Origin of the sequence: Streptomyces sp. NPDC021224 (genome assembly GCF_044332905.1) — a bacterium.
GTDB lineage: Bacteria > Actinomycetota > Actinomycetes > Streptomycetales > Streptomycetaceae > Actinacidiphila.
Genome location: NZ_JBIRPW010000023.1, coordinates 55,418 through 107,600, shown reverse-complemented (window position 1 = coordinate 107,600; position 52,183 = coordinate 55,418). Strand labels below are relative to the sequence as shown.

The following is a 52,183-nucleotide window of genomic DNA, read 5'->3' as shown; positions in this document are numbered from 1 at the left end:
CGACTCTATCAGACGCTTTCCAGTGCCTGACCCCCAGTCAGCGGGGTTTGTCTTTCGGGCTGTTCGGCCCTTCCGACGAGTGAGACTTTAGCGGATGTTCCTCGGCCGTTCCAAATCGGAGGGCTTTGGCTTCTGCTTCCGCAGAATCCGCGCATTCCGAAAAACGCACACACGGACGCCCCCGGTCGTCAGACCGTGGTCGTTCGAGTGATTGCTGCGGAATGGCTGTCCGGGAACCGACCAAGATCGGCGCTCACGTCGGACAACCCGGGGTACGTTACGCACCCGACCGGGGTGTGTCAACTTCGTGCGGGGACCTTCACAAACAGGGGGTGCGCGCTACTCTGACCCCATGACGTCGCGTACGTGTCACGACACCCAGTGGTGGGCCGCCTAGAGGCGGCCACCTGACTCACGTACGCACCCACGGCCGCCGCTCAGGCGGCCGTTTTCGTTGTCTGCGGCCGTGGTGAGCGGCGGTCTCCGAGAAGACCGACCGGCGAACCACGGACGACAGGAGACGGCGACCATGACACGGACTCTCAGCGGTGTGAAACCCACGGGGCATCTGACCTTGGGGAACTACCTCGGCGCTCTGCGGCGGTGGGCGGAGGAGGACCAGCACCGGGCCGAGTCGCTGTTCTTCGTGGCTGACCTGCACGCGCTGACCGTCGAGCACGATCCGGCGCGGGTGCGGCGGCTGAGCCGGCAGGCGGCGAGCCTGCTGCTGGCGGCGGGGCTGGACCCGCGGGTGTGCACGCTCTTCGTGCAGAGCCACGTCGACGAGCACGCGCGGCTGTCGTACCTGCTGGAGTGCGTCGCCACGGACGGCGAGATGCGGCGGATGATCCAGTACAAGGAGAAGTCCGCGCGGGCGCAGGCCGCGGGGCAGGGGGTGCGGCTGTCGCTGCTGACGTACCCGGTGCTGATGGCGGCGGACATCCTGGCGTACGGGGCCGACGAGGTGCCGGTGGGCGAGGACCAGACGCAGCACGTGGAGCTCACCCGTGATCTGGCCGAGCGCTTCAACCAGCGGTACGGGGCGACGTTCGTCGTACCGCGGGCGACGCGGCCGGCGGCTGCGGCGCGGGTGATGGACCTCCAGGACCCGGCGTCGAAGATGGGCAAGTCGCACGCCGCCACGGCCGGGATCGTCTATCTGCTGGACGAGCCGGACGTGATCGCGAAGAAGGTCATGCGGGCGGTGACCGACAGCGAGCCGGGGGTGACGTTCGACCGGGCGGCGCGGCCGGGGCTGGCGAACCTGCTGGAGATTCTGGCGGCCTGCACCGGTAAGGACGCGGAGGCGCTCGCGGCGGCGTACGACGCGGGTGGGGCGGGCTTCGGGGTGATCAAGCGGGACACGGCGGAGGCGGTGGTGGAGCTGCTGCGGCCGCTGCGGGCGCGGCACGCCGAGCTGAGCGCCGACCAGGGCCATCTCGACCAGGTGCTGCGGGAGGGTGCGGCCAGGGCGCGGGAGGTCGCGCGGCCGACGGTCGACGCGGCCTACCGGGCGGTCGGGCTGCTGCCGCCGTCCTGAAGGGCCGCGAGTACGCCGCCGGGTCCGACCCCTCGCGTGGGCGGGGGGCCCGGACCGGTGGCGTACGGCTCGGCCGGTGGGCGCCGGGGTGGCCGGTCAGGCGCCGGAGGCCAGTTCGCGGCTGCGGTCGCGGGCGGCTTCGAGGGCGGCGAGGAGGGCGGCGCGCACCCCGTGGTTCTCCAGTTCGCGGATGGCGTTGATCGTCGTCCCGGCCGGGGAGGTGACGGCCTCGCGGAGCTTGACCGGGTGTTCGCCGCTGTCGCGGAGCATGACGGCGGCGCCGATCGCGGACTGCACGATGAGGTCGTGCGCCTGGGCGCGGGGCAGGCCGAGGAGGATGCCGGCGTCGGTCATGGCCTCGACGAGGTAGTAGAAGTACGCGGGTCCGGAGCCGGACAGGGCGGTGGCGGCGTCCTGCTGCTTCTCCGGGACGCGCAGGGTCTTGCCGACCGGCTGGAAGATGGCCTCGGTGCGGGCGAGGTGGCTCTCGTCGGCGTGCCGGCCGGCGGAGATCACGGACATGCCCTCGTCGACGAGCACCGGGGTGTTGGGCATGACGCGCACCACCGGGGTGCCCTCGGCGAGGCGCTCCTCGAAGAAGGCGGTCGGGATGCCGGCGGCGGCGCTGATGACCAGGCGGTCGGCGGGCAGGTGCGGTGCCAGCTCGTCGAGCAGCGCGGACATGTCCTGCGGCTTGACGGCCAGGATGAGGGTGTCGGCGGCCTTGGCGGCCTCCGCGTTGTCGACGGGCTCGACGCCGTAGCGGTCGCGCAGCTCCTCGGCGCGCTCCGGGCGGCGGGCGGTGACGAGCAGGTCGGCGGGTGCCCATCCGGCCCTGATCATGCCGGAGAGCAGTGCCTCGCCGATCTTTCCTGTGCCGAGGACGGCCACGTGTCGCTGGGTCATGGCCCCCATGATGCCGGGTGCGGCGGACACCGGGTCGGGGTTGTCCACAGGCCGGAAGTCGGGCGGTACGCCGTCCACGGCCCGGGTGTGCCGACGCCCCCCGGACACCGTCCCGGGGGCCGGGTCGGGCGTGGGGGGCGGGTCAGGGTCATCCCCTATGGCGCATAGGGACGGGACGGGGTGACCGTAGCGGTATGAACCCTTCATCCCGCGAAATCGTGACCACCGGCGCGGAGAAGCGGCAGCTGGCCGTCGCCTCCGCGAGCCTCGGCCCGTGGCGGCCGGCGGCCGTCGTCGGCGCGCTCGGCGGTGGTGTCTCGCTGGCCCTGCACCTGGTGCAGGGGCACTTCGGACTCGGCATCCTCAGCGGGTCCCTGTCGATCGCCGCGCTGCTGTTCTTCTGTGTCGGGGGCGCGGGCGCGGTGCTGGGGTATTCCGCGCACGGGAAGGCGGGGCGGGACCGGCGCATCAGGCGGTGGGCGCGCAAGCACCCGTGGCGGGTGGCGGCGGTGCCGGCGGCGGCGATGTTCGTCACCGACGTGGTGCTGCGGCAGGTGCTGACCAGCGAGGGCTTCTTCGGCAGCGTGTGGACGGGACTGTGGCACGGCGCGGTCGTCGCGGCCGTGGTGGGCGGCATCGGAGCGGTGAGCGCGGCCCGTAAGTGACGCGCCGGGGCCGGACCGGTGTGCTGACGGCCCGGCCCGCACGGTGCCGGGCGGTCGCCCCTGGTGTCCGGGACGCCTGCCGGGCGGCCCGCGCGGGGGTGCCGTCGTACGGCGCCGGGTCTGTTTCCTGCGAGGTCAGCCGGGCGAGGCGGCGCAGGCGGTCGTACGAGGGCGTGCCCGGCTCGGCGTGGTAGGTGACGAGCATCTGGCCCGGGGCCGAGGGCAGCGCGAGCTTCTCGTAGTGCAGGTCGAGCGGGCCGACGCGCGGGTGGCGGGTCAGGGTCAGGCCGCTGGTGCGGCGGTGGACGTCCTGCCGGGCCCACAGGTCGCGGAAGCGCTCGCTGCGCAGGCTCAGCCTTCACAGGGCGACGCTGACGCCGACCTGGTCGGGGCGGGCGGTGCGGCGCAGCACCGTACGGGCCAGGTCGCCGAGCCGGACCAGGGCGTAGCGGCGGGCGAGCAGGCGGCGGGCGGCGGCCTTGCCCGCGTCGTCGAGGACGCGGGCGTCCGTACGCCGGGTACGACCTCGGCGCCCGCTGCGGCGAGCGCCCGTGCGGTCTCCCGCCCGAGCCCGGACGTCCCGCCGGTCACCAGCGCCCGCCGCCCGCCGAGATCGACGCCGTCCAGGACGTCCCCGGTGGTCGCGGCGAAGCCGAAGGGGGTGGTGAGGAGGGGCGGGGGTGCGGTGGATTCACTCGTACGACCGAGGGTGGGGCGCGCACTCCGGGTGAGGAAGACCCTGCTGCTCCTGGTAGTGGCAGGGACACGTTGCCGCGGGGCCGGGCGCCTCAGCGCTTGCGCTTGCCCTTGGGCTTCGCCTTCGCCTTCGGGCGCGCCTGGCGGGCCTCGAAGCGGGCGCGGGCCTCCGCGTACTCGGCACGGCGCAGGTCCTCGCCGGGGGCTTCGGACAGGGAGCGCACGAAATAGGCGAGCAGGCCGCCGACGAAGCCGATCGCGTAGAGGCTCGCGGTGCCGTCCGCGTCGCCCGCGGGGCGGCGGGCGACGAAGCCGCGCCATGTGTGGCGGAAGGCGAGGACGCTGCACACGGCCAGGCCGATGAAGGCGAGGGCGGTGACGAACGTGCCGATCTTGGCGTCGCCGAGGCCCTGGAAGCCGATCTTCAGCACGAAGGCGCCGGCCGCGGCGGTGGCCAGCGAGCCGACGCTGACGCCGAGGCGGCGCAGGCCGTAGCCGCGGTCGTGGTCGACCCAGGTCGTCCCGAAGAAACGGATCGGCTCGGGCGCCGGGCCCTTGTCGGGCGGGGCGTTCTCCGTTGGCGCGGGGGCGACGGCTGTCTGCTGGTCCTCACTCACGCTTTCCATTATGGGCATGCGCGCGGTGGTGGACCGGGGGCGGTCCGTTCCGTGCGCTGCGAGGTGCCCCTCGCGGTGGGTGCCGCGATCTTCTCGCCGTCTCGGCTGAGCGCGCGGCTCCCCGCGCCCCTAAGAGCCCCCCGCGGGGGTGAAGCGTTCGCCGGCGAAGGTGTGGAGGGCGGGGAGGGCGGCGGGGGCGGCGGGGAGGGTGCGGAGGGGGGTGAGGGGGCAGGCGAGGTGGCCGTCGGCGAGGTGGAGGGTCTGGGCGGGGAGGGTCGCGCCGGGGAGGGGCCAGACGATGAGCCAGGGGCGGGTGTCGGTGGAGCTGGCGCGGGGGCCGACCGTGACGGCGGCGACCTCGGACCAGGAGAAGTGGATCTCGGCCTTGCCGTAGTCGCGGAAGGCGATGCCGCCGGGTCCGACGGTGAGGCGGCGGGGGCGGCGCCGGCGGGACAGGCAGGAGAACGTACCGGCCCAGCCGAGGGCGGCGACGGGCACGAGGGGGCCGAGCAGCGCCGGCGGGACGAGGTGGGGGCGCCCGGTGGCGGCCGCGGCGAACGGGGCGGTGGCGCCGAGGGCGAGGACGAGGCAGGCCAGGAGGAGTACGGCGGGCGGCCCGGGGGCGCGGAAGACGCGGTCGCCGCCGGGGACGCGGTGCTCGGGTCCGGCGACGGTGACGGGGGTGGGCGGGCGGAGGGTGCGCGGCGCGGTCTCGAAGCGGGCCCGGCCGTGCTCGGCGAGGGCGGCGGTGAGCTGTCCGAGGCCCTGGTCGAGGTCGTCGGTGTCGAGGAGGGTGTACCGGACGCGCCCGTCGTAGGTGCGGTCGGGCTCGCGGGGGAGCTTCGTGCCGGGTGCGAGCCACACCGTGAGGTGGGGTTTGGGCGGCGCGCTCTCGCTGTCGCCCGCGGAGGTGTGGCGCAGTGCGACCGCGTCGATCTGCTCCCAGCTCAGTTCGGCGTCGTGCAGGGTGATGCCGAAGGCGTCGACGCGCAGCCGGAAGGGCCGCCGGGCGCGGCGCAGTTCCCACAGTCCGCGTCCTGCGCACAGGGCGGCGGCGCCCGCGGTGACGAGTGGTCCCGCGGTGCTGTGGCCCTTGCCGGAGATCAGCCATGCGGCCAGTCCGGCGGTGATGGCGGCCGCCGCGCACAGCATGCCGATGCCGCGCCGCCGGACCCGCCGGGCGATCGTGAACTCCATTGCCGCTCCCCCCGCTTGTCCCCTGGTCTCCAGGATGGCGGCGGGCGCCGGGGAGGGAAGTCCCGTACGGCGAAGGGTGCGTGAACGCGACGGCGGTGCGGCGAAACCGTGAAGAAGTGAACGTCCTTGCGACCGGTGCGTGCGCAGACCATTGACCACCGACTGACCAGTCAGTAACTTCTGCGGAGCAGCGCCGACTTCACCTGATCTCGTCACATACCCCCACGAAACGAGGAGAGATGTCGATGCGCCTTCTCCCCCACCGCCCCCGGGGCCGGGGCCTCGCCGCGGTCCTGGCCGCCGCGGCACTGGCCGTCCTCGGTCTGACCGCGCCCGCCGCGCACGCCCAGTCGCACGCCCAGCGCTCGTACGTGGCAATGGGTGACAGCTACAGCGCGGCCTCGGGTGTGCTGCCGCTCGACCCGGACGCCTCGCTGCTGTGCATCCGGTCCTCCGCCAACTACCCCCACGTGCTGGCCGCCCGGGCGGGCCTCGCGCTGCACGACGTGACGTGCGGCGCCGCGCAGACCAAGGACTTCGCCGGGGCCCAGTACCCGGGCGTCGCACCGCAGTTGGACGCGCTGAGCGCGAGCACCGACGTCGTGACGATGACGATCGGCGGCAACGACAACAACACCTTCATCGACGCGATCCTGGCGTGCGGCTCGGCCGGCATAGCGACCCTCGGCTTCGGCCACCCCTGCCAGAGCCTGTACGGGAGCACGTTCACCGACCAGGTCGACAACGGCACCTTCCAGGCGCTCACGAGCGCGCTCGCCGCCGTGCGCGCGAAGGCGCCAAACGCGCAGGTGGCGATCCTCGGCTACCCGTGGATCGTGCCCTCCGCCGCGGTGCCCGGCTGTTTCGCGCAACTGCCCATCGCCTCCGGCGACATCCCCTACCTGCGCGATCTGCAGACGCACCTCAACTCGGCGGTGCAGCGCGCGGCGGCCGCGACCGGTGCGACGTACGTCGACATGGCCGCGGCCTCCAACGGCCATGACGCCTGCCAGCCGATCGGCACCCGCTGGATCGAACCGGTGCTCTTCGGCACGAACTTCGTGCCGGTGCACCCCAACGCGCTCGGCGAATCCAAGATGGCCGACCGCGCCGCCGCGGTCCTCGGCCTGAACTAGACCCCCCCACGGGCGCGAAAACGCCGTCCCCCGCGGGCAGTTGCCCGCGGGGGACGGCGGCAGGACCAGACGTGGGTCAGATCTCCAGGCGGCTCACGTCGCGGACCGCGCCGCGGTCCGCGCTCGTCGCCATCGCGGCGTACGCGCGCAGCGCCGCCGAGACCTGCCGGTCGCGCGGCGCGTGCGGCTTGTACACCCCGCCCAGCGCCTCCCGGCGGGCGGCCAGCTCTTCCTCGGACACCAGGAGTTCCATGGTGCGGCCGGGGATGTCGATCCGGATCCGGTCGCCGTCCTCGACGAGCGCGATCGTGCCGCCCGAGGCCGCCTCCGGCGAGGCGTGCCCGATGGACAGACCCGACGTGCCGCCGGAGAAGCGCCCGTCGGTGATCAGCGCGCAGGACTTCCCCAGGCCCCGGCCCTTCAGGTACGAGGTCGGGTAGAGCATCTCCTGCATGCCCGGGCCGCCGCGCGGGCCCTCGTAGCGGATCACGACGACGTCGCCGGGAGTGATCTCCTTGCGGAGGATCTTCTCGACGGCCTCCTCCTGCGACTCGCACACGACCGCCGGACCCTCGAACGTCCAGATCGACTCGTCCACGCCCGCGGTCTTGACCACGGCGCCGTCCACGGCGAGGTTGCCGCGCAGCACTGCCAGGCCGCCGTCCTGGGAGTAGGCGTGCTCGACGTCGCGGATGCAGCCGCCGGCCGCGTCGGTGTCCAGCGACTCCCAGCGCTCGGACTGCGAGAAGGCCGACGCGGAACGCACGCAGCCCGGGGCGGCGTGGAACAGCTCGACGGCCTCCGGCGACGGGGAGCCGCCGCGCACGTCCCACGTGCCGAGCCAGTCCTTGACCGAGCGGGAGTGCACCGTGTGCACGTCCTCGTTGAGCAGCCCGCCCCGGTACAGCTCGCCCAGGATGGCCGGGATGCCGCCCGCGCGGTGCACGTCCTCCATGTAGTACGTGCCCGACGGCGCGACGTTCGGGGCGACCTTGGCCAGGCACGGCACCCGGCGCGAGACCGCGTCGATGTCGGTCAGGCCGTAGTCCAGCTCGGCCTCCTGGGCGGCGGCCAGCAGGTGCAGGATCGTGTTGGTGGAACCGCCCATCGCGATGTCCAGGGCCATCGCGTTCTCGAACGCGGCGCCGGTGGCGACGTTGCGCGGCAGGACACTGTCGTCGTCCTGCTCGTAGTAGCGCCGGGTCAGCTCGACGACCGTGCGGCCCGCGTCCTCGTACAGCGCCCTGCGGGCGGTGTGGGTGGCCAGCACCGAACCGTTGCCGGGCAGCGCCAGACCGATCGCCTCGGTCAGGCAGTTCATCGAGTTGGCGGTGAACATCCCGGAACACGAACCGCAGGTCGGGCAGGCGTTCTCCTCGATGCGGAGGATGTCGGCGTCCGACACGCTCTCGTCCACCGCGTCGGAGATCGCGTTGATCAGGTCCAGCTTGCGGACCGTGCCGTCGACCAGCGTCGCCCGCCCGGCCTCCATCGGGCCGCCGGAGACGAAGACCGTCGGGATGTTCAGCCGCAGCGCGGCCATCAGCATGCCCGGGGTGATCTTGTCGCAGTTCGAGATGCAGATCAGCGCGTCCGCGCAGTGCGCCTGCACCATGTACTCGACGGAGTCGGCGATCAGGTCGCGCGACGGCAGCGAGTAGAGCATGCCGCCGTGGCCCATCGCGATGCCGTCGTCCACCGCGATCGTGTTGAACTCGCGCGGCACCGCGCCGGCCGCCTTGATCGCCTCGGAGACGATCCGCCCCACCGGCTGGAGGTGGGTGTGCCCGGGTACGAACTCGGTGAAGCTGTTGGCGACCGCGACGATCGGCTTGCCGATGTCGGCGTTGTCCACGCCGGATGCGCGCATGAGGGCGCGCGCGCCCGCCATGTTGCGGCCGTGGGTGACCGTACGTGACCTCAGCTCGGGCACGGTTCCACTCCCTAGGTTCCACTCGCGTTCGTACGACGGCCGCGGCGCGCGGCCGTGCCGTCGAGGGTACGCCCGTCGCCCAGGATCCGGACAACCCGTCCGGATGACGGAAGGACTGTGCTGTTCCGCGGTGCTGCCGCGGGGCGGGCTCAGCGGTGCGGACGGCTCGCGACCGGCGGGGCGACCAGGTGGCGGCGGGCGAAGGCCAGCGCCTCCGCGAGATCGGCCTCGCGCTCCGCGGACGACATGGCCCGCCGCGTGTTGACCTCCACGACCACGTGCCCGGCGAAGCCGCGGCCCGCGAGGGAGCGCAGCAGCTCGGCGCAGGGCTGGGTGCCGCGCCCCGGCACCAGGTGCTCGTCCTTCGCCGAGCCGTTGCCGTCGCCGAGGTGGACGTGCGCGAGCCGGTCGCCCATCCGTGCGGCCATCTCCAGCACGCCGGTGCGCGAGGTCGCCGCGTGCGAGAGGTCCACCGTGAAGTGCCGGTAGTCCTCCCGGGTGACGTCCCAGTCGGGGGCGTACGCGGCCATCTCGCGGTCGCGGTACCGCCACGGGTACATGTTCTCGACGGCGAAGCGGACGTCCGTCTCGTCCGCCATCCGCCACACCCCGCGGACGAAGTCGCGCGCGTAGCCGCGCTGCCAGCGGAAGGGCGGGTGGACGACGACGGCCGACGCGCCGAGCCGCTCGGCCGCGGCCTTGGCGCGCTGCAGCTTGACCCACGGGTCGGTCGACCACACCCGCTGGGTGATCAGCAGGCACGGCGCGTGCACCGCGAGCACCGGCACGCAGTGGTAGTCGGACAGCCGGCGCAGGGCGTCGATGTCCTGGCTGACCGGATCCGTCCACACCATGACCTCGACGCCGTCGTAGCCGAGGCGGGCGGCGATCTCGAAGGCCGTCGCCGTCGACTCCGGGTAGACCGAGGCGGTCGACAGCGCGACCCGGACGCCACCGTTCACGCCGCCGCGCGCACCACCGCTCGCACCGGGCGCGCCCGCCGGCGGCACGGTGCCGCGGGGCGGCGTGCCGGGGGCTGCGTCGAAGGCGTCGGGGAGGTCGGGGACGTCGGGGGCTGGGGCCACGCAAGCCAGCGTACGGCCGGGGCCCGCGGGCAGGGCCCGGTCCTGGCCGCCGCGGGACCCCCGCGGGGCCGCGCCCTCAGCCGCTGCGGCGGGCGACGGTGGCGCCTGACCCGCCGTTCTGCGGGGATGCAGGGGCGGGTGGGGCGTACGGGGCGGTGTGCGGTGTGGCGTTGGCCACAGGGTCCTGCGGGGCGGGCGACGAGGCGGTTCCCGGGGCCGCACCCGTACCCATGGTCGTACCCGTGGTCGTGGCGGCGCCCGCGCCCGAGCCCGCTATGCCCGCCGCCATCACGTCGAGCTTGCGCAGGATCACGCCCTCGCGCAGCGCCCACGGGCAGATCTCCAGCTCATTGACGCCGTACAGGTCCATCGCCGCCTCCGCGACCAGCGCGCCCGCGAGCAGCTGACCGGCCCGGCCCTCCGACACCCCGGGGAGGTTCGCGCGCTGCCGCGCGGCCATCCCGGCGAGCCGCGGAACCCACTCCTCCAGCGCCGCACGCCGCAGCACCCGCTGCACGTACAGCCCGTCCGCGCTGCGCGCCGCCCCCGCGATCCGGGCCAGCTGGCGGAAGGTCTTGGACGTGCCCACCGCGTGGTCGGCAGGCCCCAGCCGGGCGAACTCCGCGACGGTACGGGCGATCTCGGTCCTGACGTGCCGGCGCAAGCCCCGCACGTCCTGCGCGGACGGCGGGTCGTCCGGCAGCCAGCCGCTGGTCAGCCGCCCCGCGCCGAGCGGCAGCGACACGGCGGCGTCCGGGTACTCGTCCATGCCGTAGCCGACCTCCAGCGAACCGCCGCCGATGTCCAGCACCAGCAGCTTGCCCGCCGACCAGCCGAACCAGCGGCGTACCGCCAGGAAGGTCAGCCGCGACTCGTCCTCGCCGGACAGCACCGTCAGCCGCACACCGGTCTCCTGCTCGACACGCGCGAGCACCGCCTCGCCGTTCGCCGCCTCGCGCACCGCCGAGGTCGCGAAGGGCAGCACGTCCTCGGCGCCCTTGTCCTCCGCGACACGCATCGCGTCCGCGACGGTCGTGACGAGACGCTCGACACCCTCGGCGCTGATCGCGCCGTCCGCGTCGAGCAGCTGCGCGAGGCGCAGCTCGGCCTTGTGCGAATACGCGGGGAGCGGGCGCGCGCCCGGATGCGCGTCCACCACCAGCAGGTGAACGGTGTTGGACCCCACGTCGAGCACTCCCAGTCGCATGGGCAGCACTTTACGGCCGGGGGCCGGGCGGGAGGGGGCCGGTTCGCCCCGGCCGGGCGGGCGGCGGGCCCCCTCGTGCGGGGCGGTGAGGGGAAACCGGGCAATACGGTCTTACGCTGGGCGCGTGGCAAAGGTGACGACCCGCAGGGGCGGGGAGCAGGTCGCGGCAGGCGACGAGGCGGGGCTCGACTTCGCACGGGCATGGCTCGAATTCGTCGACCCGGCGGACGACGAGCAGATCTTCCGCTGCGACCTGACATGGCTGACATCGCGCTGGACCTGCGTCTTCGGACACGGCTGCCAGGGCATCGTGGCCGGGCGCGCGGACGACGGCTGCTGTTCGCTCGGCGCGCACTTCTCCGACGACGACGACGAGAAGCGGGTCGCCGGGCACGTGGCCCGGCTCACCGCGGACGACTGGCAGTTCCACGGCCTCGGCACCGGCCGGGACGGCTACTGGGCCGAGGAGAACGAGGACGGCGAACGGCAGACCCGCGTCGTCGACGGGGCCTGCATCTTCTCCAACCGCGCGGGCTTCTCCGGCGGACAGGGCTGCGCGCTGCACGCCCTCGCCCTGCGGGAGAACCGCGAACCGCTGGAGACCAAGCCCGACGTGTGCTGGCAGCTGCCGATCCGGCGCACCTTCGAGTGGGTCGACCGGCCGGACGACTCGCGCGTGCTCGTGGTGTCGATCGGGGAGTACGACCGCCGGGGGTGGGGCCCCGGCGGTCATGACCTCCACTGGTGGTGCACGTCCGCGACGTCCGCGCACGGTGGGGGTGAGCCTGTTTACGTCTCGTACCGGGCGGAGCTCACGGAGCTGATGGGGGCGGGGGCGTATGCGGAGCTGGTCGCCGCGTGCGAGGCCCGCCTTGCGGCGGGGCTTCCGCTCGTGGCCCCGCACCCGGCGGACCCCTCCGGGGGGTGAGCCCGGGGGCGCCTCGGGGGCGCCCCGGGGGGGCTTGTTGCGGTGCGTTGCACGACCTTGCGGTGGGTGGGTGGTTGCTCGCGCAGTTCCTCGCGCCCCTTACGCGGCGCCGCCGCCGCTGGGTCGGGGGCCGCCACGGGGCACCTCCTCGGAATGCGCCTTCACCCTCCCCCGTAGCCGCTGAGCCCCTCCCAGCGCATTCCTGCGGGGGCACCCCGCACCGTCCCCCTCCAGGCCGGTTGGGCGGCTGCCTGCCGGTGGGGGGGTGAGGGCGAGGGATCTCGTTTTTAGGGGCGCGGGGAACTGCGCGACAAGCCCACCGCCGGCGGACGATCGCGGTGTCCACCGCAACAGGCACCCCCGGGGCGCCGGGAGCTATGCCGTGAGCTCCTCCGATGCGGACGCGTCAGCGTCCAGTGCGCAGGCGGCGGCGAGGGTGTCGAGGGAGATGCCGAGGGCCGCGGCGAGGGCGGCGACCGTGAAGAAGGCGGGGGTCGGGGCGCGCCCCGTCTCGATCTTGCGGAGCGTCTCCGCGGAGACGCCCGCCGCCGCCGCGATCTCCACCATGCTGCGGTCGCCGCGCGCGGCGCGCAGCAGCGCGCCGAAGTGTTCGCCGCGGCGGCGTTCTCCGGGGGTCAGGGGTGTTCGCACCATGCCTGTGATACTAATACCGGTAAACAAATACCGGTATGAGTATTGGAGGCTGTCCCCCCATGGTGGAGATCAAGAACGCCGCGGCCATCGACGCGATGCGCGAGGCGGGCCGTGTGGTGGCCCGCGCGCTCGCCGCGGCGCGGGAGGCCGCGGACGTCGGGGTGTCGCTGCTCGAACTCGACGAGGCCGCACGCGAGGTCATCACGGGGGCCGGGGCGACCTCGCCCTTCCTCGGGTACCGGCCGTCGTTCGCGCCGACGCCCTTCCCGGGGGTGATCTGCGCGTCCGTCAACGACGCGATCGTGCACGGCATCCCGACGGACTACCGGCTGCGCGACGGCGATCTCGTGAGCGTCGACTGCGGGGCGGAGCTGGACGGGTGGACGGGTGACGCGGCGGTCACCTTCTCGGTGGGCACGCCGCGGCCGGGGGACGCGGAGCTCGTGGCGGCGACCGTGCGGGCTCTGGAGGCGGGGATCGCGGCGGCCGTCGCCGGGAACCGGATGGGGGACATCTCGTCGGCGATCGGGCGGGTCGCGGAGGAGGCGCGGTGCGGGATGCCGGCGGACTTCGGCGGGCACGGCATCGGGCGCCGTATGCACGAGGATCCGCACGTGCCCAACCGGGGGCGCGCGGGGCGCGGGTTCCCGCTGCGGCCGGGGCTGGCGCTCGCGATCGAGCCCATGCTCATGGCGGGGGGCTCGGACGCCTACCACGCGGATCAGGACGGGTGGACGCTGCGTACGGACGACGGGAGCCGGGCGGCGCACTTCGAGCACACGGTGGCGATCACGGCGGAGGGGCCGCGGGTGCTGACGCTGCCGTGAGCCCGGGTCAGGCGCGGCGGGCCAGCAGCATGCCGCCGAGGGGGCTTTCCGCCGAGGTGACGGTCTCGTGGGAGGCCACGGTGAAGCCCGCTTCCGTCAGCCAGGCGGCGAGGCGGTCGTGGGAGCGGCGGTGGACGTGGACGCGCATGGGGTGGCCGCCGTAGCCCTCGGTCTTCAGTCGGGACGTGTCGCCGACGTGGAAGCCCAGCAGGACGGGGGCTCCGGGGCGCAGGACGCGGTGGAAGTGGCCGAGGACCCCCGGTATCGCCTCGTCGGGGACGTGGATGAGGGAGTACCAGGCGAGGATGCCGGCCGTGGAGGCGTCGGGGAGGGGGAGGTCGGTCATGGAGCCGACGGCGAAGCGCACGCCGGGGTTGTCGCGGCGGGCGATCGCGATCATCCGGGGGGACAGGTCGATACCGAAGGCGTCGAGGCCGAGGCCGCGCAGGAAGGCGGTGACGCGCCCGGGGCCGCAGCCGACGTCGGCGACGGGTCCGTCGCCGCCCGCGCGCACCAGGTCCGCGAAGTCCGCGAGGGCCGCCCGCTCCCGGGGGAGGTCGTCGAGCAGGTCGCGGACGTAGGCGGTGTAGCTCTCGGCGACGGTGTCGTAGGACACCCTGGTGTCGTCCAGCCAGCTCGGTTCGCTCGTCATACGCGGGACGCTAGCGCCCCCCACTGACAGCGGGGTCAGCCGGACGGCGGCGGCTCGGTGGGCGTCGGGGACTCCGTGGGAGGGGCGGTGCTCGGCGGCGGGGTGCTCTCGGACGGGGTCGGGGTGGGTGTCGCGGACGTCGGCGGGGCGGACGTGGGAGGCGCGGACGTCGGGGGCGGCGGGGCCGAGCGGCGGGTGGTGCCGTGCAGGATGACGGTGGCGTTCGCCGGGGCGAAGGCCACGCTCGCCGTCCAGCTGCCGCGCGGGGCGAGCGTGTGGACGACGGTGACGGACACGGTCGCCGACTCTCCCGGGTGCAGCACCCCGGAGACCGCCGAGAGCCGCAGCCAGCGTGCCGTCGTGGTGGCCGACCACCGCACGTCGCCGCCGCCGCTCGCGGTGAGCGTCACGAGGGTGCCGCCGGGGGCCGGGGCGGCGGTGACGTCGAGGTGGCCCGCGCCCGCGGGGGCGGACGCCGTCGCGGAGGGGGTGACGGTCACGGCCGTGACGTCCGCGGCGGGCGACGCGTCCGCGGGCGCGCTGGTGCCGGGCTGCGGCGCGGAGGGCCCGGGGCGGGAGGAGCCCGCCTTCTCGTACGGAAGACCCGCGTCGGGGGCGCCCGCCGCCGTACGGCCGTGCGTGTCGTCGCCGCCGAGCGGGGTCGCGCGGTAGGCCGCCCACACCGCCAGGACGGGCGCGGCCACGACCGCCGCGACGACCGTCGTCGTCATCGCCCGGTGTCGCAGCTGCGCCCGGCGCGCCGCCTGGTCCCGCAGGTCGCGGGGGAAGCCGCGCCGGTCGAAGCGCGGGGTGACCTCGCGGCTGCGGCCCGCGCCGGTCTCCATGGCGTGCAGCAGCGCCGCGCAGGACGCCGCCCGCGGCGCCTCGATGAGAGCGAGCACCGCGGTGGCGCCCCCGGCGCCCGGCCAAGGTCCCGCGGCGACCGTGCGCTCGGCCGTACGGCGGCACAGCGTGCACTCGTCGACATGCCGCACCAGCTCGTCGCGCAGCGCCGGGCCGAGCAGCACCCGGTTGTCCCCGGCGAGCTGCGCGAGCGCCGCGCACCGCCCGCTGTCGACGACCGCGAGCGCCGCCCGCGTCCGCTCCACCTCGCACGCCGCCCGCGCCAGCAGCCCGCGCGCCGCGTCCGTCTCCAGCCCCAGCACGGCGGCCACCTCGTGCGGCGCGAGCTGGTGGCGTACGGCCAGTTCCAGCGCCTCGCGCTGCTCGGGTGTCGTGCCCGCCGCCTCCGGCCAGGCCAGCGCCGCGAGCTGGGCGCCGCGCTGCGCGGCGATGTCGGCGGCCGCCCGTACCGGCGCCACCGGCTTGCCCGCGGCCAGCCGCCGCAGGCACGACCAGCGCGCGAGCGCGTACAGCCACGGCCTGCGCAGCGCGGGGTCGCGCAGCCGCGCCCGCTGCCGCTCGGCGAGCGCGAGCACCTCCCCGAGCGCGCCCGCGGCGGCGTCGTGCTCGCACAGCACGGACAGGCAGTACGTGAACAGGCCGTTGAGGTACGGCTCGTAGTGCCCCGGCGGCACTATGGGCAGCGTCCCCTGCGGCCGCACCGCCGCGCTCCTCCCCCGGTGCCGCGCGGGCTCGCCTCCGTGACCGGACGCCTCGCGCGCGGCCGCACCACGGGTGAACGCCGCGGTCCGCGGCCTGCGGTGCGCCCCGGTGGGGTGGCTCTGCGCGGAGGGCGTGGGGGTGGGGGTCTCCTGCCTGCTCATCACCGGCTGACGGTAGGCCCGCGGACGCGTCCCGTTCAGCCGTCCTCGCGGCGGTTAACCCTTACGGGGGTGGCGTCCGCCCGTTAGGGGCTCCCGGCGCCCCCCGTCCGGGTGAATTCCGCCCGCGGGGCGTGACGTCCCCGGCCCCGCCCTCCCCGCGCCCCGGCCTCCGGCCGGAGGGGGACGGTGCCGGGGTGCCCCGCAGCACCACCGCAGGAGGCGGGCGCACGCGCGTTCCGGGCGGGTGCCCCGCGGCGCCCCCCGGCCCGGCCACGGGCCGCACCGGCCGACCGGCGGGCGGGAACCGCCCTGTCACACCCGCCCGCTACGGTGGCCGCATGGCCACCCGCAAGCCCGCTTCCAAGGACCGACCCTCCTACCGCTGCACCGAATGCGGCTGGACGACCGTCAAATGGCTCGGCCGCTGCGGCGAGTGCCAGGCGTGGGGCACGGTCGAGGAGTTCGGCGGCGCGCCCGCCGTGCGCACGACGGCGCCCGGCCGGGTCAGCTCCCCCGCGCGCCCGATCGGCCAGGTCGACGGCCGCCAGGCCACCGCGCGGTCGACCGGTGTGCCGGAGCTGGACCGGGTGCTGGGCGGCGGTCTGGTCCCCGGCGCGGTGGTGCTGCTCGCGGGCGAGCCCGGCGTGGGGAAGTCGACGCTGCTGCTGGACGTCGCGGCGAAGGCGTCCGGCGAGCGCAGCCCGGTGCTGTACGTGACGGGTGAGGAGTCGGCGTCGCAGGTGCGGCTGCGGGCGGACCGGATCGGGGCGCTCGCCGACCACCTCTACCTGGCGGCGGAGACGGATCTGTCCGCGGTGCTGGGGCACCTGGACGACGTGAAGCCGTCGCTGCTCGTCCTGGACTCCGTCCAGACCGTCGCGTCGCCGGAGATCGACGGCGCCCCCGGCGGGGTCGCGCAGATCCGCGAGGTGGCGGGCGCGCTCATCAGGGCGTCGAAGGAGCGGGGCATGGCCACGCTGCTGGTCGGCCATGTCACGAAGGACGGCACGATCGCCGGGCCGCGCCTGCTGGAGCACCTGGTGGACGTGGTGCTGAGCTTCGAGGGCGACCGGCACGCCCGGCTGCGCCTGGTCCGCGGGGTGAAGAACCGCTACGGGGCGACGGACGAGGTCGGCTGCTTTGAACTGCACGACGAGGGGATCACCGGGCTCGCCGACCCGTCGGGCCTGTTCCTGACCCGGCGTGACGAGCCTGTGCCGGGCACCTGCCTGACGGTGACGCTGGAGGGCAAGCGCCCGCTCGTCGCGGAGGTGCAGGCGCTCACCGTGGACACGCAGATCCCCTCGCCTCGCCGTACGACGTCCGGGCTGGAGAATTCGCGGGTGTCGATGATGCTCGCGGTGCTCGAACAGCGCGGCAGGATCAAGGCGATCGGCAAGCAGGACATCTACACCGCGACGGTCGGCGGGGTGAAGCTCACGGAGCCGGCCGCCGACCTGGCGGTGGCGCTCGCGCTGGCCAGCGCGGCGATCGACACCCCGCTGCCGAAGAACGTGGTGGCGATCGGCGAGGTGGGCCTGGCGGGCGAGGTGCGCCGGGTCACCGGGGTGCAGCGGCGGCTCGCGGAGGCGGCGCGGCTGGGCTTCACGCACGCGCTGGTGCCGGCCGACCCGGGCAAGGTGCCTGCGGGGATGCGCGTCATCGAGGTCTCCGACATAGGCGAGGCCCTGCGCGCGCTGCCCGCCCGCAGGCCCCGCGGCGGCGACCGCGCCCCGTCCTGACGGGGCCGCCCCGCGGGCGTGCCGGGGCGGTGCGGGCGGCAGGGGACGGGGTACGGCCCCCGCGGGGCGCGGGCCGGTGATCGGCGGTGCCCGGCGCGGACGACGTAAACTCAGTCCAAACCGCACCGACCGGAGGAACGCAGTGGCAGCCAACGACCGGGCAGGCTCCGCCCCGGCCCGCAAGGCAGCGGCGGAATCCGCCGGCAGGTCCGGCGGCGGAGCGGACGGCGTCGCGCTCATGCGCGCCTCGCTGAGCGCCGTCGCCCCCGGCACGGCGCTGCGCGACGGCCTGGAGCGCATCGTGCGCGGCAACACCGGCGGCCTGATCGTGCTGGGCATGGACAAGACGGTGGATTCGCTGTGCACGGGCGGCTTCGTGCTGGACGTGGAGTTCACCGCGACGCGGCTGCGTGAACTGTGCAAGCTCGACGGCGCGCTGATCCTCGACAAGGACATCACCAAGATCCTGCGCGCGGGTGTGCAGCTCGTACCGGATCCGACGATCCCGACCGAGGAGACCGGCACCCGGCACCGCACCGCCGACCGGGTCAGCAAGCAGGTCAACTTCCCCGTGGTGTCGGTGAGTCAGTCGATGCGGCTGATCGCGCTGTACGTCGACGGCCAGCGCCGGGTGCTGGAGGACTCCGCGGCGATCCTGTCCCGCGCGAACCAGGCGCTGGCGACGCTGGAGCGCTACAAGCTGCGGCTGGACGAGGTCGCGGGCACGCTGTCGGCGCTGGAGATCGAGGACCTGGTCACGGTCCGGGACGTCACGTCGGTGGCGCAGCGGCTGGAGATGGTCCGCCGGATCGCCACCGAGATCGCCGAGTACGTGGTGGAGCTGGGCACCGACGGCCGCCTGCTGGCCCTCCAGCTCGACGAGCTGATCGCAGGCGTGGAGCCCGAACGCGAGCTGGTCGCCCGCGACTACGTGCCCGAGCCGACCGCCAAGCGCAGCCGCACGGTGGCCGAGGCCCTCGCCGAACTCGACGGCCTCCCGCAGAACGAGCTGATCGAACTCACCTCCGTGGCCCGCGCGTTGGGCTACACCGGCTCCCCCGAGTCGCTGGACTCCGCGGTCTCCCCCCGCGGTTACCGCCTCCTGGCGAAGGTCCCCCGCCTCCCGAACGCCGTGATAGAGCGCCTGGTCGACCACTTCGGCGGCCTCCAGAAGCTGCTGGCCGCCAGCGTCGACGACCTCCAGGCCGTCGAGGGCGTCGGCGAGGCCCGCGCCCGCTCGGTCCGCGAGGGCCTGTCCCGCCTCGCGGAGTCCTCGATCCTGGAGCGGTACGTCTGACGCCCCGGCCCCCGCGCCGGGCAGGCCAGCCTCCCGGCCGGTAGGCGGCGAGGAAGGCCCGTACCCCGTCGTCGGCGGTCCGCCTCAGCGCGGCGGGTGAGGGCAGTTCGCCCTAAGGGGCCGCGGGGCGGGTCTAGTTGGCCGACAGTGAGAACGACCGCTGCTTGACGCCGAAGCCCGGGACGGTGACCTGGGCCAGGTAGTTGCCCGGGGCGGCCGCGGTGCCCTTGGGGGACTTGCAGGCGGGGGAGCTGGTCTTGCCGGTCCAGCGGACGGTGTAGGCGGCGGAGCTGTGGGCGGGGACCTTGATCAGGTAGGGGGACTTGCTCGGCGGGCAGTCGGCGGAGGACCAGACGTGGGTGTTGTCGGGGTCCTTCGTGACGGCGAGGACGGCGGAGACCGCGCTGACGTCCAGTTTGCAGTCGGCGGCGCCGCTGTTGGCCGCGCGCAGGGTGAACGCCGGGTACTGGCCCACCGGGTACTGGTTCTGGTCGGTGGTGAGGGACAACGCCACCGTGCCGGAGGTGCAGTTGGGGAGGGAGGAGCCGGCCGGGACCTGGACGGCCGTACCGCCCGGACCGCCGTTGCCGCCGCCGCTGTCGGTGGTGCCGCTGCCCGGATCCGTACCGGCGGACGACGCGCCCGCGTCCGTACCGTCACCGGAGCCCGCCGTGTCGCCCGCGGTGTCACCGGCCGTGTCGCCCGAACCGGCGGTGTCGCCCGCGGAGTTGCCGCCGTCGGTGTCGGACGGGGCGGTGTCGCGGCCGCCGGGGCGGCCGCCGATGTGGGTGCCGGACGGGGTGGGGCCCGCGGTGATCGTGCCGACCGGGGTGTGCGAACCGGTGGGCGCGGACGTGCCCTTGCCGTCGCCACCACCACCACCGCGTGTCACGGCCCAGAGCACGAGCGCGGCGATCACCACCACCGCGGCGGACATGGCGACTCGCCGCCGCCAGTAGATGGACGACGGAAGAGGTCCCACGGGATTGCGCAACGAGCCCACACCCGAACTCTAGGGGAGATCACCCGTGTGCCGTCGCAACACCCGCCGCTCGGTGGCCGCTCTTTGCGGATGATCACGTTTACGTTCCCGGGCGGTCGCTGTCAGTGGCATGTGCGAGGATCGCCATGCCATGAGCACAGACCTGCACGACACCCCCGAGTCCGCCGCAACCCCCACATCCCCGGCAGCGCCGCAGCACCGCCCGAGACCGGAGGTGCCGGGCCTCACGCCCGCCGCCGTCGCATCGCTGCACGAGCTGGTCGTGGACTGGTTCGACGACAACGCCCGCGACCTGCCCTGGCGCCGTCCCGACGCGGGCGCCTGGTCGGTCATGGTCAGCGAGTTCATGCTCCAGCAGACCCCGGTCGCGCGCGTCCTGCCCGTCCACGCCGAATGGCTCGCCCGCTGGCCGCGTCCCGCCGATCTGGCCGCCGAGTCCCCCGGCGAGGCCGTCCGCGCGTGGGGCCGTCTCGGCTATCCCCGCCGGGCGCTGCGCCTGCACGGCGCCGCCGCCGCCATAGCGCACCGGCACGGCGGGGAGGTCCCCCGTCTGCACGCGGAGTTGCTCGCCCTGCCGGGCGTCGGGGAGTACACCGCGGCCGCCGTCGCCTCCTTCGCGTACGGCCAGCGGCACATCGTCCTCGACACCAACGTCCGGCGGGTGTTCGCGCGCGTCGTCACCGGCGTCGAGCACCCGCCCAACGCCACGACGGCCGCGGAGCGGCGCACGGCCGCCGCGCTGCTGCCCTCCGACGAGGCCACCGCCGCGCGGTGGGCGGCCGCGACGATGGAGCTGGGCGCCCTCGTCTGCACGGCCCGCTCCCCGCAGTGCGGGCGCTGCCCCGTCGCCGCCCTGTGCGCCTGGCGGCTCGCCGGGAGCCCGCCGCACGAGGGACCGCCGCGCCGCGGCCAGACGTACGCGGGCACGGACCGCCAGGTCCGCGGCCGTCTGCTCGCCGTCCTGCGGGCGTCGCCCGGCCCCGTCCCGCAGGCCGCCCTGGACGCGGTCTGGCACGAGCCCGTGCAGCGCGCCCGCGCGCTCGACGGGCTGGTCGCCGACGGCCTCGTCGAACCGCTGGCGAACGGCGTCTACCGCCTCCCCTCCTGACGCCGGGCCGGGCCGGGGGGCGTCGGACGGCACGGACGAACCCGTAACGTCCCCTTTCCTCCCCGCTGTTACACAACCGATGGGTCGCCGTGCGCCCGCCGTGCGCTCACGGTCGCGGAAGCCTGACATCCGCTGCCTACGTTCGTCCGCAAGGACAAGCAAGGGGCGGGAGAACACGATGGCGGCGACCGGCGCGGGCTCAGGCGCGGTACTGGACTTCGAGGAGTACGTCAGGACGCGGCAGGACGCCCTGCTGCGCAGCGCCCGCCGCCTCGTCCCGGACCCGATAGACGCGCAGGACCTGGTGCAGACCGCGCTGGTGCGCACCTTCCCCCGCTGGGACACGATCGCCGACAAGACGCTCGCCGACGCGTACATGCGCCGGGTCATGATCAACACCCGCACGGAGTGGTGGCGCAGCCGCAAGCTGGAGGAAGTGCCCACCGGGGAGCTGCCGGAATCCGTCGTCGACGACGGGACCGAGCAGCGCGCGGACCGTGAGATGCTGCTCGACGCCATCGCCGGACTCGCGCCCAAGCAGCGCCAGGTCGTCATGCTGCGGCACTACGGGCAGCTCACGACCGAGGAGACCGCCCGCGCGCTCGGCCTGTCGATCGGTACGGTCAAGAGCACGCTGCACCGGGCGCTGGCCCGGCTGCGGGACCACCTGGAGGACGGCGGCTACGGCTACCGCCACCGGCCGCGCCCGGGGGCGGGCACGAAGGCGGCGGAGGAGTTGACGGAGGCGATGTGCGTCGCGTGAGACACGCGAGTGCCGTGACGGCCGCGATGACCGCGCTGAGCAGCGCGTGCGTCGTGGTCTCCGGCTGCGGTGCGGCGGGGACGGGGGCCCGGAACGAGGGCCCGGCGCCCTCGCCGAGCACCCGCGCCGTCTCCACGCAGAGCGCGCCGCCCCTCGCGCTGGACAAGCACGCGCTGGCCACGATGGTCCGGCGGGACGACAGCGTGAGCCGGGACGTACGGGAGGACCTGGTGCCGTGCGGCCCGGCGCTGTCGGCCCGCAGGTCGGCGGCGGCGTCCGCCGGCGGAACGGACGGCGGAACGGACGACGACCCCGGGGACGGCTCGGGCGCGGGCGGAAGCGCGGGCGGGGACTCCGACCGCACTCCCCCCACCACGCCCCCCTCCGAGCCCCGCACCGGCCGCACCTTCCGCTCCACCGCCCCCTCCGACCCGTCCGGCCGGTCCGATCCGGCCGACCCGGCCGACCCGGCCGACCCGGCCGACGCGGACAGCTACCCCGTGACCGTCGACTCCGGCAACCTCACCGCCGGGGACGGCCCCGACCTCGTGGTCAACGTCACGACCTGCGGGAACGGCCTGGGAGTGGCCGCGTACGTCTACCGTATGGTGAAGGGGAAATACCAGAACGTCTTCGCCGACGAGCGGCCGCCGGTCTACGGCAGCGTCGAGGACGGGCAGCTGGAGATCACGCACGAGGTGTACGAGATGAACGACCCGCTGTCGTCGCCGGTCGGGCAGGAGTCGGTGACGTACGTGTGGCGCGGCGGCCGCTTCGTCCAGGTCTCGCGTGAGTACGCGGACTTCGGGGCGAAGACGCCGACCGTCGTGCCCGAGCCGACCTCGACCGACCCCGCGCCGCGCCCCGACTCCGACCCGCTCGACCCGGGCCTGCCCACCGCGGCCGCCACGCAGTCGGTGCCGCCCGCGCAGCCCGACGGCACCGGGGCGTCCACCGCGCCCACCGCGGCGGGCCGGTAGCCGCATGCTGTACCCCAACGGCCCGCACGTGCTGTTCGTCGAGGACGACGACGTGATCCGCGAGGCCACCACGCTCTCCCTGGAACGCGACGGCTTCCAGGTCACCGCCGCGCCCGACGGCGTCACCGGCCTGGACGCCTTCCGCGCCCGGCGGCCCGACCTCGCGCTGCTCGACGTCATGCTGCCGGGGCTGGACGGCGTCAGCCTGTGCCGGCAGATCCGCGACGAGTCGACCGTGCCGATCATCATGGTGTCCGCGCGGGCCGAGGCGATCGACGTCGTGCTCGGCCTGGAGGCGGGCGCCGACGACTACGTGACCAAGCCCTTCGACGGTGCCGTGCTCGTCGCCCGGATCCGCGCGGTGCTGCGCCGCTTCCGCGCCGCCCGGTCGGACGACCCGCCGCCCGACCCGGGCGCGCTGCTGTCCTTCGGGGACATCGTCATCGACCCGGAGGGCCTGGAGGTCACCCGGGACGGCGAGCGCATCGCCCTCACCCCGACCGAGCTGCGGCTGCTGCTGGAGTTCGCGGCCGCGCCCGGCACCGTACTGTCGCGCGACCGGCTGCTCGCGCGGGTGTGGGACTACGAGTGGGGCGGCGACACCCGCGTCGTGGACGTGCACGTGCAGCGCCTGCGCGCGAAGGTCGGGCAGGACCGGATCGAGACCGTGCGCGGCTTCGGCTACAAGCTGCGGGCCTGAGGCGCGCCCGCCGTGCCCCCGCGCCGCCCCGCCTCCGCCCGCCTGGTGCGCCGCTGCCGCGTGCTGGCCCGGCGGGTGCGCCGCCGGCTGCCCGGGATGACGCTGCGGTGGAAGCTGAGCGCGGCCATCGCGCTGGTGTCGGCGCTCGTCGTGGTCGCGCTGAGCCTGGTCGTGCACAACGCGGCGCGGGCCAGCATGATCAACGGCGCCCGGGACGTACAGGACGAGCGCGTGCAGTCCGCGCTGCGGATCTACGAGACGACGGGCAGGCTCGTCTTCTACGCCACGATCGACGACCCCCACCTGCCCGCGGAGCTGCGCACCTACGCGGACGACGGCCAGCGCGCCACGTACGTCCAGCGGACCCGGCACGGATTGCGGGTGTGGGCCGCGACACCCGCGGGCAACGGCCGGGTGCTCTCACTCAGGACCGGGATCACCGACCGCTACTCCGTCCTCACCGACCTCGACCGCACCCTCGTCATCGGCTCGGTGGCGGTGGTGCTGTGCGGTACGGCGCTCGGCGTGTTCGTCGGCGGCCGCATGTCGCGGCGGCTGCGGCGGGCGGCGCTCGCGGCCCGCAAGGCCGCCGACGGCGACACCAACGTGCGGGTGCGGGAGGCCATCGGCGGCGGCGGGCGGGACGAGACCGACGAGCTCGCCCGCGCGGTCGACGCGATGGCCGACGCCCTGCAACGGCGGCTGGAGGCCGAGCGCCGGGTGACCGCGGACATCGCGCACGAACTGCGCACCCCCCTCACGGGGTTGGTCACCGCTGCCGAACTCCTCCCGGCCGGGCGCCCGTCGGAGCTGGTACGCGACCGGGTGCACGCGCTGCGCACGCTCGTCGAGGACGTCCTGGAGGTCGCGCGGCTGGACGGCGCCGCCGAACGGGCCGACCTCCAGGAGGTCGTGCTGGGCGAGTTCGTCCGCCGCCGGGTGCCGGTGCTCGCGCCCGGGGCGCGCGTCACGGTGGTGGCGGACGCGGTGGTCCAGACCGACCCGCGACGGCTCGAACGCGTCCTCGGCAACCTGCTCGCGAACGCCGCCCGGCACGGCGCCGGGCCCGTCGACGTCCTGGTCGACGGCCCCTTCGTCCGCGTCCGCGATCACGGACCCGGCTTCCCCGCCGACCTGCTCCGCGACGGCCCCAGCCGCTTCCGCACCGGCTCCACCGACCGCTCCGGCGGCCACGGCCTGGGCCTGACGATAGCCACCGGCCAGGCCCGCGTCCTTGGTGCCCGCCTCACCTTCCGCAACGCGCCGCCCTCGGCGGGCGGCGGAGCGGTGGCGCAACTGCTGCTGCCGCGCTGAGGGGGGCCGCCCCGCCGGTCACTGCCCCGCTGAAGAGCGGACGGGCCCCCCGCCGTGGGGCCGCCCCACCCGTCACGCGCCCGGCGTCACCTCCAGCACCGCCTTGCCCGCGACGCGGCGGTCGAGCAGGGCCGCGGCCGCCTCCCGGACGCGCTCCCAGGGACCGCGCCAGCCGATCTGCGGGTCGAGGCGGCCCTCCCCCAGCAGCGCGGCGAGGTGGGCGAGGTCGGGGCCGAAGGGGGCGTCCGGGGTTCCCACCATGAAGACCTCCAGGCGTTTGGCGCCGCCCGCGCGCCGCGCCGTCTCCAGGTCCAGGGTGGAGGGCAGGCCCGAGGCCGAGCCGATGCTCTGGAGGCTGCCGCCCGGCTCCAGCAGGGCGAAGGCCTCGCCGAGGAGCGGCCCGCCGACGTTCTCCAGCACGCCGAAGACGGGCGCGGAGACGTCCGCGAGGCCCGTGACGACCTCCCGCGCGCCCAACTCCCGCAGGCCCGCACCGCGTTCCGGGCTGCCCACGGCGGCGACCACGTACGCGCCCGCGAGCGCGGCCAGTTGGACGGCGAAGCGCCCGACGCCGCCCGAGGCCCCCGTCACCAGCACCCGGCGCCCCACGACGGGCCCCAGCTGGCGCAGCGCGCGCAGCGCGGTGACCCCGGCGGCGGGCAGCGCCGCGGCCTCCGCGAAGCCGACGCCGTCCGGGAGGACGGCGAGATGCTCGGTGTCGGCGGCCCGCACCTGCGCCCAGGCGGCGCGCCCCCACCCGAACGTCACGACGCGGGCGCCGACGCCCGGCCCCGAACCGTCGGCCGCGGCCCGCCGCACCACCCCCGCGGCGTCCAGCCCCAGCACCGTGCCGGGCGGCGTGGCGGGGTCCAGGTGGGCGACGTCCGTGAAGTTGACGGACACCGCCCGCACCTCGACGAGCGCCTGCCCGTCCCCCGGCACCGGCTCCGGCGCCGTCCCCAGCGTGATGCCCTCGCCGTCGTACACCACCGCGCGCATGGCTCTCCCCGATCGTGCGACCGGCCCGCGGATCCGGGCCCCGTCCCGTCATCCTCAAGTGGCCTGTGCACGGTGGTCCAATACCCGCTGTCATAGCCGTCGGCTATCAAGGAGGGAGCGCCCGCACCCGCCTGGAGGCCCCGTGACCGACACCGCCCGCCCCGCCCCGCTCCCGCCCGCGCTCTCCGCGATGACGCTGCTCGCCGCGGCCGTCGTCGTCCACGACACCGCGACGGACCGCGTCCTGCTCCTGCGCCGCGGCGACGGGGCGAGGTTCGCCCCCGGGAAATGGGACCTCCCGTCCGGCAAGTGCGACCCGGGCGAGCCCGTCACGGCCACCGCCGTCCGCGAACTCCACGAGGAGACCGGCCTGGTGGTCGCCCCCGAGGCGCTGCGCCTCACGCACGTCGTCCACGGGGCGTGGGGCGTCCAGTCCCCCAACGGCTTCGTGACCGTCGTCTTCGCCACCACCACCTGGTCCGGGACGGCGGAGAACCGCGAGCCCGCCAAGCACTCCACGGTCGCCTGGACCCCGACGGCCGCCCTCCCCACCCCCTTCGTCCCCTCCTCCGCGACCGCCCTCACCTCCTACCTGGCGTCCGCTCCCCCGTCCGTCACGATCCGCGGCTGGGACTGACCGTCCCGGAGCCCCTGAAGCGCCGCACGAGCGGCCGCGACGAAGTCCTCACGCGCGGCCTTGAACGCCTTCCAGTCCGGCCGCGCCCCGGCGTCCCGGTGCAGCGCCGCCAGCCCGTCCAGCAGAACGCTGCCCTCCCGGACGGGCCCGACCCCCTCGACCTCGATCACCGCGAAGGCGCCACGCGTCACCGCGTACGCCCGATCCACGGCCGCGACGGCGGTGACCTCGTCGGCGTACCGCCCGTCCACGCGGAACCACGCGACGTGGGCTTCGGCATCGGCGGCGGCCAGAAAGGCGGCGTAGGCGTCACGCCGCGCCAGATACAGCACAGGGGAGTCGTCGAGCATGCGGCCACGCTAGGGCGCCGACGCCAGGCCCGTCAGCACCCCGTGCCCGAGACACCCGGGTTGTGGTAGCGCACGGATCGGCGCGGCGACAGGCGCGCGCTCTCGCCGGTCGGTTCGCAGGCCGCGTCCGGCGCGCAGACGGTCTGCGGGCTGCACGTGTCGAATGCCGGGTTGCACTCGGGCAGGCCGTCGGGCTCATGCGCACCGCGCTGCCGGGGAAAGCCGCTTCGAGTTCCGCCCGGGCCGCGCGCATGGCGATGCCGTCGTAGACGGCCTGAAGGCTCTGCTCGCGGACGTTCCCGAGGTTCATCCAGCGCGCGAAAACACACGGCCACATGTCTCCGTCGGGCGACACGGCGAACTTCGCCCGCCCGCACATGCCGCACAGCCGCCGCAGGTCCGGGTAAGCGCCGTCCGCGCCCCGGCCGAAGGGCCGGACCCGGTCCGTACGCACGTCACGGATACCGAGCTGGAGCAGATCCCGCTCCGCGTCCCCGGCCCGCTGGCCCCGCAGCACGTCGATGACGCTCCCGCGCAGCGCGACGCCGAGTTCGCGTGCCTTCTCGACGTTGGCCCGGGTCCTGGCGTGGGCGCCCCGCGCCTCCGTGACGTCGTCGTGGTCTGCGTCCCGATCGCTGTAGTAGCTGAACGCGACCCGCACACCGGGCAGCCGCAACACGTCCCACACCTCGGGCCGGATGTGGGTGAGGTTGCTGAAGACCTCGACGCGCATCGCCTTCCCGAGCGCGTGGCGCACAAAGCGCGGCAACTCCGGATGGAGTGTGGGCTCCCCGCCGATGAACTGGACGTCGCGGACGCCCATCGCGGCCAGCTCGTCGATCACGCGCAGCCAGTCGGCAGCGGACATGACGCCGTGCGTGCCCTGCGGGGAGGAATTGGCGTAGCAATGGCGGCAGGCGAGATTGCAGAAGCCGGTGATCTCCAGCCAGGCGAAGACCGGCCGCAGCGGAAGTGCTCTCATGCGTGGCTCCTACGGGCGCCAGGGGTCGGTGAGTTGGTAGCTGTGCGCACCGGGGTGGCCGTCGTACGCGCAGCACGCCTCGTCCGGCATGGCGGAGTCGACGGCGGGGCAGTCGGGAAGCACTTCGAGGCGGGGCGTGTCATCGGGCGACTCCCAACGGGCCCACACCGCACGGGTGCCGGGGCGTCGAGGTCCAGGACGTACGCGTGGTGGACGCCCGCCGTGTGCGTCTGGAGCACGCAGCGCAGGTCGTGCTCGGCGTGCGGCCCGAACGCGGCTGCTGTGGCGCGGGGTTCGCCGGTGAGCACGCGCCGCTCGCGGCAGACGGGGAGCGGAACGGGTGCGTAACCGCTCGGATCGGCGAGGACGGCCCAGGTGGTCTTGCCGTCCGGCCCCGGCGCCCACCCCCAGTCCGCGGCGAAGGCGGCCACCAGCGGGAGGCCGCGGCCCGTCTCGGCGTACGGGTCCGCGTCCGCGCGGAGCACCGGCGGTGCGGGCGAGCCGTCCCTCACCTCGACCACGACCCGGCCGCCACCCGCCCCGAGGACGACCTCGACTCTTGCGCCAGGCGCGTGCCGGAGCGCGTTACCGGCCAGCTCGCCCAGCACGAGCCCCACTCCGTCCGCACTCTCCGCGAGCCCCAGCCCGCCCAGCCAGTCCCCCACCTCCCGCCGGGCCCGCCCGACGTCCCCGAGACCGGGCCCGACGCCGAGCGTCATCCGATGGCGTACGGGTACGTCCGGGCACCCGCGCGGGGCGGGGGCGGTGGGGGTCCTGACGGTGGCCATGGGCGTTCTCCCTTCCGGCGTGGACCCGGGTCCCGGGCCCTTCCCGTCGAGAGAACCGGAGGCGCCCCGGCGAGCGCGCGGCCACCGGCATGTAAGAAGCATGTAATTCGCGCTTCGGATTCACCCCGTCCGGGAATCCAGCACCCGACGTGCCGCTTCACGAGCTACGTTCGGAACGTCCACCCGCTGTAGCGCCGGAGTCGCGATGGCCGCAGACGCCAAGCCCAATACCGTCATCCGCGAGGTGCGGGAACGCGAATTCCGCATGAGCCGCGACGAGTTCGCCCGCCTGGTCAACATGACGGCGACCGCCCTGAGCGAGAACACGGGCTGCACGGGGCGCCTCATCGCCGCCTGGGAACGCGGCGAGGTGACCACAGTTGGCGGGTGAGGTGTGGTTCGACGCCAATCGCTACACCGAGGCAGCACACTGCTACACCCTTGCGGCGGACGCGAGTAAAGAGGCGCGGAATCGGGATCTCTGGGCGTGCGGACTGGTCCGCCACTCCTTCGTGAGTATCTACTCACGCCGGTATGGCGAAGCCCTGCCGCTTCTGGACGCCGCGGAGACCCTTGCTCGCAACGGGGACAGCCAGCTCCCGACCCGGCACTGGGTCGCATCGGTACGGGCGCAAGTGCTCGCGGGGCTGGGCGACGCAGACGGGTGCAGCCGGGCCCTGGACGAAGCGGCTGCTGTACAGGAGAGTGCTACGGCCGCACCGGGCGGCTGGCTGCGCTTCACCGGCGACCGGCTTGCCGAGGAACGCGGCGCCGCGTACATGTCCCTGGGCCGGCTCGACCTGGCCGAGCATGCCTTGAGCGGGGCTCTTCAGGACTCGCTGTCTCCCCGTCGCCGCGGCGCCGTGCTCTCCGACCTTGCCGTCATCGGCGCACGCCGCAGAGATGTCGACCGGCTGGTCGGCTACGGCTCGGACGCTGCGGACCTCGCGCAACGCACGAGTTCGGGCTACATCGTCCGTAGATTTCACGGCCTGCAACCCCACCTCACACCGTTCCTTTCCGACTCGCGGGTCACCGAACTCCGCGATCGCCTCATCTCCTTGGGAGCCTGATCGTGACGAACGAACCCGGCCGCCGTTTCCGTGACGCCTGGATCGCCGGAGTCCGCAAGCACCATCCCGGGGAGCCGAAGCCCGGGTACGTCACGCCGTGGGAGGACACACCCGCGTGGGAGCGGGCCGCCGCGGGGGCTGTCGAAGGGCAGGTGGAGGCCTTTCTCGACGTCAGCGAGGGGCATGCGGGGAAGCTGAGCCGGGAGCAGAAAGGGCGGTTCGTCGCCACGTGCTGGATCGCGCAGATCCACCGGCTCATCGCGGATCCGAAGCCGGGTTACGTCGCCGACTGGGCCGAACTCCCCGACTGGCAGCGGGAGACGGACGCGGACATCTTCGAGGCGCTCGAAGCGCGGGGGTGACGCTCCGGCAGCACGGGGCCGACGAGGCGCGGGCGTTGGTCGAGGAGCTGGCCCGCGTCTGGACGGAGGCGCACCCGGAGTTCGGCGCGGTCGCGGACCGGCGTGGCGGGGAATTCCGGGCGCAGGTCCACGGGCACCTCCGGCACGCGGGGTTCGTCCTCACCGCCGCGTACGGCAGCGGCACGCTCGTCGGCTTCGGCTACGGCTTCCCGTGCTCCGCCGCATACTGGCACGGCGAGGAGCTGTTGCCGCGGATCCCGGCGGAAGCCCGCGACGGGCTGATGGGCGTGTGCGAGCTGGCCGTACACCCGGAGTGGCAGTCCCGCGGCATCGGCACCCGGCTCCACGAAGCCCTCATCGAGGCGGTCGCCCCGCAGTGGACCTCGCTGCTCGTCGATCCCGCCAACCATCGGGGGCGCGCCTTCTACGACCGGCTCGGCTACCGCTCCGCGGGCCCGTACCGGAACGGGGGCGAGACCTACGACCTGCTCATCGCCCGTGCGCACGGGAGCAGCTGAACGGTATGCCCCCCGGGCCCGGCCGCCGTATGCGTGAGGCCTGGGCCGCCGGAACCCGCAATCACCACCCGACGTCTTCGAGGCGCTCGAAGCACGGGGGTGACGAAGTCCTATCCCTCCGCTCCCCCGCTCCGCGCGGTCCGCGGCTGGGGTCGGCGCAGTACGCCGACTGCCCACACGGTCAGCGCGCAGGTGGCGAAGGCGGCGCCGAGGAGGCTGGAGGCCGGCCAGCCGTGGGCGCCGTAGGCGGTGGTGGTCGTGGCGGCGCCGAGGGCGGAGCCGAGTGCGTAGAAGACCATGTATGCGCCGATGACGCCGCTGAGGCGGTCCGGGTGCGCGGCGGTGAGCACGTGCTGGTTGCTGACGTGCACGGCCTGGACGGCGAAGTCGAGCAGCACGATCCCGGCCGCCAGCAGCCACAGCGACGACGGCAGCCGTTCGATCGCCGCCCAGGAGGCGACGAGCAGCGCGAGGGCGAGGCCGGTGACCGGGGTCGCGCGCCCGGCGTCGGCCCAGCGTCCCGCGCGGGCGGCGCCGAGCGCGCCCGCGAGGCCGAGGACGCCGAACAGGCCGATCCGGCTCTCGCCCAGGTGCCAGGGGGCGTCCGCGAGCGGGAGGGACAGCCCGCTCCACAGCGTGCCGAAGGAGGCGAAGAGGAAGAAGGCGATGAGGCCGCGGGTGAGGAAGGGGCGCTGTGTGAAGAGTCCGCCGAGGGCGGCGACCGCGCCCGCGTAGTCCGTGGCACGGCGGGGCCGGTCCTCCGCGGGCAGGCAGCCGAGGACGAGGCCCGCGAGCCCGAGTGACAGCGCGGCGAGCACGGCGTAGACGCTGCGCCAGCCCCACGCCTGGGCGAGGACGCCCGCGACGACGCGCGCGCCCAGGATGCCGACGACGACGCCCGAGGTCACGACGCCGATGGTCCGGCCGCGTTCGGCGGGGGGTGAGAGGGACGCGGCATAGGCGACGGTCGTCTGCACCACGACCGCGAACGTCCCGGCCGTCGCGAGTCCGGCGAACGCCGCCCACGCGGCGGGCGCCGCCGCCGTGAGGACCGCGCCCGCCGCGGTGGCGGCCAGGTGCACGGCGATCAGCCGGCGCCGGTCGGCCACGACGTCGCCGAGCGGCACGAGCAGCACGAGCCCGGCCAGGTAGCCGAACTGCCCGGCCGCGACGATCCAGCCGGTGCGGCCCGCGGGTACGCCGAGGTCGCGCCCCATCGGCCCGAGGACCGGCTGCGCGGCGTAGACGGCGGCCACGGCCACGCCGCACACCGTCGCGAGCAGCAGGCGGCTCCATGTGGTCATCGCGCCCACACCTCCTATCGGTAGCAAATTGAAACCGATTGGACGGTACGGCATGATGGTTTTGATCCGCAACTCATTGGGAGATGTCATGAACGGCGACGACGGCGCGCCCGCCGCGACCCCCGACCCCGACCGGCCCGAGGTCGACTGGACCGACCCGGAGTGCCCGGTGGCCCGCACGCTCGACCTGGTCGGCGACCGGTGGAGCCTGCTCGTGATCCGCGACGCGATGGACGGGGCGCGGGCGTTCACCGAGTTCCAGCGCCGCACCGGCATCGCGCGCAACATCCTCGCCGACCGTCTCCGCAAGCTCACCGCCCACGGACTCCTGGCCCAGCGCACCGCAGCGACCGGCCGCCGCCAGGAGTACGTCCTCACCGACGCGGGCCACGCGCTCTTCCCCGTCATCCTCACCCTGCGCCAGTGGGGCGAACACCACGCCTTCGCCCCCGGCGAGCCCCGCTCCACCCTGACCGGCACGGACGGCACCCCCGTCCCCGCCTTCACCCCCACCGCCCCCGACGGCACCCGGCTGGACGCGGCCACCACACGCGTCCGGAAGCCCCGGAGCCCCCAGGGGTAGGGTGACGCCCCCTCAGTGGAACTCGTGCACCACCTGGATCTCGCCGACGATGTGCGCGTTGAACTCGGGGAGTTCCTCCGCCGGGACCCACAGTTCGAGGATCGTGCGGCCGCCGGCCTGCCGCACGGGGTAGCGGGCCAGGAAGTCGGACTCGACCTCGAAGCGGGTGACGTAGCCCGCGCCGTCATGGGGGACGTTCCAGTCGCGGGCGATCGTGATCGCGTAGTCCTCGTTCAGCACGGGGTAGAAGATCGGCTGCTCGGGGAGGCGGGGCGGCCAGGCGCGCCATGCGAGGGCGCGGACGAGGTCGAGTTCGGCCGGGCCGGTGGGGCGCCAGAGGGTGGTGGTCATCGGGGGTGCTTTCGAAGGAGGCCGGGGCACTCGCACCGTAGCCGGTCGGTGCGCGGGCGGGCCACGGCTTATCCCGCTGCCGCGTCGTCCAGGGACGCCAGGGTCTCGTGGAGCCACGCCCGCTCCGCCTTGGTGGTCGCGCGGGCGATGAGCAGGACGCCGCGGCGGAAGGGGTCGGGCATGTCCTCGGCCCGCTGGGGGCCCGTGTCGTCGTGGAAGAAGCTCGACGGGGTGTCGAGGAAGGCGAGGCGGCGGCGGAGGACGGCGGCCTGGGCGGCGGGGTCGGGGAGGTGACGGAGAAAGGCCAGGACGGTGAACCAGCGGTTCTCGTTGGTGATGTCCTGCTCCGCGGGTTCCGCGAGGCGGCGGTGGAGTTCGGCGCGGCCCTCGTCGGTGAGGCTCAGGACGTGGCGGGGGGCCGCGGCCGCGCCGGGCTGGGGGGTGCGGCTCAGCAGGCCGGCCTGCTCCAGCCGTTTGATCGCCGGGTAGAGCGTGCTCTCCGCCACCGGCTTGACGTGGCCGCTCAGCGCGGCGATCCGGCGCCGCAGGTCGTAGCCGTGCAGCGGCTCCTCGTGGAGGAAGCCGAGGATCGCGAGTTCCAGCATCGGGTCATTGTCCCCCATCGAAGGGGTATCTCGGGAGCGACATACATCGGTGACGATGTATGGTGAGGCGCGAACACGCGAGCGAAGGAGCAGGAACATGCGTCAGACACGCTTCGGCACCGGCGGCGCCCACATCCGGTGGACGGAGGCCGCCGGGAGCGGGCAGACGGAGTGGGACGGGCCCGCGCGCGTCCATGTGCACGGGCTCGGCGCGGCCTCGGGCGCCTACACCGCGCACCTCACCGCCGACCCGCTGCTCTCCGGGCGCCGCACCCTCTTCGTCGACCTGCCCGGCTTCGGACTCAGCGACCGCCCCGCAGACTTCGGCTACACGCTGGAGGAGCACGCGGACGCGGTCGCCTGCGTGCTGGACGCCGCGGGCGTGCGGGGCGCGGAGCTGATCGGGCACAGCATGGGCGGCGCGGTCGCGATCGTGCTGGCCCACCGCAGGCCGGAGCTGGTCTCCCGGCTCGTGCTCGCGGAGGCGAACCTCGACCCGGCCCCGCCGCAGGCCACCCAGGACAGCAGCGCGATCGCGACCTGGTCGGAGGAGGAGTTCGTGCACGGCGGCGGCTTCGCGGCCACGCTGGAGCGCGTCGGCTGGCTCTGGGCGGCGACCATGCGCACCTCGGACCCGCTCGCGCTGCACCGCTCGGCCACCGCGCTGGTGCGCGGCACGCAGCCGACGATGCGCGCGATGCTCGAATCGCTCACCGGCATCCCCCGCACCTACCTGGTGGGCGAGCGTTCCGGGGAGGACGGGGTGGACCGGGCCGGGCTGGAGGCCGCGGGCGTGGAGGTGGTGACCGTCCCGGAGGCCGGGCACTGCGTCATGTTCGACAACCCGGCGGCGTACGCCCGCGCCATCGCGGCCTGAGCAGCCCCCGCGTCAGCTCTCGCCGGGGGAGGCCGTACGGCGCCGGACGTCGGCCATGAGCGTGTCCAGCAGGGCGATGAGCTGGGCGCGCTGCTCCGGCTCCAGGCCCTGGACGAGGCTCGCCTCGCGGCCGAGCACCGCGTCGACGGACCGCTCGATGAGGTCGTGCCCCGCGGGGGTGAGCGCGACCTCCACCGCGCGGGGCCCGGCGCCGGGCGTACGGCGGACCAGGCCCTCGCGTTCGGCGCGGGCCACGCGCTGCGAGACAGCCCCGGCCGTGACGAGCGTCCGGCGGGCGATCTCGCGGGTCCCGAGGGCGTACGGGGGGCCCGCGCGGCGGATGACGGACAGCAGGTCGAGGGTCGCCGCGTCGATGCCCGCGGCGCGCAGGACGCGGGCCCGGTCGTCCGCGAAGAGCTTGGCCAGCCACCAGAGGGGCGTCACGATCTCGATCGAGTCGGTGGGGGCGGTGGGCCGCTCCCGCCGCCACGCCGCCGCGATCCCGGCGGCGGTCCGCGCGGAGCCGGTCGTATCGGACCCGTCCGCGTCGGATCCTGCCGCGTCGGACCCGGCCGTATCGGGGCGGGACGCCTCAGCGCCGGAAGCGTCATCGCCGGAAGCGTTGTCGCCGGGCACCCCCTCCACCCCGGAAACCCCCATGCCGCCGCCCTCCGCCATCCGCTACGTTTAGGTCTAAACATAGCACCGCACCCCGGAGGCCCCCATGCCCCGCACCGTTCTCGTCACCGGCGGCACCAGCGGTATCGGCCGCGCCGTCGCCGCGCTCTTCGCCGCCGACCGGGCCCAGGTGATCGTCACCGGGCGGCACCAGGACACCGTGACGCAAGCCGCCGAGGAGCTGGGCGCGGGCGTGACCGGCGCCGTCTGCGACGCGTCCGACCCGGACCAGGTCGCCGCCCTCGCGGCCCGCCTCGACAGCCTCGACGTCCTGGTCAACGCGGCCGGCGGGCTGCCCGCGGCCCCCACCGGGAGCGACGGCGCCCTGCACGGCGTCCTCGCCCAGTGGCAGGACAGCCTCGCGCAGAACCTGCTCACCGCCGTCCTGACCACCACCGCGGTACGGCCCCTGCTCACCGCGCACAGCTGCGTCGTCAGCATCGGCTCGATCGGCGCCGAGCGGCGCGGCGGCTCCTACGGGGCGGCCAAGGCGGCCCTCGCGGCCTGGAACGCGGCGCTCTCCCACGAGCTCGGGCCCAGCGGCGTGACCTGCAACGTCATCGCGGCCGGCTACATCGAGGGCACCGGCTTCTTCCGTGGTGGGATGACCGGCGAGCGGCACCGCGCCCTCGTCGAGGAGACGCACGACAAGCGGGCGGGCACGGTCGACGACATCGCGCGGACCGCGCTCTTCCTCGCCTCCCCCGGCGCCCGGCACATCACCGGCCAGACGCTGCACGTCAACGGCGGCGCCCACACCACCCGGTGACACGCGAGAGCCCCCGCCCGCCGGGAACGGCGGACGGGGGCTCCGGTACGGCAGGGGCTCCCGCGCGGCAGGGGCTCCGGTACAGCAGGCTCAGAGCGCGTCGGCGAGCAGCGGCTCGTCCTCCGTCTCGGAAGAGGCCTTCGGCTTGGCTCCGGACGCGCCGCGCAGCGGCGTCTCGACCAGGAACCAGGCGGCCAGGAAGCCGAAGACGCTCACGATCGCGCCCCACAGGAAGACCACGTGCGTACCGGACGACACCGCGTGGAAGTACGCGTCCTTCAGGCCCGCCGGGAACTTCGCGATCGTGGCCGGGTCCAGCTGGGCCCCACCCTTCATCGCGGCCGCCCCGCCCGGCGCGGACTCCATGGAGTGCTGCACCTTGTGCGAGAAGAGCGCGCCGAAGAGGGAGACGCCGAAGGAGCCGCCGATCGTGCGGAAGAGCGTCGCGGACGACGAGCCGACGCCGATGTCCCGCATCTCCACGCTGTTCTGCGCGACCAGCATGGTGATCTGCATGATGAAGCCCATGCCCGCGCCGAGCACGGCCATGTAGAGGCCGGACATGAAGCGCGTGGTGTCGACGCCCATCGTGGACAGCAGCGCCAGGCCGACGGTGATGAGCGCGCCGCCGACGATCGGGAAGATCTTGTAGCGGCCGGTCGCCGTCGTGACACGGCCGGCGACCATCGAGACGGCCATCATCGCGAGCAGCATCGGCAGCAGCAGCAGGCCGGAGTTGGTCGCGGAGGCGCCCTGCACGGTCTGCTGGTAGAGCGGCAGGAAGGTCATCGCGCCGAACATCGTGAAGCCGACGAGGAAGCCGATGACGGAGATGAGCGAGAAGTTCGCGTTGCGGAAGATCCGCAGCGGCATGATCGGCTCGGGGGCGCGGGTCTGGGACCGGATGAAGGCCGCGAGCGTGACCAGGCCGAGCACCAGCAGGCCGATGATCTGGACGGAGCCCCAGGCGTACTCGGTGCCGCCCCAGGTGGTCAGCAGCACCAGCGAGGTGATGGAGACCGTCAGCAGCACGCCGCCGAGGTAGTCGATCCGGCCCTGGCTGCGCTTCTTCGGCAGGTGCAGCACCGTCGTGACGACGGCGAGCGCGACCGCGCCGATCGGCAGGTTGATGTAGAAGCTCCAGCGCCATCCCCAGTTGTCGGTGATGGAGCCGCCGACGAGCGGGCCGCCGATCATGGCGATGGCCATGACACCGGCGATCATGCCCTGGTACTTGCCGCGCTCCCGCGGCGGGATCAGCTCGCCGATGATGGCCATGACGCCCACCATCAGACCGCCGGCGCCCAGGCCCTGGAAGGCCCGGAAGGCGATCAGCTGGTCCATCGACTGGGCGGCGCCGGAGGCGGCCGAGCCGATCAGGAACAGCACGATCGAGGTCAGGAAGATGCCCTTGCGGCCGTACATGTCGCCGAGCTTGCCCCAGATGGGGGTGGAGGCGGCCGTGGCCAGGGTGTAGGCCGTGACGACCCACGAGAGGTGGTTGAGGCCGCCGAGCTCGCCGACGATCGTCGGCATCGCGGTGCCGACGATCATGTTGTCGAGCATCGCCAGCAGCATCGCGATCAGCAGGCCGCCCATCACCACGCGCACGCTGCGCTGGCGGGGCCCGCTCTCCTTGCCGTCCGCTCCGGCACCTGCGGGCAGCGGCCCGGATGCGGAGGGTGTGGCGGATTCGGTCTGGGACATGACCGGTGGTTTCTCCCCCATACGAGGGCGGTCGTTCAGCGGTACTTACTTGCCGCCCGGCTAGCACATTGTCGTATGAGCACGGTACGGTGCTAACTAGCCGGGCGTCAAGTAAGTGCGTAGCCTGGCAGGCAGGCCCTACCGTGAGGGCTGTCGAGCCCGTCCCCCTCCCGGCGGAGGGTCACACAGCAGGAGAGCGACGGTCATCATGGGCACACCGCAGCAGGAGCAGCACGCCCACGCCCACCCGCAGGAGCAGCACGGCCACGCGGCCCATACGCGGGAGCAGCCCGCCCACGCGCCCACGCACGCCCACGCGCACCAGCGCAGGGGCGACACCCGCGGGCGCATCCAGCAGATCGCGCTGGAGCTGTTCGCCGAGCAGGGCTACGAGAAGACCTCGCTGCGGGAGATCGCCGAACGCCTCGACGTCACGAAGGCGGCGCTCTACTACCACTTCAAGACCAAAGAAGACATCATCACCAGCATCGCCGAGGACCTGACGACGCCGGTCGAGGACCTGGTGAACTGGGCCGAGGGGCAGCCGCGCACGCTGGCGACCAAGCAGGAGCTGCTGCGCCGGTACAGCGACATCCTGTGGAAGTCCACGAACTTCTTCCGCTTCGTCCAGGAGAACCAGGCCACCGTCCGGGACCTGAACATCGGCGAGCGGATGAAGAGCAGCATGTCCGCGCTCGGCAACCTGCTCAAGGACCCCGGCGCACCGCTGCCGGCGCAGGTCCGCAGTGTCACCGCGCTGTTCTCGATGCACGCCGGGATGTTCGTGATGCAGAACGTCGAGGGCGACCCCGAGGAGAAGCGCATGGCCATCCTCGAGGTCGCCCTCGATCTTGTCGCCCAGGCGGAGACGGGCAGCACTCTTACGAGTTGACCCGTCCCGCGCCCGGTTGACGTATCAGCGTCCGGTGCAGGTCCGCGGGGTGCGTCAGACGTTCACGCCGTGCGTCCGCAGGAAGTGCAGCGGCTCGACCGCGGAGCCGTAGATCGGGGTCGTACGGACCTCGAAGTGCAGGTGCGGGCCGGTCGAGTTACCGGTGGAGCCGGACTTGCCGATCTCCTCGCCGGTGATGACCTTCTCGCCCACGTGCACGCCGATCTTCGACAGGTGGCCGTACTGGGTGTACAGGTGCGCACCGTGCTTGATCACGATGTTGTTGCCGTACGCGCCGCCCCAGCCCGCCGTCACGACGGTGCCGGTGTGCGCGGCCCGGACGGAGGTGCCGGACGGCACCACGAAGTCCTGGCCGGAGTGCTTGTGCGCCCAGTGCGGGCCGGCCTTCGCGAAGCCCGCGCCGATCGTGAACTTCTCGGTCGGCGTCATCCAGCCGGCGATCCGCTTCTCACGGTCCGCGGCGGCCTTCTCGGCCGCGTGCTTCTTGGCCTCGGCGTCGGCCTTGGCCTTGGCGACGGTCTGCGCGGCGGCGTCCTTCTGGCCCGTCGCCTGCTTCTGCAGGACGTCCGCGACCGAGGTGGCGCTCGCGGCAGCCGGAGCCGGCGCCGCCTCGTGCGCGCCGCCGGCGGCGAACGCTGCGGTCGAGCCCAGCGCGAGCGCCGCGACCAGACCGCCGGTCACCACGGCCGCACGGCCACGGGTCACGGTGGCGGCGCGGTTCTTCATCGTCGAGTTCTTACGCATGCAGGAAAATCCTCACGGGGTGGGGGTTGCGACGAGCCGGGGTCAGCCCGTGCTCCACCTTGGTAACCCGCACGAACCCGGTGGGGCAAACACCCCACCTCCTACCGAGCGTCGTAAAACGGACAAATAGCAGCACTCTCCCGCAAGGCCTTGCGGTACGGCCTACTAATCCCTTTCGTACGTAATCCACGTCACGTGGGTCAGCTCACCGCGGGGCCCCGATCCGGCCCCGGAAAAAGACCGGCCGGGCACGCGAAAAGCCCCGGCCCGGGACCTTTGCTCAAGGTCCCGGGCCGGGGCTTTCGGGCCCCCGAAGGGGCCGGAGGGCTAGCCCTCCTTGGACAGGTTCGGCGTCTCGACGGGCGGGGCGTCGGCCACCGTCACCTTCTCCTCGCCGCGGAAGGTGAACGTCGCCGCGTCACCCTCGCCCTCGACCTCGACGACCACGATGTGGCCGGGACGCAGCTCGCCGAAGAGGATCTTCTCCGACAGCGTGTCCTCGATCTCCCGCTGGATCGTCCGGCGCAGCGGCCGGGCGCCCATCACCGGGTCGTAGCCGTGCTTGGAGAGCAGTTCCTTGGCCTCCAGGCTCAGCTCGATGCCCATGTCGCGGTCGCGCAGCCGCTCGTCCACCGCGCCGATCATCAGGTCGACGATCTGCAGGATGTCGTCCTGGCTGAGCTGCGGGAAGACGATGACGTCGTCCACACGGTTGAGGAACTCGGGGCGGAAGTGCTGCTTGAGCTCGTCGCTGACCTTGTTCTTCATCCGCTCGTAGCCGGACTTCGTGTCGCCCTGGGCGGCGAAGCCCAGGTTGAAGCCCTTGGAGATGTCGCGGGTGCCGAGGTTGGTGGTCATGATGATCACCGTGTTCTTGAAGTCGACGACCCGGCCCTGGGAGTCGGTCAGGCGACCGTCCTCCAGGATCTGCAGCAGGCTGTTGAAGATGTCCGGGTGCGCCTTCTCGACCTCGTCGAAGAGGACCACGGAGAACGGCTTGCGGCGCACCTTCTCGGTGAGCTGGCCGCCCTCCTCGTAGCCCACGTATCCGGGCGGGGAGCCGAACAGCCGCGAGACTGTGTGCTTCTCGCTGAACTCCGACATGTCGAGGGAGATCAGCGCGTCCTCGTCGCCGAACAGGAACTCGGCGAGCGCCTTGGACAGCTCGGTCTTACCGACACCGGACGGGCCGGCGAAGATGAACGAGCCACCGGGACGCTTGGGGTCCTTCAGACCGGCGCGGGTGCGGCGGATCGCCTTCGAGAGCGCCTTGACGGCGTCCTTCTGGCCGATGATCCGCTTGTGCAGCTCGTCCTCCATGTGCAGCAGCCGGGAGGACTCCTCCTCGGTCAGCTTGAAGACCGGGATGCCGGTGGCGGTGGCGAGGACCTCGGCGATCAGGTCGCCGTCGACCTCGGCGACGACGTCCATGTCGCCGGCCTTCCACTCCTTCTCCCGCTTGGCCTTCGCGGCGAGCAGCTGCTTCTCGTTGTCCCGCAGGGACGCGGCCTTCTCGAAGTCCTGCGAGTCGATCGCGGACTCCTTCTCCCGGCGCACCTCGGCGATCTTCTCGTCGAACTCGCGCAGGTCCGGCGGCGCGGTCATCCGGCGGATGCGCATCCGGGAGCCGGCCTCGTCGATCAGGTCGATCGCCTTGTCCGGCAGGAAGCGGTCCGAGATGTAGCGGTCGGCCAGGGTGGCGGCGGCGACCAGGGCCTCGTCGGTGATCGACACGCGGTGGTGCGCCTCGTACCGGTCGCGCAGGCCCTTGAGGATCTCGATGGTGTGCGGCAGCGACGGCTCCGCGACCTGGATGGGCTGGAAGCGGCGCTCCAGGGCCGCGTCCTTCTCCAGGTACTTGCGGTACTCGTCGAGCGTGGTGGCACCGATCGTCTGCAGCTCGCCGCGGGCCAGCATCGGCTTGAGGATCGAGGCCGCGTCGATCGCGCCCTCGGCCGCGCCGGCACCGACCAGGGTGTGCAGCTCGTCGATGAACAGGATGATGTCGCCGCGGGTGCGGATCTCCTTGAGCACCTTCTTCAGGCGCTCCTCGAAGTCACCGCGGTAACGGGAGCCGGCGACCAGGGCGCCCAGGTCCAGGGTGTAGAGCTGCTTGTCCTTCAGCGTCTCCGGGACCTCGCCCTTGACGATCGCCTGGGCCAGGCCCTCGACGACCGCGGTCTTGCCGACACCGGGCTCGCCGATGAGCACCGGGTTGTTCTTGGTACGGCGGGACAGCACCTGCATGACCCGCTCGATTTCCTTCTCTCGCCCGATGACGGGGTCGAGCTTTGTCTCCCTTGCGGCCTGGGTCAGGTTCCGGCCGAACTGGTCCAGGACGAGCGAGGTCGAGGGGGTGCCCTCGGCCGGCCCGCCGGCCGTGGCCGACTCCTTGCCCGTCGAGTAACCGGAGAGCAGCTGGATGACCTGCTGCCGCACCCGGTTCAGATCGGCGCCCAGCTTCACCAGGACCTGGGCGGCGACGCCCTCGCCCTCGCGGATCAGGCCGAGCAGGATGTGCTCGGTGCCGATGTAGTTGTGACCCAGCTGAAGAGCCTCGCGGAGCGACAGCTCCAGGACCTTCTTGGCCCGGGGGGTGAAGGGGATGTGGCCGGACGGGGCCTGCTGGCCCTGGCCGATGATCTCCTCCACCTGCTGGCGGACCGCCTCAAGAGAAATCCCGAGGCTCTCCAGGGCCTTAGCGGCGACACCCTCACCCTCATGGATCAGGCCCAGGAGGATGTGCTCGGTGCCGATGTAGTTGTGGTTGAGCATCCGGGCTTCTTCCTGAGCCAGGACGACAACCCGCCGCGCGCGGTCGGTGAACCTCTCGAACATCGTTAATCGCTCCTCAGAGCGGTAGGGCAGTGAGGGGTCGGTCCCCTCCCTGTCCTTCCGCATGCTAGTCCCGCACAGCGGCGCCGCTCACGTATCGACCCCCGCTGCGACGGGGAAAGCTGCGCCACCGGCTGACGTCACTCCCACAACCTCGATGGTGCGAGACGATGTTCCCGCAGGCCAGGCGAATACCTCTTTCTCTAATACGCCCGTGGCGAACGCCTGCCCCGCCGATCGCGGCACCATCCCTTCCCACTAGGTACTTCTTACCCTGCGCGACCGACAGTCCACACCGGATGTCGGTCAGGTGTGCGCTACGGGCGAACAGTCTTGCGTCCGGGCGAACACTTCGCGCCGCCCTCCGGCCCGCCGACCCCCTACGGCATGCATTCGTACGCGCACGAAGCGTAACTCCGCCGCGGCGGGGAAGTTGCCCGTGCATGGGCTGGTACGAGGATGAGCTGGGCTGGCCGGTGGCCGAGACGTCCGGGGCGGGCGCGGGGGCGGCGGTGCCGGGGCTGGTCACCGGCGTGCGCTTCGACGCGCTGGAGGTCCCCGCGGAGGCGGGGTACGCGCTGCTCGGCCGCTTCTCCCGGCCCGGCGCGCTGGGGCCCGTGGCGCTCGACGGGCGCCGGGTGCGGCTGCTGGTCGCGGCGGGCTCCGCGGAGGAGCTGCCGGGCCTGCTGGAATGGCTGGACTGGGGCGGCATCCCGCTGGACCTGTCCGCACTGGGCGCGGGGCGGGTGATGCGGGCGCCGGCGCACCCCGAGTGGGGCCGCCGGGAGGCCGCATACGACCGGTCGGCACCGGTGTGGCTGCGGCCCCCTCGGCCGGGCGTCGACGTCGAGACCACACTGCCCGCGCTGCACGTCACCGGCGCGGCCGGCGGGGCCGATGGATCGGGGGTGCCCATCGGCCTTCCGGCCCTCGTCGCCGCCGCCGCGACGGCCTGCCACCGGATCGCGCTGCGGGCGCGTGCGCAGGATCAGCCGTGGGCCTTCTCGTACGCCTCGCGGATCGTGGCCGGCACCCGGCCGCGGTCGTTGACCTCGTAGCCCTTCTCCTTCGCCCACGCGCGGATCTTCGCGGTGTCGGGCCCCGAGGCGCCCGCGCCGCGCGCCGCCTTGGTACGCCCGCGCCCGGCACGGCCACCGGTGCGGCGGCCACTGTCCGTGTACGGGTTGAGCAGCCCGCGCAGCTTGTCGGCATTCGCCGTGGTGAGGTCGATCTCGTACGTCACGCCGTCGAGTGCGAACGTCACCGTCTCGTCCGCCTCACCGCCGTCGAGGTCGTCAACGAGAAGGACCTGAACCTTCTGTGCCACCGGCTTCCCTTTCATCGAAAACGGATTAACGGTAAAAGCAAAGCGCCTTTCCCGGGAAAACACAAACCCCTTGCGCGAAGACGGACGCCCGAGACAGTGCGATCCGGACAAACCGGAACGTCACAGTTGCAGCAGCATGCGACTGTTGCCCAAGGTGTTCGGTTTCACGCGCTCCAGGTCCAGGAACTCGGCGACGCCCTCGTCATTGGAACGGAGCAGCTCCCCGAACACATCGCCGTCCACCGGGGTGTCCCCGGTCTCGCGGAAGCCGTGCTTCGCGAAGAAGTCCACTTCGAACGTGAGGCAGAAAATGCGGCGGACTCCCAGCCAGCGCGCGGTCTGGAGCAGCTTCACCAGCAACTGGTGGCCCACTCCCGCGCCGCGCAGCGCCGGGTCCACGGCCAGCGTCCTGACCTCGGCCAGGTCCTCCCACATCACGTGCAGGGCGCCGCAGGCCACCACGGAGGCGTCCTCGTCGCGTTCGGCGACCCAGAACTCCTGGATGTCCTCGAAAAGGGTCACCGTCGCCTTGTCCAGCAGGATGCCGTCGCGCACATACGCGTCCAGCAACCGCCGCACGGCGGGGACATCCGCGGTGCGGGCACGGCGGATGGTCACGTCATTCGACACGAGGGGCATGGACGGACGCTATCGCCCTTCCGCATCGGGCGGACCCGAGGGGTCGACGGACTGGATGATGCGCATTGCGTCCCGCACCGCTTCACGCTGTTCCGGGGACATCATGCCGAAGAAGTGGACCAGCGCCTCGGCCGGGTTGTCGCTCGCCGACCATGCCTCGTTCATCAGTGCGGCGGAGTATGCGGCTCTCGTCGATACCGCCTCATAGCGATAAGCGCGGCCATCGGCCTCCCTGCGCAGCCAGCCCTTCTGGCGCAGGTTGTCCATTACGGTCATCACCGTGGTGTAGGCGATCGTGCGGTCCTGCGCAAGGTCCTCAAGAACCTCACGAACAGTGACCGGACGGTTCCACTCCCACACCCGGGTCATGACCGCGTCTTCGAGGTCTCCCAATGGCCGGGGCACACTCGGAATACTAAGCGGTGGTATGGCCGAATGCCCGGAATGCGGACCCGTCGGGGGTGGGTCAGGGGCCGGTCAGCGGTCCTCGTCGGCGGCCTGGCGGGCGGCCTCGGCGCGGGAGAAAGCCGCGTCGACCGCCGCGTCCTCCCTGGCCTGGGCGCCGCCCTGGTGCTTGACGATCGTGACGATCACACACGTGAAGAGGATCGCCATCACCAGCGGGGGAACGATCGCGGAAACGTAGTCCATACGGCCAGAGTAGCCACGCCTCCCGTGCGCCCTGCATACGGGTGCGCCAACACCGCCCGGGAGGGCGGAAGAGTGCGGGAAAAGCCCGCCGCCCCGCGGCCCCGCACGGTGAATGCGGGGCCAATACCCGGGATAAGTCCCGGGCGCGGGGCGGGCGGGTCAGATCGCGGGGGCCGGACCCGCGGGGAGCGGGCTCCCGGGGGCGCCGGCGTCCTTCGCCGGGGGCTCCGGGCGGGAGGGCCGCGGCGGCCAGATCTCGGCGGGCGTGGGCGTACGGCGGCCCGGCTCGGGGGCGGGCGGCTGCGGGCCGGTGGGCCGGGGCGCCCCCGGGCCCGGCTTCGGGGCGGGCTTGGGCTGGTCGGCGGCGGACGGACCGGGGAGGGTGAGCGGGCGGCGCGGCGCGGGCATAGGGGCCTCCAGACGCTGTCGGTACGTCGTCGTTGCCTGGACTTTAAGTGCTAAGCGGACAAATTGCCCGCAACCCCTTCCGCCGGGTGCGTCGCCCGGACCTCCCGCTACGTGGTGGGGACGTTGCGCTCGTACACCAGGCGCAGGCCGATCAGCGTCAGCCACGGCTCGTGCGTGTCGATGATCGACGCCTCGTTCAGCACCAGCGGGGCGAGCCCGCCCGTGGCGATGACCGTGACGTCGTCGGGGTCGGCGGCCAGCTCGCGGGCCATCCGCTCGGCGATGCCGTCCGCCTGGCCGGCGAAGCCGTAGAGGATGCCGGACTGCATCGCCTCGATCGTGTTCTTGCCGATGACGCTGCGCGGCCGGGCCAGCTCGATCTTGCGCAGCTGGGCGCCGCGCACACCGAGGGCGTCGACGGAGATCTCGATGCCGGGGGCGATGGCGCCGCCCACGTACTCGCCGCGCGAGGACACCGCGTCGAAGGTCGTCGCGGTGCCGAAGTCGACGACGATGCAGGGGCCGCCGTAGAGGTGGACGGCCGCGAGGGAGTTGATGATGCGGTCCGAGCCGACCTCCTTGGGGTGGTCGACGAGGATGGGCACGCCCGTCTTGACGCCCGGCTCGACGAGCACCGCGGGGACGTCCCCGTAGTAGCGCCGGGTGACCTCGCGCAGCTCGTGCAGCACCGACGGCACCGTGGAGCAGATGGCGATGCCGTCGATGCCGTCGCCCAGGTCGCCGAGCAGCGGGTGCATGCCCATGAGGCCCTGGAGCAGCACGGCCAGCTCGTCGGCGGTGCGGCGGGCGTCGGTGGAGATGCGCCAGTGCTCGACGATCTCCTCACCGTCGAAGAGCCCCAGGACGGTGTGGGTGTTGCCGACGTCGATGGTGAGCAGCATCCGCCCTCAGCTTTCCGCTCGCAGGTCCAGGCCGATGTCGAGGATCTTCGCGGAGTGCGTGAGCGCGCCCACGGCCAGGAAGTTCACACCGGTGTCGGCGTAGGCGCGGGCGGTCTCCAGGGTGAGCCGGCCCGAGGACTCCAGGAAGGCCCGGCCGCCGACGACGGCGACGGCCTCGGCGGTCTCGGCCGGGGTGAAGTTGTCCAGCAGGATGAGGTCGGCGCCCGCGTCGAGCACCTCGCGCACCTGGTGCAGGGTGTCCACCTCGACCTCGATCGGGACGTCGGGGAACTCCTCCCGGACACGCCGGAAGGCCTGCGCCACACCGCCCGCGGCGATCACGTGGTTGTCCTTGACCAGGGCCGCGTCCGACAGCGACATGCGGTGGTTGACGCCGCCGCCGCAGCGCACCGCGTACTTCTCCAGCGCCCGCAGGCCCGGGGTGGTCTTGCGGGTGTCGCGCACCTGCGCCCGGGTGCCCTCCAGGACGTCGGCCCAGGCGCGGGTCGTGGTGGCGATGCCGGACAGCCGGCACAGCAGGTTGAGGGCGCTGCGCTCGGCGGTGAGCAGGTCGCGGGTGCGGGTGCGCACCGTCAGCAGCTTGTCGCCCGCCGCGACCCGGTCGCCGTCCTCGACGTGCCGCTCGACCTCGAACTCGTCGGTGCACACCACCGACAGCACCGCCTCGGCCACCCGCAGGCCCGCGACGACGCCGGCCTCGCGGGCGGTGAAGTCGCCGACCGCGAAGGAGTCCTCGGGGACGGTCGCGAGGCTGGTGATGTCCACGCCCTGGTCGAGGTCCTCCTCGACGGCCATGTGGGCGATGTCCTCGACCTGTACGGGGTCGAGCCCGGCCTCGGCGATCAGCGCGGCCAGATCCGGGTCGAGACCGCACTCCAGCGGGTCCAGCCCGTAGTCGTCCGCGTAGTCGGCGGAGCCGCAGCCGCAGCCGTCCCCGCAGCCGCCGCCCGCTTCCTGCGGCGGGCCGATCGTCGGCAGCGGGAGGGCGACGGGCTGGCGGTCGGGGCTGGTCACGGGTGCTCCTTCGGCGGGCGGTGCGGGTGCCGCGGGCGGGCGGCGGGGGGTGCGGACATCGGCGGCAGCGGGCCACGGCGGTGCGGGGCCGGGTGCGGCGGACGCCCCCGGCCCCCATCATCCCCGACTCAGCCGTCCGCCCGCGCGCCGCCGACCGGCGGGAAGTCCTGCCCGCCGGTGGTGCGGACGTCGAGCGTACGGTGCGGGGTCAGCCGGACGACGAGGTGCCGGCGCCAGTCCCGGTCGTCACGCTCGGGGCGGTCCTCGCGCCAGTGGCAGCCGCGGGTCTCCTCACGGCGCCGGGCGGCGGCCACCAGGACCCGGGCGACCAGGCTCAGGTTGGTCGCCTCCCATGTCTCGACGCACGGCTCGGCGGTCTTGCCCTCGCGGTCGTACGCCTCCACCGCCGCGGTGTGCAGCCGCTCCAGGGCGCCCGCGGCGGCCGTCAGCGACTCGGCGCTGCGCAGCACCCCCGCGCCCGCGGACATGATGCGCTGCACCTCGTAGCGCGCCTCGGAGGCCAGCAGCGGGGCGCCGCCGGTCTCCGGGACGACCGCCTCGGCGGCCCGCGCGCCGCCGCCGGTCACGGCGGAGATCACGTCGTCGGCGATGCGCTCGGCGAAGACCAGGCCTTCGAGCAGCGAGTTGGACGCGAGCCGGTTCGCGCCGTGCACACCCGTGCAGGCGACCTCGCCGCACGCGTACAGGCCCGGCACGGTGGTGCGCCCGTGCAGGTCGGTGCGGACACCGCCGGAGGCGTAGTGGGCGGCCGGGGCCACCGGGATCAGCCCGGTGACCGGGTCGATGCCGTGCGCGCGGCACGCCGCCAGGATCGTCGGGAAGCGCTCCTCCCACATCCGCGCACCGAAGTGCCGGGCGTCCAGGAACATGTGCTCCGCGCCCGTCTCCTGCATGCGGCGCGTGATGGCCTTGGCGACGATGTCGCGCGGCGCCAGCTCGGCCAGCTCGTGCTGCCCGGCCATGAAGCGCACACCGTCGGCGTCCACCAGGTACGCGCCTTCGCCGCGCACGGCCTCCGACACCAGCGGCTGCTGGCCCTCGGCGTCCGGGCCCAGCCACAGCACGGTGGGGTGGAACTGCACGAACTCGATGTCGGAGACCTCGGCCCCGGCGCGCAGCGCCAGCGCCACGCCGTCGCCCGTGGAGACCGGCGGGTTGGTCGTCGCCGAGAAGACCTGGCCCATGCCGCCCGTCGCCAGCACCACGGCGGGCGCGTGCACCGCCCCGACGCCGTCGCGCCGCCCCTCCCCCATGACGTGCAGCGTCACACCCGCGGTACGGCCCCGCGCGTCCTCCAGCAGGTCCAGCACGAGCGCGTTCTCGATCAGCTCGATGTCGGCCGCGCGAACCGCGTCGATGAGCGCCCGGGAGACCTCGGCGCCGGTCGCGTCACCACCCGCGTGGACGATACGGCTGCGGTGGTGGCCCCCCTCACGGGTGAGCAGGATCTCGCCCGTCGCCGGGTCGGAGTCGAAGCGGGCGCCGGTCGCGATGAGGCGGCGGACCGCGCCGGGGCCCTCGCTCACGAGGGTGCGGACCGCGTTCTCGTCGCACAGGCCCGCGCCCGCGACGAGCGTGTCGTCCAGGTGCTGCTCAGGGGTGTCGCCCTCGCCGAGGGCCGCGGCGATACCGCCCTGCGCCCAGCGGGTCGAGCCGTCGTCCAGGTGCGCCTTGGTCACGACGGTGACCTTCGCGCCCGCCGCGGCGCAGCGCAGCGCCACGGTCAGCCCCGCCACGCCCGAGCCCACGACCACGACGTCGGCGCCGATGGCCCAGCCCGGGGCCGGGGCGTGCAGGCGTATGCCGGTGCTGCTGCCGGCGGGGCCGGCTCCCGATGCGGTCATGACGCGGCTCCGAATTCCAGCGGGATGTTGTCGATCAGTCGGGTGCTGCCGACCCGGGCGGCGACGGCGAGCACGGCGGGGCCGGTGTGCCCGGGGCCCGCCTCGGTGAAGTCGGCGGGGTCGACGAGGGCGCAGTAGTCGAGGACGACGGGCGGCTCGGCCGACGCGGCGGCGTCCATGACCGCACGGGCCGCGCGCGCGGCGGCCGCGGGGCCGTCCGGTACGGCGTCCCGGCCCGCGGACAGGGCGCGGGACAGCGCGAGGGCCGAGGTCCGCTCGGCGGGCGACAGGTAGCGGTTGCGGCTGGACATGGCCAGGCCGTCGGCCTCGCGGACGGTCGGGGCCGCGACGATCTCGACGGGGAAGTTCAGGTCGGTGACCATACGGCGGACGAGTGCGAGCTGCTGGGCGTCCTTCTGCCCGAAGACGGCGACCGCCGGGCGCGTCAGGTGCAGCAGCTTCGCGACGACGGTGAGCATGCCGTCGAAGTGGCCGGGGCGGGACGCGCCCTCGAAGCCCTCGCCCATCGGCCCCGCGCCGATCCGCACCCGCGGCTGCCCGCCGGGGTAGACCTCGTCGGCGGCGGGCGCGAAGACGACGTCGGCGCCGGCCTGCTCGGCGAGCTTCACGTCGGCGTCCAGGGTGCGCGGGTAGCGGTCCAGGTCCTCGTTCGGCCCGAACTGCAGCGGGTTGACGAAGACCGTGACCGTGACCCGGCCGTCCCCCGCGCGGGCGCGGGCGGCGCGGATCAGCGAGGCGTGCCCCTCGTGCAGGGCGCCCATGGTCATGACCACGGCGGCCGCGGGCGGCAGCTCCCCGGCGTGGTGGACCAGCTCGGTCATACGGTGCCCTCGTCTCGGTGGGTGGGGTCGTCCGACAGGGCGCCCAGCAGCGCCTCCGCGGACTCGGCCTTGAGCATGCCGTTGGCCAGCGCGCGGTCCGCGGTGGCCCGCGCCATCGCGACGTACGACGGCACGTCCTCGGGCGCGTGGGCGCGCAGCTCGCGCAGGTGGGCGGCGACCGTGCCGGCGTCGCCGCGGGCCACCGGGCCCGTCAGGGCCGCGTCACCGGAACGCAGCGCGTTGTCCAGGGCCGCGCCCAGCAGCGGGCCCAGCATCCGGCCCGGCTCCTCGACACCCGCGGTACGCAGCAAATCCCTCGCCTGCGCGACCAGCGTGACCAGGTGGTTCGAGCCGATCGCCAGCGCGGCGTGGTAGAGCGGGCGGGCCTCCTCGGCGATCCATTCCGGCTCCCCGCCCATCTCGATGACCAGCGCCTCCGCGGCCAGCCGCAGCTCACCGGGCGCCGTCACCCCGAACGTGCAGCCCTCCAGCCGCTGCACGTCCACCCGGGTGCCCGTGAACGTCATCGCCGGGTGCAACGCGAGGGGCAGGGCCCCGGCGCGCAGGGCCGGCTCCAGCACGGACGTGCCGTACCGGCCCGAGGTGTGCACGATCAGCTGCCCCGGGCGTACGGCGCCGGTCTCCGCGAGGCCGCTCACCAGGGCGGGCAGGGCGTCGTCCGGGACGGTCAGCAGCACGAGGTCGGCTGCCGCCAGCACCTGGCCGGGCTCCAGCATCGGCACGCCGGGCAGCAGGGCCTCGGCGCGCCGGCGGGACGCCTCCGACACGCCGGAGGCGGCGACGGGGCGGTGCCCCGCCAGTGCGAGCGCGGCGGCCAGGGCCGGGCCGACGCGGCCCGCGCCCACGACCCCCACGGTCAGCCGTCCCGGCCGTTCCTCCACCATGTCGCCTCCCGCTCGGGTTCTCGTCAATCCTACGCGAACCCCCTGCGGGGGGCGCCCTTCTGTGACGCGCCCAACTCCCCCTGCGGCGGGCGCCGCGACCTTCTGCCGGTGGTGGGCTGAGCACTCCGTTACCCCCAGAGCTTCGCCTGGGGGTACCCCCACGCGCCCCTTGTCACCCCGAGCTGCCCCTTGCGGTGGGCATCGCGACCTTCCCGCCGTGGGGGCTGGTCGCGCACTCCCCGCGCCCCTGAAAAACGAATGCCCTCGCCCGCGAAGGGGCGCCCGCGGGTGTATGGGGTCGGGGGCGGGGTCCACCCCAAGGTGGACGTGGGATCGGTCCGAGGGGTGACCCCGCGGAGCGCCACGCTCCTTACGCTGGGTTATGTGCAGCGCATCTACGACTTCTTCCGACGCCACCCGACGGGGGTCGACACCTTCTGGGCCGTCGTCCTCCTGATGGTGTGCGCCGTGTGGATCGCCGCGGACGCGACCCCCTCGCCCGCGGCGCGCGTCGCCGCCGTGCCGCTGTCGATGGCCCTGGCCACGGTCGTCGCGCTGCGCCGCCGCGCGCCCGAGCGCATGCTGCTGCTGGCGATCGCGACGGGCCTGGCCCAGCTCGCACTGGACGTGAAGGCGCCGAACCCCGGTGACGCCGCGATGCTCGCGATCATCTACACGTGCGCGGCGACCGGCACCCGCTGGTCCTCGCGGGTCGCGCTGACCGGGGGGCTGCTGGCGACGCCGATCGCGATGGCGCGGTGGCCGCCGGACGACAAGTACTCGACGATCTGGACGACGCTGCTCCAGACGTTCTTCCTGACGGTGATCTTCGCCCTGTCGTGGGTGATCGGCGACCGCCTGCGTACCCGCCGGGCGTATTACGCGCAGCTGGAGGAGCGCGCCGAGCGCATGCACCGGGAGCGGGAGGCTCAGTCGAAGGCCGCGGTGGCGGCGGAGCGGGCGCGTATCGCGCGGGAGCTGCACGACGTGGTGGCGCACAACGTCTCGGTGATGGTGGTGCAGGCGGACGGCGCCGCGTACGTCATGGACGCCGCCCCGGACCAGGCGCGGCAGGCGCTGAGCACGATCTCCACGACCGGCCGGCAGGCGCTCGCGGAGATGCGGCGGCTGCTGGGCCTGCTGCGGGCGGGGGACGACGCGGGCGGCGAGTACGTGCCGCAGCCGGGGGTGGACCAGCTCGCGGACCTGATCGACCAGGTGCGCGGCGCGGGTCTGCCGGTGCGGTTCGAGGTCGCGGGGCAGGCCCGGCCGCTGTCGAGCGGCGTGGAGCTGACGGCGTACCGCATCGTCCAGGAGGCGCTGACGAACGTGCGCAAGCACGGCGGGGACGGGGCCAGCGCGAGTGTCGTGCTGGGCTTCGGCGAGCAGGAGCTGGATCTGCTGATCGAGGACGACGGGCGGGGCGGCGCGGACGCGCTGTACGAGGAGGGCGGCCGGGACGGCCTGGGCCAGGGCCTGATCGGTATGCGGGAGCGGATCGGCATGGTCGGCGGCACGCTGACGGCCGGGCCGCGGCCCGGCGGGGGTTTCCGGATCAGCGCGGTGCTTCCGCTGCGGACCGGGCGCTGAACGGAGTCGTGAAGTGACGGATGGGGACGTGATGGGAATCCGGGTCATGCTCGTGGACGACCAGGTGCTGCTGCGCACCGGTTTCCGGATGGTGCTGGCCGCGCAGCCGGACATGGAGGTCGTCGCGGAGGCGAGCGACGGCGCGGAGGCCCTGGAGGTGCTGCGCGCCACCCGGGTGGACGTGGTGCTGATGGACGTGCGGATGCCGCGGATGGACGGGGTGGAGGCGACCCGGCGGATCTGCGGCGGCGACCGGGAGCGCGAGGA

54 protein-coding genes and 2 pseudogenes (1 of these 56 only partly in view) are annotated in these 52,183 nt (G+C 73.8%); 24 read left to right on the top strand and 32 right to left on the bottom strand.

The features are described 5' to 3' along the window. The first annotated feature begins 529 nt into the window (after nucleotides 1-529). Nucleotides 530-1,540: a tryptophan--tRNA ligase gene (gene trpS, locus ACH4PY_RS34700; protein ID WP_398192324.1), complete on the top strand. Its 1,011-nt coding sequence runs from the start codon at nucleotides 530-532 to the stop codon at nucleotides 1,538-1,540. Nucleotides 1,541-1,636: 96 nt separating this feature from the next. On the opposite strand, the gene proC is transcribed toward trpS, so the two are convergent. Then, entirely contained in the window at nucleotides 1,637-2,446 is an 810-nt protein-coding gene (gene proC, locus ACH4PY_RS34695; protein ID WP_398192322.1) for a pyrroline-5-carboxylate reductase, read from the bottom strand. Between the two features lie 194 nt (nucleotides 2,447-2,640). Between proC and ACH4PY_RS34690 the strand changes: the two genes are divergently transcribed. Continuing rightward, nucleotides 2,641-3,111: a hypothetical protein gene (locus ACH4PY_RS34690; RefSeq protein WP_398192320.1), complete on the top strand. Its 471-nt coding sequence runs from the start codon at nucleotides 2,641-2,643 to the stop codon at nucleotides 3,109-3,111. A 157-nt stretch (nucleotides 3,112-3,268) separates the two neighbouring features. Here the strand turns inward: ACH4PY_RS34690 and ACH4PY_RS34685 are convergent. The 3 genes and pseudogenes from ACH4PY_RS34685 to ACH4PY_RS34675 all read right to left on the bottom strand — a co-directional run. Next, nucleotides 3,269-3,460: pseudogene (locus ACH4PY_RS34685) on the bottom strand (transcriptional regulator); the annotation flags it as partial. A 439-nt stretch (nucleotides 3,461-3,899) separates the two neighbouring features. Further along, complete coding sequence (locus ACH4PY_RS34680; RefSeq protein ID WP_398192346.1) at nucleotides 3,900-4,433, bottom strand: hypothetical protein; 534 nt, start codon at nucleotides 4,431-4,433, stop codon at nucleotides 3,900-3,902. A 120-nt stretch (nucleotides 4,434-4,553) separates the two neighbouring features. Further along, nucleotides 4,554-5,621: a hypothetical protein gene (locus ACH4PY_RS34675; RefSeq protein WP_398192318.1), complete on the bottom strand. Its 1,068-nt coding sequence runs from the start codon at nucleotides 5,619-5,621 to the stop codon at nucleotides 4,554-4,556. A gap of 245 nt (nucleotides 5,622-5,866) precedes the next feature. On the opposite strand from ACH4PY_RS34675, the gene ACH4PY_RS34670 reads away from it, so the two are divergent. Continuing rightward, nucleotides 5,867-6,757 carry an SGNH/GDSL hydrolase family protein gene (locus tag ACH4PY_RS34670; RefSeq protein ID WP_398192316.1) on the top strand — a complete coding sequence of 297 codons (891 nt, stop codon included), beginning with the start codon at nucleotides 5,867-5,869 and terminating at the stop codon, nucleotides 6,755-6,757. 76 nt (nucleotides 6,758-6,833) lie between these two features. Here the strand turns inward: ACH4PY_RS34670 and ilvD are convergent, their stop codons facing one another. The 3 genes and pseudogenes from ilvD to ACH4PY_RS34655 all read right to left on the bottom strand — a co-directional run. Then, a complete protein-coding gene (ilvD, locus tag ACH4PY_RS34665) occupies nucleotides 6,834-8,690 on the bottom strand; it encodes a dihydroxy-acid dehydratase (protein WP_398192314.1) in 1,857 nt (618 codons plus the stop codon). Nucleotides 8,691-8,839: 149 nt separating this feature from the next. After that, nucleotides 8,840-9,652 carry a sugar phosphate isomerase/epimerase family protein gene (locus ACH4PY_RS34660; protein ID WP_398192344.1) on the bottom strand — a complete coding sequence of 271 codons (813 nt, stop codon included), beginning with the start codon at nucleotides 9,650-9,652 and terminating at the stop codon, nucleotides 8,840-8,842. A 406-nt stretch (nucleotides 9,653-10,058) separates the two neighbouring features. Further along, a pseudogene (locus ACH4PY_RS34655) lies at nucleotides 10,059-10,982 on the bottom strand (Ppx/GppA family phosphatase); the annotation flags it as partial. 124 nt (nucleotides 10,983-11,106) lie between these two features. Here ACH4PY_RS34655 and ACH4PY_RS34650 point away from each other — a divergent pair. Further along, on the top strand, nucleotides 11,107-11,910 hold the full coding sequence (locus ACH4PY_RS34650) for a hypothetical protein (RefSeq protein ID WP_398192312.1): 804 nt from the start codon (nucleotides 11,107-11,109) through the stop codon (nucleotides 11,908-11,910). A gap of 375 nt (nucleotides 11,911-12,285) precedes the next feature. On the opposite strand, the gene ACH4PY_RS34645 is transcribed toward ACH4PY_RS34650, so the two are convergent. Beyond that, complete coding sequence (locus ACH4PY_RS34645; protein ID WP_398192310.1) at nucleotides 12,286-12,564, bottom strand: helix-turn-helix domain-containing protein; 279 nt, start codon at nucleotides 12,562-12,564, stop codon at nucleotides 12,286-12,288. A gap of 59 nt (nucleotides 12,565-12,623) precedes the next feature. Here ACH4PY_RS34645 and map point away from each other — a divergent pair, with 59 nt between their 5' ends. After that, nucleotides 12,624-13,391 (top strand): type I methionyl aminopeptidase, encoded by a 768-nt coding sequence (map, locus tag ACH4PY_RS34640; protein WP_398192308.1) that lies wholly within the window; start codon nucleotides 12,624-12,626, stop codon nucleotides 13,389-13,391. A gap of 7 nt (nucleotides 13,392-13,398) precedes the next feature. On the opposite strand, the gene ACH4PY_RS34635 is transcribed toward map, so the two are convergent. Together ACH4PY_RS34635 and ACH4PY_RS34630 are read right to left on the bottom strand one after the other, a co-directional pair. Beyond that, entirely contained in the window at nucleotides 13,399-14,043 is a 645-nt protein-coding gene (locus ACH4PY_RS34635; protein ID WP_398192307.1) for a class I SAM-dependent DNA methyltransferase, read from the bottom strand. A gap of 35 nt (nucleotides 14,044-14,078) precedes the next feature. Next, complete coding sequence (locus tag ACH4PY_RS34630; RefSeq protein WP_398192342.1) at nucleotides 14,079-15,770, bottom strand: hypothetical protein; 1,692 nt, start codon at nucleotides 15,768-15,770, stop codon at nucleotides 14,079-14,081. A gap of 338 nt (nucleotides 15,771-16,108) precedes the next feature. Here ACH4PY_RS34630 and radA point away from each other — a divergent pair, with 338 nt between their 5' ends. Together radA and disA are read left to right on the top strand one after the other, a co-directional pair. Next, nucleotides 16,109-17,512 (top strand): DNA repair protein RadA, encoded by a 1,404-nt coding sequence (gene radA / locus ACH4PY_RS34625; RefSeq protein WP_398192305.1) that lies wholly within the window; start codon nucleotides 16,109-16,111, stop codon nucleotides 17,510-17,512. A gap of 142 nt (nucleotides 17,513-17,654) precedes the next feature. Beyond that, the gene (gene disA, locus ACH4PY_RS34620) at nucleotides 17,655-18,809 is read left to right on the top strand and encodes a DNA integrity scanning diadenylate cyclase DisA (RefSeq protein WP_398192303.1); all 1,155 of its coding nucleotides are present in this window, start codon (nucleotides 17,655-17,657) and stop codon (nucleotides 18,807-18,809) included. 133 nt (nucleotides 18,810-18,942) lie between these two features. Here disA and ACH4PY_RS34615 read toward each other — a convergent pair whose 3' ends face one another. Next, nucleotides 18,943-19,746: a hypothetical protein gene (locus ACH4PY_RS34615; RefSeq protein ID WP_398192301.1), complete on the bottom strand. Its 804-nt coding sequence runs from the start codon at nucleotides 19,744-19,746 to the stop codon at nucleotides 18,943-18,945. A gap of 196 nt (nucleotides 19,747-19,942) precedes the next feature. Between ACH4PY_RS34615 and ACH4PY_RS34610 the strand changes: the two genes are divergently transcribed. The 5 genes from ACH4PY_RS34610 to ACH4PY_RS34590 all read left to right on the top strand — a co-directional run bounded on the left by ACH4PY_RS34610 (nucleotide 19,943) and on the right by ACH4PY_RS34590 (nucleotide 24,677). Continuing rightward, complete coding sequence (locus tag ACH4PY_RS34610; RefSeq protein WP_398192299.1) at nucleotides 19,943-20,920, top strand: A/G-specific adenine glycosylase; 978 nt, start codon at nucleotides 19,943-19,945, stop codon at nucleotides 20,918-20,920. A 178-nt stretch (nucleotides 20,921-21,098) separates the two neighbouring features. After that, complete coding sequence (locus tag ACH4PY_RS34605) at nucleotides 21,099-21,683, top strand: SigE family RNA polymerase sigma factor (RefSeq protein WP_398192297.1); 585 nt, start codon at nucleotides 21,099-21,101, stop codon at nucleotides 21,681-21,683. After that, nucleotides 21,680-22,663, top strand: a complete 984-nt coding sequence (locus tag ACH4PY_RS34600) for a hypothetical protein (protein WP_398192295.1) — start codon at nucleotides 21,680-21,682, stop codon at nucleotides 22,661-22,663. Before ACH4PY_RS34605 ends, ACH4PY_RS34600 begins: the two co-directional genes overlap by 4 nt. A gap of 4 nt (nucleotides 22,664-22,667) precedes the next feature. Next, the gene (gene cseB / locus ACH4PY_RS34595) at nucleotides 22,668-23,363 is read left to right on the top strand and encodes a two-component system response regulator CseB (RefSeq protein WP_398192293.1); all 696 of its coding nucleotides are present in this window, start codon (nucleotides 22,668-22,670) and stop codon (nucleotides 23,361-23,363) included. A gap of 96 nt (nucleotides 23,364-23,459) precedes the next feature. Continuing rightward, nucleotides 23,460-24,677 carry a sensor histidine kinase gene (locus ACH4PY_RS34590; protein ID WP_398192340.1) on the top strand — a complete coding sequence of 406 codons (1,218 nt, stop codon included), beginning with the start codon at nucleotides 23,460-23,462 and terminating at the stop codon, nucleotides 24,675-24,677. A gap of 72 nt (nucleotides 24,678-24,749) precedes the next feature. On the opposite strand, the gene ACH4PY_RS34585 is transcribed toward ACH4PY_RS34590, so the two are convergent. Further along, nucleotides 24,750-25,676 carry a zinc-binding dehydrogenase gene (locus ACH4PY_RS34585; RefSeq protein WP_398192291.1) on the bottom strand — a complete coding sequence of 309 codons (927 nt, stop codon included), beginning with the start codon at nucleotides 25,674-25,676 and terminating at the stop codon, nucleotides 24,750-24,752. 190 nt (nucleotides 25,677-25,866) lie between these two features. Here ACH4PY_RS34585 and ACH4PY_RS34580 point away from each other — a divergent pair, with 190 nt between their 5' ends. Continuing rightward, nucleotides 25,867-26,313 (top strand): NUDIX domain-containing protein, encoded by a 447-nt coding sequence (locus tag ACH4PY_RS34580; RefSeq protein ID WP_398192338.1) that lies wholly within the window; start codon nucleotides 25,867-25,869, stop codon nucleotides 26,311-26,313. Here ACH4PY_RS34580 and ACH4PY_RS34575 read toward each other — a convergent pair. Genes ACH4PY_RS34575 through ACH4PY_RS34565 form a run of 3 tightly spaced genes read right to left on the bottom strand, consistent with a single transcriptional unit; the run spans nucleotide 26,265 to nucleotide 28,433 of the window. Beyond that, nucleotides 26,265-26,663 (bottom strand): hypothetical protein, encoded by a 399-nt coding sequence (locus ACH4PY_RS34575; RefSeq protein WP_398192289.1) that lies wholly within the window; start codon nucleotides 26,661-26,663, stop codon nucleotides 26,265-26,267. The two genes, ACH4PY_RS34580 and ACH4PY_RS34575, sit on opposite strands and share 49 nt — an antisense overlap. Beyond that, entirely contained in the window at nucleotides 26,623-27,645 is a 1,023-nt protein-coding gene (locus tag ACH4PY_RS34570) for a radical SAM/SPASM domain-containing protein (protein WP_398192287.1), read from the bottom strand. Before ACH4PY_RS34570 ends, ACH4PY_RS34575 begins: the two co-directional genes overlap by 41 nt. Then, a complete protein-coding gene (locus tag ACH4PY_RS34565) occupies nucleotides 27,642-28,433 on the bottom strand; it encodes an ATP-binding protein (RefSeq protein WP_398192285.1) in 792 nt (263 codons plus the stop codon). The genes ACH4PY_RS34570 and ACH4PY_RS34565 overlap by 4 nt, the downstream gene beginning before the upstream one ends. Nucleotides 28,434-28,638: 205 nt before the next feature. Between ACH4PY_RS34565 and ACH4PY_RS34560 the strand changes: the two genes are divergently transcribed. Genes ACH4PY_RS34560 through ACH4PY_RS34545 form a run of 4 tightly spaced genes read left to right on the top strand, consistent with a single transcriptional unit; the run spans nucleotide 28,639 to nucleotide 30,386 of the window. Then, on the top strand, nucleotides 28,639-28,824 hold the full coding sequence (locus tag ACH4PY_RS34560) for a hypothetical protein (RefSeq protein WP_398192283.1): 186 nt from the start codon (nucleotides 28,639-28,641) through the stop codon (nucleotides 28,822-28,824). Then, entirely contained in the window at nucleotides 28,814-29,506 is a 693-nt protein-coding gene (locus ACH4PY_RS34555) for a transcriptional regulator (RefSeq protein WP_398192281.1), read from the top strand. Before ACH4PY_RS34560 ends, ACH4PY_RS34555 begins: the two co-directional genes overlap by 11 nt. Nucleotides 29,507-29,508: 2 nt before the next feature. Continuing rightward, entirely contained in the window at nucleotides 29,509-29,868 is a 360-nt protein-coding gene (locus ACH4PY_RS34550; protein WP_398192279.1) for a hypothetical protein, read from the top strand. Then, nucleotides 29,865-30,386: a GNAT family N-acetyltransferase gene (locus tag ACH4PY_RS34545; RefSeq protein ID WP_398192277.1), complete on the top strand. Its 522-nt coding sequence runs from the start codon at nucleotides 29,865-29,867 to the stop codon at nucleotides 30,384-30,386. The genes ACH4PY_RS34550 and ACH4PY_RS34545 overlap by 4 nt, the downstream gene beginning before the upstream one ends. 110 nt (nucleotides 30,387-30,496) lie before the next feature. On the opposite strand, the gene ACH4PY_RS34540 is transcribed toward ACH4PY_RS34545, so the two are convergent. Continuing rightward, entirely contained in the window at nucleotides 30,497-31,690 is a 1,194-nt protein-coding gene (locus tag ACH4PY_RS34540) for an MFS transporter (RefSeq protein WP_398192275.1), read from the bottom strand. An 88-nt stretch (nucleotides 31,691-31,778) separates the two neighbouring features. Here ACH4PY_RS34540 and ACH4PY_RS34535 point away from each other — a divergent pair, with 88 nt between their 5' ends. Continuing rightward, nucleotides 31,779-32,273 carry a winged helix-turn-helix transcriptional regulator gene (locus ACH4PY_RS34535; protein WP_398192273.1) on the top strand — a complete coding sequence of 165 codons (495 nt, stop codon included), beginning with the start codon at nucleotides 31,779-31,781 and terminating at the stop codon, nucleotides 32,271-32,273. A 12-nt stretch (nucleotides 32,274-32,285) separates the two neighbouring features. On the opposite strand, the gene ACH4PY_RS34530 is transcribed toward ACH4PY_RS34535, so the two are convergent. Continuing rightward, entirely contained in the window at nucleotides 32,286-32,624 is a 339-nt protein-coding gene (locus tag ACH4PY_RS34530; RefSeq protein WP_398192271.1) for a hypothetical protein, read from the bottom strand. Between the two features lie 68 nt (nucleotides 32,625-32,692). Continuing rightward, complete coding sequence (locus ACH4PY_RS34525) at nucleotides 32,693-33,229, bottom strand: PadR family transcriptional regulator (RefSeq protein WP_398192336.1); 537 nt, start codon at nucleotides 33,227-33,229, stop codon at nucleotides 32,693-32,695. A gap of 97 nt (nucleotides 33,230-33,326) precedes the next feature. Between ACH4PY_RS34525 and ACH4PY_RS34520 the strand changes: the two genes are divergently transcribed. Further along, nucleotides 33,327-34,106, top strand: a complete 780-nt coding sequence (locus tag ACH4PY_RS34520; protein WP_398192269.1) for an alpha/beta fold hydrolase — start codon at nucleotides 33,327-33,329, stop codon at nucleotides 34,104-34,106. A gap of 12 nt (nucleotides 34,107-34,118) precedes the next feature. On the opposite strand, the gene ACH4PY_RS34515 is transcribed toward ACH4PY_RS34520, so the two are convergent. Further along, nucleotides 34,119-34,766: a MarR family winged helix-turn-helix transcriptional regulator gene (locus tag ACH4PY_RS34515; RefSeq protein WP_398192267.1), complete on the bottom strand. Its 648-nt coding sequence runs from the start codon at nucleotides 34,764-34,766 to the stop codon at nucleotides 34,119-34,121. Nucleotides 34,767-34,830: 64 nt separating this feature from the next. Between ACH4PY_RS34515 and ACH4PY_RS34510 the strand changes: the two genes are divergently transcribed. Next, a complete protein-coding gene (locus ACH4PY_RS34510; RefSeq protein ID WP_398192265.1) occupies nucleotides 34,831-35,553 on the top strand; it encodes an SDR family NAD(P)-dependent oxidoreductase in 723 nt (240 codons plus the stop codon). Between the two features lie 90 nt (nucleotides 35,554-35,643). Here the strand turns inward: ACH4PY_RS34510 and ACH4PY_RS34505 are convergent, their stop codons facing one another. Then, nucleotides 35,644-37,260, bottom strand: coding sequence for an MDR family MFS transporter (locus ACH4PY_RS34505; RefSeq protein WP_398192263.1), 1,617 nt, complete (start codon nucleotides 37,258-37,260; stop codon nucleotides 35,644-35,646). A 208-nt stretch (nucleotides 37,261-37,468) separates the two neighbouring features. On the opposite strand from ACH4PY_RS34505, the gene ACH4PY_RS34500 reads away from it, so the two are divergent. After that, nucleotides 37,469-38,152 (top strand): TetR/AcrR family transcriptional regulator, encoded by a 684-nt coding sequence (locus ACH4PY_RS34500; RefSeq protein ID WP_398192261.1) that lies wholly within the window; start codon nucleotides 37,469-37,471, stop codon nucleotides 38,150-38,152. A gap of 54 nt (nucleotides 38,153-38,206) precedes the next feature. Here ACH4PY_RS34500 and ACH4PY_RS34495 read toward each other — a convergent pair whose 3' ends face one another. Then, entirely contained in the window at nucleotides 38,207-38,917 is a 711-nt protein-coding gene (locus ACH4PY_RS34495; RefSeq protein WP_398192259.1) for a M23 family metallopeptidase, read from the bottom strand. 327 nt (nucleotides 38,918-39,244) lie between these two features. Further along, nucleotides 39,245-41,755: an ATP-dependent Clp protease ATP-binding subunit gene (locus ACH4PY_RS34490; protein ID WP_398192257.1), complete on the bottom strand. Its 2,511-nt coding sequence runs from the start codon at nucleotides 41,753-41,755 to the stop codon at nucleotides 39,245-39,247. 440 nt (nucleotides 41,756-42,195) lie between these two features. Here ACH4PY_RS34490 and ACH4PY_RS34485 point away from each other — a divergent pair, with 440 nt between their 5' ends. Then, nucleotides 42,196-42,810, top strand: coding sequence for an SCO3374 family protein (locus ACH4PY_RS34485; RefSeq protein WP_398192255.1), 615 nt, complete (start codon nucleotides 42,196-42,198; stop codon nucleotides 42,808-42,810). On the opposite strand, the gene ACH4PY_RS34480 is transcribed toward ACH4PY_RS34485, so the two are convergent. The 10 genes from ACH4PY_RS34480 to ACH4PY_RS34435 form a co-directional block, all read right to left on the bottom strand. Then, a complete protein-coding gene (locus ACH4PY_RS34480; RefSeq protein WP_031524250.1) occupies nucleotides 42,741-43,079 on the bottom strand; it encodes an Lsr2 family protein in 339 nt (112 codons plus the stop codon). The two genes, ACH4PY_RS34485 and ACH4PY_RS34480, sit on opposite strands and share 70 nt — an antisense overlap. Nucleotides 43,080-43,199: 120 nt before the next feature. After that, nucleotides 43,200-43,718 carry an amino-acid N-acetyltransferase gene (locus tag ACH4PY_RS34475; protein WP_398192252.1) on the bottom strand — a complete coding sequence of 173 codons (519 nt, stop codon included), beginning with the start codon at nucleotides 43,716-43,718 and terminating at the stop codon, nucleotides 43,200-43,202. Between the two features lie 9 nt (nucleotides 43,719-43,727). Further along, the gene (locus ACH4PY_RS34470) at nucleotides 43,728-44,123 is read right to left on the bottom strand and encodes a BlaI/MecI/CopY family transcriptional regulator (protein ID WP_398192249.1); all 396 of its coding nucleotides are present in this window, start codon (nucleotides 44,121-44,123) and stop codon (nucleotides 43,728-43,730) included. A gap of 72 nt (nucleotides 44,124-44,195) precedes the next feature. Next, nucleotides 44,196-44,369 carry a hypothetical protein gene (locus ACH4PY_RS34465; RefSeq protein ID WP_398192247.1) on the bottom strand — a complete coding sequence of 58 codons (174 nt, stop codon included), beginning with the start codon at nucleotides 44,367-44,369 and terminating at the stop codon, nucleotides 44,196-44,198. A gap of 159 nt (nucleotides 44,370-44,528) precedes the next feature. After that, the gene (locus ACH4PY_RS34460) at nucleotides 44,529-44,777 is read right to left on the bottom strand and encodes a hypothetical protein (RefSeq protein WP_398192245.1); all 249 of its coding nucleotides are present in this window, start codon (nucleotides 44,775-44,777) and stop codon (nucleotides 44,529-44,531) included. A 107-nt stretch (nucleotides 44,778-44,884) separates the two neighbouring features. Then, nucleotides 44,885-45,679 carry a type III pantothenate kinase gene (locus tag ACH4PY_RS34455; RefSeq protein ID WP_398192243.1) on the bottom strand — a complete coding sequence of 265 codons (795 nt, stop codon included), beginning with the start codon at nucleotides 45,677-45,679 and terminating at the stop codon, nucleotides 44,885-44,887. Nucleotides 45,680-45,685: 6 nt separating this feature from the next. Then, the gene (gene nadC, locus ACH4PY_RS34450; RefSeq protein ID WP_398192242.1) at nucleotides 45,686-46,714 is read right to left on the bottom strand and encodes a carboxylating nicotinate-nucleotide diphosphorylase; all 1,029 of its coding nucleotides are present in this window, start codon (nucleotides 46,712-46,714) and stop codon (nucleotides 45,686-45,688) included. 128 nt (nucleotides 46,715-46,842) lie between these two features. Beyond that, nucleotides 46,843-48,579 (bottom strand): L-aspartate oxidase, encoded by a 1,737-nt coding sequence (locus tag ACH4PY_RS34445; RefSeq protein WP_398192240.1) that lies wholly within the window; start codon nucleotides 48,577-48,579, stop codon nucleotides 46,843-46,845. Further along, on the bottom strand, nucleotides 48,576-49,421 hold the full coding sequence (panC, locus tag ACH4PY_RS34440; RefSeq protein WP_398192238.1) for a pantoate--beta-alanine ligase: 846 nt from the start codon (nucleotides 49,419-49,421) through the stop codon (nucleotides 48,576-48,578). Before panC ends, ACH4PY_RS34445 begins: the two co-directional genes overlap by 4 nt. Next, complete coding sequence (locus ACH4PY_RS34435) at nucleotides 49,418-50,326, bottom strand: Rossmann-like and DUF2520 domain-containing protein (protein ID WP_398192236.1); 909 nt, start codon at nucleotides 50,324-50,326, stop codon at nucleotides 49,418-49,420. The genes panC and ACH4PY_RS34435 overlap by 4 nt, the downstream gene beginning before the upstream one ends. A 384-nt stretch (nucleotides 50,327-50,710) precedes the next feature. On the opposite strand from ACH4PY_RS34435, the gene ACH4PY_RS34430 reads away from it, so the two are divergent. Together ACH4PY_RS34430 and ACH4PY_RS34425 are read left to right on the top strand one after the other, a co-directional pair. Next, nucleotides 50,711-51,916 carry a sensor histidine kinase gene (locus tag ACH4PY_RS34430; protein WP_398192234.1) on the top strand — a complete coding sequence of 402 codons (1,206 nt, stop codon included), beginning with the start codon at nucleotides 50,711-50,713 and terminating at the stop codon, nucleotides 51,914-51,916. A 31-nt stretch (nucleotides 51,917-51,947) separates the two neighbouring features. Beyond that, nucleotides 51,948-52,183: the beginning of a response regulator gene (locus ACH4PY_RS34425; protein WP_398192334.1), read on the top strand. It continues 451 nt past the right edge of the window; the window shows 236 of its 687 coding nt (coding positions 1-236); the start codon lies at nucleotides 51,948-51,950; the stop codon falls past the right edge of the window.

Coding starts and splice junctions, on each gene's coding strand:
- ACH4PY_RS34610 (WP_398192299.1), top strand. CDS start 19,943: ATGAGCACAGACCTGCACGACACCCCCGAGTCCGCCGCAACCCCCACA.
- ACH4PY_RS34460 (WP_398192245.1), bottom strand. CDS start 44,777: ATGCCCGCGCCGCGCCGCCCGCTCACCCTCCCCGGTCCGTCCGCCGCC.
- ACH4PY_RS34645 (WP_398192310.1), bottom strand. CDS start 12,564: ATGGTGCGAACACCCCTGACCCCCGGAGAACGCCGCCGCGGCGAACAC.
- ACH4PY_RS34505 (WP_398192263.1), bottom strand. CDS start 37,260: ATGTCCCAGACCGAATCCGCCACACCCTCCGCATCCGGGCCGCTGCCC.
- trpS (WP_398192324.1), top strand. CDS start 530: ATGACACGGACTCTCAGCGGTGTGAAACCCACGGGGCATCTGACCTTG.
- ACH4PY_RS34465 (WP_398192247.1), bottom strand. CDS start 44,369: ATGGACTACGTTTCCGCGATCGTTCCCCCGCTGGTGATGGCGATCCTC.
- panC (WP_398192238.1), bottom strand. CDS start 49,421: ATGACCGAGCTGGTCCACCACGCCGGGGAGCTGCCGCCCGCGGCCGCC.
- ACH4PY_RS34475 (WP_398192252.1), bottom strand. CDS start 43,718: ATGCCCCTCGTGTCGAATGACGTGACCATCCGCCGTGCCCGCACCGCG.
- ACH4PY_RS34675 (WP_398192318.1), bottom strand. CDS start 5,621: ATGGAGTTCACGATCGCCCGGCGGGTCCGGCGGCGCGGCATCGGCATG.
- ACH4PY_RS34570 (WP_398192287.1), bottom strand. CDS start 27,645: ATGAGAGCACTTCCGCTGCGGCCGGTCTTCGCCTGGCTGGAGATCACC.
- ACH4PY_RS34605 (WP_398192297.1), top strand. CDS start 21,099: ATGGCGGCGACCGGCGCGGGCTCAGGCGCGGTACTGGACTTCGAGGAG.
- ACH4PY_RS34585 (WP_398192291.1), bottom strand. CDS start 25,676: ATGCGCGCGGTGGTGTACGACGGCGAGGGCATCACGCTGGGGACGGCG.
- ACH4PY_RS34495 (WP_398192259.1), bottom strand. CDS start 38,917: ATGCGTAAGAACTCGACGATGAAGAACCGCGCCGCCACCGTGACCCGT.
- ACH4PY_RS34630 (WP_398192342.1), bottom strand. CDS start 15,770: ATGAGCAGGCAGGAGACCCCCACCCCCACGCCCTCCGCGCAGAGCCAC.
- ACH4PY_RS34520 (WP_398192269.1), top strand. CDS start 33,327: ATGCGTCAGACACGCTTCGGCACCGGCGGCGCCCACATCCGGTGGACG.
- proC (WP_398192322.1), bottom strand. CDS start 2,446: ATGACCCAGCGACACGTGGCCGTCCTCGGCACAGGAAAGATCGGCGAG.
- ACH4PY_RS34455 (WP_398192243.1), bottom strand. CDS start 45,679: ATGCTGCTCACCATCGACGTCGGCAACACCCACACCGTCCTGGGGCTC.
- ACH4PY_RS34535 (WP_398192273.1), top strand. CDS start 31,779: ATGAACGGCGACGACGGCGCGCCCGCCGCGACCCCCGACCCCGACCGG.
- ACH4PY_RS34490 (WP_398192257.1), bottom strand. CDS start 41,755: ATGTTCGAGAGGTTCACCGACCGCGCGCGGCGGGTTGTCGTCCTGGCT.
- ACH4PY_RS34565 (WP_398192285.1), bottom strand. CDS start 28,433: ATGGCCACCGTCAGGACCCCCACCGCCCCCGCCCCGCGCGGGTGCCCG.
- ACH4PY_RS34525 (WP_398192336.1), bottom strand. CDS start 33,229: ATGCTGGAACTCGCGATCCTCGGCTTCCTCCACGAGGAGCCGCTGCAC.
- ACH4PY_RS34435 (WP_398192236.1), bottom strand. CDS start 50,326: ATGGTGGAGGAACGGCCGGGACGGCTGACCGTGGGGGTCGTGGGCGCG.
- ACH4PY_RS34500 (WP_398192261.1), top strand. CDS start 37,469: ATGGGCACACCGCAGCAGGAGCAGCACGCCCACGCCCACCCGCAGGAG.
- cseB (WP_398192293.1), top strand. CDS start 22,668: ATGCTGTACCCCAACGGCCCGCACGTGCTGTTCGTCGAGGACGACGAC.
- radA (WP_398192305.1), top strand. CDS start 16,109: ATGGCCACCCGCAAGCCCGCTTCCAAGGACCGACCCTCCTACCGCTGC.
- ACH4PY_RS34560 (WP_398192283.1), top strand. CDS start 28,639: ATGGCCGCAGACGCCAAGCCCAATACCGTCATCCGCGAGGTGCGGGAA.
- ACH4PY_RS34445 (WP_398192240.1), bottom strand. CDS start 48,579: ATGACCGCATCGGGAGCCGGCCCCGCCGGCAGCAGCACCGGCATACGC.
- ACH4PY_RS34575 (WP_398192289.1), bottom strand. CDS start 26,663: ATGCTCGACGACTCCCCTGTGCTGTATCTGGCGCGGCGTGACGCCTAC.
- ACH4PY_RS34690 (WP_398192320.1), top strand. CDS start 2,641: ATGAACCCTTCATCCCGCGAAATCGTGACCACCGGCGCGGAGAAGCGG.
- ACH4PY_RS34580 (WP_398192338.1), top strand. CDS start 25,867: ATGACGCTGCTCGCCGCGGCCGTCGTCGTCCACGACACCGCGACGGAC.
- ACH4PY_RS34590 (WP_398192340.1), top strand. CDS start 23,460: ATGACGCTGCGGTGGAAGCTGAGCGCGGCCATCGCGCTGGTGTCGGCG.
- ACH4PY_RS34615 (WP_398192301.1), bottom strand. CDS start 19,746: ATGTCCGCCGCGGTGGTGGTGATCGCCGCGCTCGTGCTCTGGGCCGTG.
- ACH4PY_RS34635 (WP_398192307.1), bottom strand. CDS start 14,043: ATGACGAGCGAACCGAGCTGGCTGGACGACACCAGGGTGTCCTACGAC.
- ACH4PY_RS34540 (WP_398192275.1), bottom strand. CDS start 31,690: ATGACCACATGGAGCCGCCTGCTGCTCGCGACGGTGTGCGGCGTGGCC.
- ACH4PY_RS34680 (WP_398192346.1), bottom strand. CDS start 4,433: ATGGAAAGCGTGAGTGAGGACCAGCAGACAGCCGTCGCCCCCGCGCCA.
- ACH4PY_RS34485 (WP_398192255.1), top strand. CDS start 42,196: ATGGGCTGGTACGAGGATGAGCTGGGCTGGCCGGTGGCCGAGACGTCC.
- ACH4PY_RS34530 (WP_398192271.1), bottom strand. CDS start 32,624: ATGACCACCACCCTCTGGCGCCCCACCGGCCCGGCCGAACTCGACCTC.
- map (WP_398192308.1), top strand. CDS start 12,624: ATGGTGGAGATCAAGAACGCCGCGGCCATCGACGCGATGCGCGAGGCG.
- ACH4PY_RS34670 (WP_398192316.1), top strand. CDS start 5,867: ATGCGCCTTCTCCCCCACCGCCCCCGGGGCCGGGGCCTCGCCGCGGTC.
- ACH4PY_RS34510 (WP_398192265.1), top strand. CDS start 34,831: ATGCCCCGCACCGTTCTCGTCACCGGCGGCACCAGCGGTATCGGCCGC.
- ACH4PY_RS34515 (WP_398192267.1), bottom strand. CDS start 34,766: ATGGGGGTTTCCGGGGTGGAGGGGGTGCCCGGCGACAACGCTTCCGGC.